We start from the raw sequence: 56,844 nt of genomic DNA, 5'->3' as shown, positions 1-56,844 counted from the left end.
ACGCCAACATCATCTTCGGCACGGTCATCGACGACGCGCTCGGCGACGAGGTGCGCGTGACCGTGATCGCGGCGGGCTTCGACGACGTGCCGCCGCCCGTGGAGAAGCCGCTGCCGCGCCCGGCCAGCCGTCCCGCCGCGGCCCCGCCGCCCGCGCCGCCCGTGTCCTCGCCTGTGCGGCCCAGCATCGCGTCGCCCAGTGTGAAGTCCGAGCCGCCCATGGTGCGCCCTGAGCCGCGAGCTGAGCTGCGTCCCGAGGCCAGGGGAGACTTCAGGTCCGAGCAGCGTGCCGACTTCCGGCCCGAGCCTCGCCCGGAGCCCAGGCCCGAGCCCCGCACGGAGTTCCGTCCTGAGCCCAGGCCCGAGCCTCGCGCGGAGTTCAGGCCCGAGCCCCGGCCCGAGCCGGTGCGTCCGGTGGAGCCGGTGCAGTCGGTCGAGCGCATCGACGACGCCGTCGCCGACGAGCCGTCCGGCCCCGTCTCGATCCCGCGGCCCACGCCCGAGCCCGCCAACCCGCCCACGCCCATCACCTCCCGCATGTCGGAGCCCGTCAAACGTCCTCGGGTGATCTTCGAGGAGCAGGAAGAGGAACTCGACGTTCCCGACTTCCTCAAGTAGCCGCCCGCCTGACGCCGCTCCCCGCAGGGATACGGGAGCGGCGCCGTCATGTGCGCGAGGCTGCCTGCCGTACCGGATCTTCCGCCGACAAGCCCGGTCCCACCGGACAGGAAAGGGTGGCCTGCTGTGCAGAGGACGTGCGCGAGCCGTACGGACGGGCGCGAGGATGCCGGTAGTGAGACGGCCGGCGGTGAGAGGGAGAGTGACGTGAGAAGTGACGAGATCGCGGCGGGGCTCGCCGAGGTCGACGCGCGCATCGCGGCGGCCTGCCGCGCCGTCGGGCGCGACCGTGGCGAGGTCACGCTGATCGCCGTCACCAAGACGCGGCCGGCGGAGGACGTGCGGATCCTGGCCGGGCTGGGCGTGCGCGACGTCGGCGAGAACCGCGACCAGGAGGCCGCGCCCAAGGCTCACGAGCTGGCGGCTCTCCCGCTGACCTGGCACTTCGTCGGGCAGCTCCAGACGAACAAGGTGCGTTCCGTCGTCGCCTACGCCGACGTGATCCACTCCATCGACCGCCTCAGGCTGGTGGAGGCCGTCAGCAAGGAGGCGGTGCGGCAGGGCCGCAGCGTCGGCTGCCTGCTGCAGGTGGCGCTCGACGACGACCCCGCCAGGGGCGGCGCGCGCCCCGGCGACCTGCTCGAACTGGCCGACGAGGTGGCGCTGGCCGACGGGCTGTGGCTGGGCGGCGTCATGGCGGTGGCGCCGCTGGGCGAGGAGCCGGCCAAGGCCTTCGCCCGGCTGCGCGATCTGGCGCTGCGCCTGCAGGAGCAGCATCCGCGCGCCACGATGATCTCGGCGGGCATGAGCGAGGACCTCGCGGAGGCCGTCGCGTACGGCGCGACACACGTGCGGATCGGTACGGCGTTGCTCGGTCGTCGCAAGCCCTTCGTCAGGTAATGTCCCGTCAAGTGGGTCTTCAGGCCCATGACCAAGTAGAGGTCGATCAGCGGTGAGCTCCAGGGGGGTACGCCTGCCGCCTCGGACCCGGCGACGGACTCGAGCGAGTGCGACCATGAGCAGGAGGACGACGTAGCGATGGCCGGCGCGATGCGCAAGATGGCGGTCTACCTCGGGCTCGTGGAGGACGACCGCTACGAGAGGTACGAGACCTACACCGACGAGTACGCCTACGACGACGAGGTGCAGCGGACCGGCGAGGAACGCGCTGTAGCGGTCCAGGAGCGCGACGACGAGGCTGACCCAGGAGTCCCCGCGCCCAGGCCCGCCACGACGATCCTGGAGCGCCGCACGACCGATCTGGCGCGCATCACCACCCTCCACCCCCGCACGTACAACGAGGCGCGTACCATCGGTGAGCACTTCCGCGACGGGACCCCGGTCATCATGAACCTGACCGAGATGGTTGACAGTGACGCGAAACGGCTGGTCGATTTCGCGGCAGGTCTGGTCTTTGGCCTACATGGCAGCATTGAACGTGTTACCAACAAGGTGTTCCTGTTGTCCCCTGCCAATGTCGAGGTGACCGCCGAGGACAAGGCCCGAATCGCGGAACGCGGGTTCTTCAACCAGAGTTAGAGTCTCTGTATGTCTATCGCACCCAACCAGGTCTCGCCGAGACCGGTAGGGCACATCGGAAGTGGAGGCGCGGCCGGGCCGTGGGGATCGTCAGTCAGATCTTGGTCGTTGTCCTGTCTCTCTATTTGGTGCTGCTCATCGGCAGGATGATCTTTGAGACGGTGCAGGCGTTCGCCCGCCAGTGGCGACCGTCCGGCGTCGTCCTGGTGCTGGCGGAAGCCACATACACCGCAACCGACCCACCACTCAAGTTCCTCCGCCGTTTCATTCCCCCGCTCCGGTTGGGTACGGTGGCCTTTGACCTAAGCTTCACTGTCCTGTTCATCGTGGTTCTGATCTTGATTCAGATCGCGGGATCGCTGCGATGAGCCGGGCCGGTGTCGCGCCGGTCGTGATCCAACTCGTGTCCGCGCTGAAGTGACTTCGGGTTACCGTCCCTCCGGACAGACTCCAAGCGCGCCAAGGAGACCAAAAAATGCCGCTGACGCCCGCCGATGTGCGGAACAAGCAATTCAGTACCACCCGGCTGCGACCGGGCTACGACGAGGAAGAGGTCGACGCCTTCCTTGACGAGGTGGAGGCTGAGCTTGACCGCCTGATCCAAGAGAACGAGGAGCTCCGCGCCAAGCTGGCCGAGTGCCTGCGCGGGAAGGTGCCGGGCGGCATGAGCATGCCCATGGCCTCCGCGCCGGTGCAGGAGCAGCCCAAGCCGGAGATGATGGGGCCGCCGCCCCAGCAGCAGCAGCCGGAGCCCATGCGGGCCCCCGAGCCGCCCCCCATGCAGCAGCAGCCGGTCCCCGTGGCCATGAGCATGCCGCCCGCCGAGGACAACATGGACACGGCGGCTCGCGTGCTCGCGCTTGCCCAGCAGACCGCCGACCAGGCGATCTCCGACGCCCGCCGTGAGGCGGACGAGACGGTCACCCGCGCCCGCCGCGAGGCCGACGAGATCCTCACCAAGGCCCGCCGCCAGGCCGAGCAGGTCATCGGCGACGCCCGTGCCCGCGCGGAGACGCTCGAGCGCGACGCGCAGGAGCGCCACCGTCAGGCGATGGGCTCGCTGGTGCAGACCCGCGACGAGCTCGAGCGCAAGGTCGAGGAGCTGCGCAGCTTCGAGCGCGAATACCGCAGCCGGCTCAAGCTCTACCTGGAGAACCAGCTCGCCGAGCTCAACGTCTCCGCCGAGGGCAGCGGTGGGTTCCCGGTCATGTCGGGTGGTGGCCAGCAGGGTCAGGCTCCCGCCATGTCGCACGCCATGCCTCAGGGTGGTCAGCCGCCTCTTCCGGGTGGTCCCAACCCGTTCGGTGGCGAGCCTCCGCAGGGTGTCTTCCCCGGCGGTGACGGTCCGCACAACGACCGCCGGTAAAGTAACGGGTCACTAGGACCTGTCACTCGAAAGAGCCCCCTGTGATCCTTATCAGTGCTGGTTTGGTGCTCGCGGCAGTGGTTCTGCTGATCGCGGGCTTCGTGCTGGCGAAGCCGTTCCTGATCATGTGGTCCATCGTGGTCAGCGTGCTGTCCGCGCTGTTCCTGGTGATCGGGGCGTTCCTGCGGCGCAACGAGTTGTTTCCAGGTGGTGGACAGGCCGCTGCGCCGGCCACCCCGCCGAAGGGGCTCATGCCGCCCGGGTTGCCGTACACCCAGACCGGTCCCCATGCCGGCCCCACGGGTCCGCAACCGCATCCCCAGCCCCCGACGCATCCGCAGACGCCTCAGCGGACGGCGACGGTTCCCGCCGCCGCCCAGCGCCGCCCCGCGGCGGGTGGCATCTCGCCGGATGCGATCGTGCTGGTGATCCCGGGACGCAAGCGTTATCACGTCCCCGGTTGCCGGCAGCTGAGTGGCCGGGATCATGAGGAGCTCACCTACGAGGAGGCACGCGAGGAGGGCTTCACGCCCTGCACGACGTGTCTGCCGGACGCAGCGCTCGGCGGACGGCAGTTGCCGCCTGCCGCCGGCCCCGAGCCCGTCGTCGCACCCGGCGCCGCCCTTGCGGCGCAGAGCCGGGAAAACTCCGCGGAGACCCGCGACCTACGGCCGCCGGTCGCCCCGCCGAAGCCCGATACCAAGGCTTCCACCCCCAGCCCGGAGTCCGCTGCCTCCCACGAGGAAGGCGCCACCGGGTGGTTCGGCCGCTCGCCCGGCACGTCCACGACTTCTTCTCCCTCCTCCGCCGCCGCTTCCGAGCCGGATGCCGACGAGCAGGGGGAGACACAGACTTCCATCTTCCGACCGGCCACACCCGGGTCCACCTCCGGATCCAGGTCCGAGCCTGCGGGCACACAGCCCTCTTCCGGGCCGTCGCCCGGCAAGCCGTCTGGCGCTCAGCCGGGCCGGCCTTCGGGCGCGCCCCCGTCTTCCGGTTCGTCCGCCCAGGCATCGCCGGGCAGGCCGACCGGTGGCCAGGCCTCGCCGGGCCAGGGCGCGGGACGTGGCGAAGGACCCAGCGAGAGACGCAACGCAGGGCCTGGCGACAGGCGCGGCGAAGGGTCCGGTGAGGGGCGTAGCGCAAGGCCTGGCGAAGGGTCCGGTGAGGGGCGCGGTCAGGGGACGGCGAGCAGGCCGGCGCCGTCGGCTGGGCGGCCTTCCGCCGCGGCCGGGACGTCCGCGCAGACCGCCGGGACGTCCGCGCGGGTCGCCGCTTCGGCCGAGCAGGCCGCCGCTTCTCCCGAGCAGGCCGGCGACAAGCCACCGCGGTCGCCGGGCAAGCCGGGTCAGTCCGTGGCCAAGCCTTCGTCGTCCGCCAGAGACTCCGGTGCGGACGAGTCCTCCGGGTCCGAAACGGCGCCGCAGCTGCGCGTGCCTCCGTCCGTCGCACAGGCCGCCACCCAGGCCCAGGCCCGGTCTGCGGCTTCCGGGCCGTCCGAGCGTCCTTCTGGGGCTCCTGGAGGGTCTTCCGGAGGCGCCGCCAAGGGCGCTGCCTCGGGAGAGAACACGGTGCTGCCGGAGCGGCCCGCGTCCTCGGCCGAGTCGGAGGCCAAGCCCAAGGGGCCGCTGCCCACAGGGGCCGGTTCCGCTACGCCCGCCAGGCCCTCCTCGGGGCCGGCGGCGAGGCCGGGCTCTGGTACGGGTGCCGGACCGGGGTCGAGGCCCGGTGCCGCCCCGAGTACGGGTTCGGGCTCGGGCTCTGGTTCAGGGGAACGGCCGATCGCCACGGGGTCCGGTGCGAAGCCGGGGGCCTCGGGGAAGACAGGGCCGGAGCGCCCTTCCGCGAGCGGGGATCCGGAGAAGACGAGAACACCGTCCAGCACGATGGGCGCTGCGGGCCAGGGCACCAAGCCCGGAGGCCCGGGCGCCGGGGCCAGGCCATCCGGCCCCACGCCGGATGCCCGGCCTGCCGGGCCGGGCACGGGCGCCAAGGGCGGGGCCTCCGCAGCGGACGCGGCACGGGCCGGTGCTCCCGCCGCGGGCTCCTCCCGGCCGGAAGGACCGAAGAACGGGCCGGTCGGATCATCGTCTGCGTCGGGTAAGTCCGGGCCCTCCCCGGCCGCGCCCAGACCGCAGGCTTCCGGTACGCCGGCGAAGCCGCAGGCCACAGGTGCCAAGGCTGAGTCGTCCGGCTCCAAGAGCGGTGCGGAGTCCACCGGCCCCCAGAGCGGTGGAGCGGGCGCCAAGGGTGAGCGTCCCGGCACCGTGAAGGTCATCGTCGGCACCCGTCGCTACCACAGCACGGCGTGCCCGTTGATCAGGGGCGCCGGCGAGACGGGCGTGGAGACGATGACGCTCGCGGCGGCGGAAGCGGCCGGGCTGACGAGCTGCTCGGTCTGCCAGCACGACCGCGAGACGGTCAGCTGAGACTTCGTCGTCTACGGTGGTTGCCCGGTCTGTCGGCGTGACCGGGCGACGGCCGGGAGAGCGCTGATCGTCTACGGTGGTTGCCGGGGTCTGTCGGCGTGACCGGGAGACGGCCGGAAGAGCGCTGATCGCCTACGGCGGTTGCCCGGTTTGCCGCCGCGACCGTGAGACGGGCGGCCTTGGGCGGGTCCCTCGGGCACCGCCCAAGGGACCGGGTCAGGTTGTTGGCGCAGGCGGCTCGTCGTAGGTGGTGACCCAGGCAGTACCGACCGGCCAGTCGCGTTCGGGGCGGTGGGGGTGGACACCGGCGACGGCCAGCGGCGGCAGGCCGCCGAGTTCCGACAGCTCCCGCCATTGGTCCTGGGTCACCTCCAGGTACCGCAATCCCTTCAGCTCGGTCACCGTGGCGAGGTCGGCGACGGGTGCCGCCGCGATGTCGAGGGCCCACAGGCTGGGCACCGTACGGAGCGGAGCCAGCTCGACGGGACGCGCGCAAGTGATCGACAGCGAGCGCAGCTCCCGGTTCCGGGCCAGCGGCGCCAGGTCGGCCGACTCCACATCGAGCGCCAGATACTCCAGCGGCCGGCCGCCGAGCGGGGTCAGGTCGGGCGAGCCCGTGCTCGACAGCGCCAGCGAGCGCACTTCGGGCACCGCGTCGAGGAACGTGCAATCCTCCACCTCGGTCACCCGGACGTCCTGCACGCCAGGACCGGCCTGTCCGGCCCGCTCGCGGGAGGGCGGGCCGTCGTAGTACGTGGTGCGCTCGGACAGCTCCGGCAGGTCCGCCTCGATCCACATGCTCTTGTCGTGCTGGACGTAGTCACCGCGTTCCAGCGCTTCCACCAGGCGGCGCAGGAATGTGGTCACCGAGTCGGCGATGTACGCCGGCCCCTGCGTGTAGTCGACCCCGACCTTGATGACCTGTCCGGGACGGCCGTCCGGCCCTGGATCCATGTCCACCGCGAGCCAGTTGCCGCCCGTGTCGAACGCGAACCGGATCCAGCCCGTACGCAGCGGCGACCTCCGGACGGTATTCGGGGGCTGGGCATCGAACACGGTCTGGCGCCAGGGTTCGTACTGCCATTCCTGCGCGATGCCGAGCCACTCATCATCCTGCTCGCCGATCTCGGAGAGAGGGAGCCACTCCTGCCGGTCGAACAGCGGGTTGACGAGGTCACCGTCACCGTCGGCGATGCCGTAGAGCGCGCGGAGATCTAAAGGCAGCGCGACGCCGAGCCGCTCCTCCACCGCGGCGAGGTCCTCCTCGCTCGCGGGCCCGGGGAGCTCCTCCTCGTAGCCGAGGATCCGCGCCATCAGCCGTCGGTAGTGGTGGAAGAGCCGCACCGCCTCGTCCGGATCACCGGCAGGAACCGCGGACTCCGGGCCTTCCTGCTCGTCGCCCCGATCCGGTGGTGCGAACTCCTCGTCGATCACGTGCAGGATCGGTGGTTTCTGCTGGGAGGACGTCGCCATGCCGCCGCAATCTAGCATCGGCCCCCGACGATACCGACCCCGTGCGCTGGAAACCGTACGGCGGCAGTGCGGGGTGACCGCCCAGGAGCTGTGGGACCTGGGCGGTCGTTCCGGTGTCAGGCGCGGCGGAGCTGGAAGGTCAGGGCGAGGTCCTCGTCCGTGTGGGACGGCAGGTCCGCCACCGTGCCCTCGGTGACCGTCGTCGCCAGGACCTCCTCCGCCACGACCCCGCCCTCGGACCGCAGCGCCTGCGCGAGGTCCGGGGACGTCGTGGCCCACCACAGGTCGATGCGGTCCGTGATCGACAGGCCGGTCGACTTGCGGGCCTCCTGGACCAGGCGGACGACCTCGCGCAGCAGGCCCGCGCGGCGCAGGGCGTCGGTGAGCTCCAGGTCCAGGGCCACCGTCTCGCCCGTGCCCGTGCCGATCGCGCCCGTCTCCACGGCCCAGCCCGCGCGGGGCTGCTCGTTGACGATCACATCGTCGGGGCCGAGCATGATCTCGCCCAGCTCGTCCGCCTCGACCATGACCGTCGCGCCCGAGCGGAGGGCGCGGGCGACGCGCGTGGGGTCGGCGGCGCTCACCGCGGCGGCCACGAGCTTGGTCTGGGAGCCGAAGCGCTTGCCCAGGGCCCGGAAGTTGGGCTTGACGGTGTAGGAGACGAGATCGGCGCTGAAGCCCGACATGTCCTCAAGGGCCTGGACGTTCAGCTCGTCCGCCACCAGGCCCCTGAGCTCCGCGGGGAGCGTCGGCCAGCCGTGGGCGCCCACCAGCGCGCGGCCCAGCGGCTGGCGGGTCTTGACGCCCGACGAGGCGCGCGCCGAGCGGCCCAGCTCCACCAGGCGGCGCACCAGCGCCATCTGGTCGGACAGCGCCGGGTCGAGCAGGTCTTCGCGCACCTCGGGCCAGGAGGCCAGGTGCACGGAGGAGGGCGCCTCGGGCGAGCGCAGGACGTCCCAGAGGTAGTCGGTGAGGAACGGCGTGATCGGCGACATCAGCCGCGTCACCGTCTCCAGGCACTCGTACAGGGTCGCGAACGCGTCCGCGGAGCCCTGCCAGAAGCGGCGGCGCGAGCGGCGGACGTACCAGTTGGACAGGTCGTCGAGGAAGTCGGCCAGGCGGCGTCCGGCGCGCTGCGTGTCGTAGACGTCGAGGGACGCCGTGACCTCAGCCACCGTCCTGTGCAGCTCGGCCAGCACCCAGCGGTCGAGCAGCGGGCGCTCGGCCGCCGGCGTGGCCTCGGCCAGCCTGGCCGGGGTCCAGGACTCGGCGTTGGCGTAGAGGGTGAAGAACGAGGAGGTGTTCCAGAGCGTCAGCAGGACCTTGCGGACGATCTCCTCCAGCGTGTTGTGCCCCACCCTGCGAGCCGACCAGGGCGAGCCCGCGCAGGCCATGAACCAGCGCAGCGCGTCGGCCCCGTGCTGGTCCATCAGCGGGATCGGCTCGAGGATGTTGCCCAGGTGCTTGCTCATCTTGCGGCCGTCCTCGGCCAGGATGAGGCCGAGGCAGAGCACGTTCTCGTAGGAGGACTGGCCGAAGACGAGGGTGCCGACCGCCATCAGCGAGTAGAACCAGCCGCGCGTCTGGTCGGTGGCCTCGCAGATGAACTGCGCCGGGTAGAGGCCGTCGGGCTTGCCGCGCTCACCCCACTGGGCGAAGGGCATGGAGCCGGAGTCGTACCAGGCGTCGATGACGTCGGGCACGCGGCGGGACTCCGCGCCGCAGGACCGGCAGCCGAAGGTCACGTCGTCGACGTAGGGGCGGTGCGGGTCGAGGGCGGAGACGTCCTGGCCCGCCAGCTCGCTCAGCTCCGCCATCGAGCCGACGCACGTGACGTGGGACTCGTCCTCGGAGCACACCCACAGCGGCAGCGGCGTGCCCCAGTAGCGCGAGCGCGACAGCGACCAGTCGACGTTGTTGCGCAGCCACTCGCCGAACCGGCCCCACTTGATCGTGTCGGGGAACCAGTTGGTCGTGGAGTTCTCCGCCAGCATCTGGTCCTTGACCGAGGTGGTGCGGATGTACCAGGACGGGAGCGCGTAGTAGAGCAGCGGGGTGTGGCAGCGCCAGCAGTGGGGGTAGCTGTGCTCGAAGTGGCCGCCGCGGAACAGCAGCCCGCGGGCGCGCAGGTCCTCGGTCAGCTCCTCGTCGGCGTCCTTGAAGAACCGCCCGCCGACCATGGGCACGTCGTCGAGGAAGCGGCCGTCGGGGCCGATCGGGTTGACGATCGGCATCTCGTACCGCTTGATCACGGCCAGATCTTCCGCGCCGAAGGCCGGGGCCTGGTGGACCAGGCCGGTGCCGTCCTCGATGGTGACGTAGTCGCCGAGCACGACGTAGTGGGCGCCGGGGATGTCGACCAGGTCGAACGGGCGGGAGTAGGTGGTGTGCTCCAGCTCGCGGCCGGTGTAGCGGGCGACCTCGGTCGCGCCCTCGCCGAGCACCGGGAGCAGGGGCTCGGCCACGACCAGGACCTCGCCGTCGGCGGTGCGGGCCGCGACGTAGGTCACGTCGGGGTGCACGGCCACCGCCGTGTTGGAGACGAGCGTCCACGGCGTCGTCGTCCAGATCAGCAGCGCCGCGCCCAGCTCGGCCAGCGGCCCCGACGTCACCGGCATGCGGACGTAGACCGTCGGGCTGGAGACGTTCTCGTAGCCGCCGGGCTGGCCCAGCTCGTGGTCGGACAGGCCGGTGCCGCAGCGCGGGCAGTAGGGGGTGATGCGGAAGTCGCGGAACAGCAGCCCCTTGTCGAACACGACCTTCAGCGACCACCACACCGACTCGATGTAGGACGGGTCCATGGTCCGGTAGGCCTGCGACAGGTCGATCCAGTAGCCCATGCGCTCGGTCATCTGCTCGAACGCGTCCACGTGCCGCAGCACCGACTCGCGGCACTTGGCGTTGAACTCGGCGATGCCGTACGTCTCGATGTCCTTCTTGCCGGACAGGCCCAGCTCTTTCTCGACCCCCACCTCGACCGGCAGGCCGTGGCAGTCCCAGCCGGCCTTACGCGGGACGCTGAATCCGCGCATGGACTTGTAGCGGGGGAAGAGGTCCTTGAACACCCGCGCCTCGACGTGGTGCACGCCGGGCAGGCCGTTGGCCGTGGGCGGGCCCTCGTAGAAGACCCAGGAGGGATTGCCGGCGTTCTGCTCGACGGAACGCTCGAAGATCTTCCCGTCCCGCCAGCGGTCGAGGACCTCACGCTCGAGCGCGGGCAGGTCGACCTGCGCGGGAAGAGAGCGGAAAGAAGACATTTCGGGCGGGACCTCCACGCTTGATACGGCCGGCAGGGCTAGCGTGAAGGGACGAAGCCTCGCGGCCCCGCGGTACCACCCTTCTTGACCTCGCGCTGGGCGAGACCCTCTTCATTCGATCCGCTGCCGGGTCTAGTGAGCTCGAAAGAGCCGTTCTTCCGGCGGCTCCGGGGTGATATCCCTCACAGTCGGGCCCCATCAACGCCTTGCAGTCTCAAACCATAACGCAGAGTGGAGGCGAAGGCTTCCGGGTTCGCCTGGAGACGCACACGCGTTCCACTTCTCCGGCCACGCCGGCGGTAGAGAAGACGTAAAGCCGACAAAGTTGTGGGAATGGACACGCCTGAGGAGGAGTTGAATGCGCGGGGCGGGATAGTACGGGAGAGGTAAACCGTCCGGCGGGTCGTTTGCCGTTCCGTTATGTGGATCCTAAGCTGCCCGCACCATTCACGGCCTTGATCAGCAATGGAGGCAGCCATGGCGGCAGTCACGCAGACCGCTACACCGGCCATGTGGTCGGAAGAGGAGCTGGCCGAGGTACGCGGCATGCTCCAGACCGAGATCGACGAGCTCAACGCGGACATCCGCCGCCACGAGTCGGAGATCGCCTCTGGAGACGTCACCCAGGGAGCCGGCGACGACCAGGCGGACGCCGGGGCCAAGACGTACGAGCGCGAACGCGAGATCGCCCTTACCCTGAATGCGCGCGATCTGGTCGCGCAGAACGAACGTGCGATCGCCAGGATCGACGCAGGGACCTATGGAGTGTGCGAATCGTGCCACAAGCCGATCGGCAAGGAGCGCCTTCAGGCGTTCCCGAGGGCGACGCTGTGCGTGGCCTGCAAGCAGAAGGAGGAGCGCCGGTAGGCAGATCCCGGGGCCGCCTCTTCGCCGTCCTCATCGTGCTGGCGGCCGTCATCTACACGGCCGACCTCATCACCAAGACGGTGGTGCTGCGCACGCTTGAGGGCGAGGCGCCGCTGGTCGTCATCCAGGATGTGCTGCAGTTCCGGGTGATCTTCAATTCCGGGGCCGCGTTCAGCATCGGCACCGGGATGACGTTCATCTTCACGCTCATCGCGGCGGGCGTCGTGGCGGCCATCGTGCGCACCGCGCGGAAGCTGGGCAGCAGGTCCTGGGCGATCACGCTCGGCCTGCTGCTCGGCGGGGCGCTCGGCAACCTCACCGACCGGCTGCTGCGCTACCCGTCGGGCATCGGCAGGCCGACGCAGTTCCAGGGGCACGTGGTCGACTTCATCGAGGTCCTTCCGGGACATTTCCCGATCATCGACTATTTCCCCGTGTTCAACATCGCCGACTCCGCGATCGTCTGCGGCGGCATCCTGGCGGTCATCCTGGCCTGGCGAAACGTCCAGATCGACGGCTCCAGCGAGAGTGCCAAGGAGGTCGGGAACGATGACTGAGCAGCGGAGCATGCCCGTGCCCGACGGGCTGGAGGGCGAGCGCCTCGACGCCGCCCTGTCGAGGCTGTTCGGCTTCTCCCGCACCCGCGCGGCTGAGCTGATCGGCTCTGGCGAGGTGCTGGTGGACGGCAAACAGCCGGCCAAGTCCGACCGGCTGCACGCGGGCGCGTGGCTCGACGTGACGCTGCCGCCCCCGATCACCACCCCGATGCCGGTCGCCGAGCCGGTGCCGGGAATGACGATCGTGTACGAGGACGACGACATCATCGTGGTCAACAAGCCGATCGGGGTGGCCGCCCACCCGACCGTCGGCTGGACGGGCCCGACCGTGATCGGCGGCCTGCTCGGGGCCGGGCACACGATCGCCACCAGCGGCGCGGCCGAGCGCCAGGGCATCGTGCACCGGCTCGACGCCAACACCACGGGCGCGATGGCCGTGGCCAAGAGCGAGCACGCCTACTCGTGGCTCAAGCGGGCCTTCAAAGAACGCACGGTCGACAAGCGCTACCACGCGCTCGTCCAGGGACATCCCGACCCGTTCAGGGGCACCGTGGACGCGCCCATCGACCGGCACCCGTCGGGCGACGGCAGGTTCGCGGTGGTCGCGGGCGGCAAGCCGTCCGTCACCCACTACGACACGATCGAGGCGTTCAGGGCGGCGTCGCTGCTGGACATCAAGCTGGAGACCGGCCGGACGCACCAGATCAGGGTGCACATGTCGGCCCTGCGCCACCCCTGCGTCGGAGACCTGTTCTACGGCGCCGACCCCACCCTCTCGGCCCGGCTCGGGCTCACGAGGCAGTGGCTGCACGCGGTCGCGCTCGGGTTCGAGCACCCTTCGACCGGAGAGTGGATGTCGTTCAGCACCGACTATCCGCAGGACCTGCAGAAGGCGCTGGACATCGTGGCCGCCGAGTCCTGAGCCGAGTCCGTCACTCCGGGGCCGTCACTCCGGCTCCTCGTCCTCCTGCTCGGCCCTGTCCGCCCCGTCGAGCGAGCCCGGGCTCTCCGACGGGGACTCCGGCTTCTTCTCCTTGGACTTCGTGGGCGTCGGGCTCTGCGTGGGACGCTTCCCCGTCGCCGGCGTCCTCGGCTGCTCCCGGGTCGGGGGCGGAGTGCTCTGCGAGGCCGGAGGGGCGGACGTCCCGGCCGTCACCGCCGGCGCGGACGTGGATTCCGACACGGACGGCGCGGGCGTTCCGGTGGTGCGGCCGAGCGTGGTCACGACGGACGGCGTGATCCTGGTCGTCTCGCCGCCGGTGCTCGGACGGCTGGACCACCAGGCCGCGCCGCCCGTGACGACGGCCACGACGAGCGCCCCCGCGGCGATCCCGGCCAGCGGCAGCCCGCGACGGCGCCGCCGCGCCGCCCGCGCTCCCAAGCCCGTCGCTCCCGCTCCCAGGACTCCCGCTCCCAGGCCCGCCGACGCGGTGACCGGCCCCGTCTGGTCGGGCGGGCCGCCCGTGATGATCACGGCCAGGCGCCGCTCGGCCTCCTCCAGCGTCATGCGCTCGGCCGGGTTCTTGCGCAGCAGCCCGAGCAGCACCGGGCCGAGCACGCCCGCGCGGGCCAGCGGCTCCGGCTCGGCGTGCATGACCGCGCCCAGCGTGGCCAGGGCGTGATCCCGGTGGAAGGGCGAGTGGCCCTCGACCGCCAGATAGAGGGTGACGCCCAGCGACCACAGGTCGGACGCGGGCCGCGCCTGGCCCCCGGCGGCCCGCTCGGGCGCCATGAACGCGGGGGTGCCGATCAGGATGCCGGTCCTGGTCAGGGGCGCCTCGTCCTCGGTGGTGGCGATGCCGAAGTCGGTGAGCACCGCCCTGCCGTCCTCGGTGAGCAGCACGTTGTCCGGTTTGACGTCTCTGTGCAGCACGCCGGCCGCGTGCGCCGCGCGCAGCGCCTCCAGGATCTGTAACCCGATGGCGGCGGCGTCGGCGGGCGGCATCGGGCCCTCGTCGCGGATGATCTCGCCCAAGGTCCTGGAGTGCACGAGCTGCATGACGATCCACGGGTGCCCGTGCTCCTCCAGCACGTCGTACACGGCCGCCACGCCGGGATGGGCCACCCGGCCGGCCGCTCTGGCCTCCCTGAACGTGCGGACGGCGAACTCCTCGCGCTCGGACCCCGTCAGATCGGGCGGCGGCAGTACCTCCTTGACAGCCACGTCCCTGCCGAGCACCTCGTCGTGCGCCTGCCACACTGTGCCCATACCGCCTTGGCCGATCGTCCGGAGCAGCCGATAGCGCCCGCCGACCATCTGTGCTGAATCGGACATGCCCGGCGACTACCCCATAAGCATCCGGACAGTCGCGGTGACGACGGCCGCCGTGGCCAGAACGACCAGAAAAGGGGCACGGAGCAGGAGTGCCACGATTGCGGATCCGAGGCCGGCCGTACGGGCGGGGTCGACGCTCAGCCCGCCCTCCTGCGTGAACATCTGCACCGCGATCAGCGCACCGAGCAGCGCCACCGGCACCAGCTCCGCGAACCTGCGCACCCCCGGATGGTCCAGCACCCGCTGCGGCGCGGCCAGGCCGGCCAGCTTGAGCGCGTAGCAGCCCGCGCAGACGGCGGCGATCGCCCACCACAGCGTCATCGCACCATCACCACCAGGACCGCGACGGCCGACAGCAGCACCGGCACACCGGGCGGGAAGAACGGGGTGGCGCACAGCGCGATCGCCGCCGCGCCCGCGGCCAGCCGGCGCAGCTCGCCGCTCGCGGTCAGCCGGGGCCACAGGATGGCCAGGAACGCGACCGGGCCCACCACGTCCAGTCCCAGGACGCCGGGGTCGCCCAGGAACGAGGTGCCGTACGCGCCTGCCAGGGTGGTGAGGTTCCAGGTGAGGTAGAGGCTGGCGAAGGTGGTCACGAACCCCGTACGCGCGGCCTCCGGGGTGGGCTGGGCGAGCGTGACGGCCGCGGTCTCGTCGATCACGCCGTGCGCGGCCAGCAGCCTGCGCGGCCCCCGCACGCGCAGCAGGTCGGCCAGCCGCAGGCCGTAGAGGGTGTTGCGGCCGCCGAGCAGCAGCGCGCCGAGGGTGGCGGCCACCAGGTCGCCGCCCGCGCCCACCGCTCCGGTCAGGGCGAACTGCGAGGCGCCGGTGAACGTCAGCAAGCTCAGCACGCACGCCTGTGGCACGCTGAGCCCCGCCGTGATCGCCGCGGCGCCGAAGGCGAGCCCGGACAGCCCCACGGCCAGGCCCACGCCGAGACCGTCCCGTATGGCGGCGGAACGGTGTGTTGTCGGTTCCATGGCACGTGAGGCTATGCGGTGGTGTTATCGCTGGTCTTGTACGTTCCTGCAGCGCGCTGGTACGCGGCGGGCGGCACGCCCACGATGCGCTTGAAATGCCGGTTGAGGTGGGCCTGGTCGGTGAAGCCCACCTCGGCGGCCACCTGGGCCGGGCGCACGCCGGTCTGCAGCAGGCGGCGCGCCTGGCGTACCCGGAGCGAGGTCAGGTAGGCGTGCGGCGGCAGGCCCGTCGCCGCCTTGAACGCCCGCAGCAGCGCGAACGGCCGCGCGCCCACCGCGCCCGCCAGGTCCTCCAGCGTGGGCGGGTCCACCAGGCTGTCGTGCAGCAGGTCGAGCGCCTCGCGCACGGCCCGCCGGCCCTCCGCGGGCAGCACCGCGACCGGCCTGGGCGCGGCGTGCCGGGTCAGCAGCCGCGCGAACAGCGTGCGGCTCAGCGTCGAGGCGGCCAGCGCGTCGCCGCGCTCGGCCGCCCGGTGCGTCCTGCCGAGCAGCGCCGCCACGGCGTCGTCGCGCACCACCTGCTCGGGGAAGTGCGGCGTCGCGCAGGGCGCGCCCAGCTCGGCGGCGATCCCGGCCAGCGCGTCGATCGACGGATAGAGCATGCGGTACGCCCACCCGCCCGGCGTGCCGGCCTGGCCGGTGTGCGAGGCGTCGGGGTTGACCAGCACCAGCTCGCCCGCGCCCGCGCGGTGCAGCGTGCCGCGGTAGTCGAACTCCTCCACGCCGTCGACGATCAGCCCGATGGCGTAGCCGTCGTGGATGTGCCGGGTGAAGCGGTGGGTGACGTAGCGGGCCCTGAGCAGGTCCGTCTCCGGCACCGCCGGGTGCCGCCAGAAGTGGGCCTGCTCCTTCACCCTCTTTTCACCCTGGTCTGAACGTCTTGGCGAACGTGTCGAAATAGTGCCTGTCCCTGTCCCAGAGGGCGTCGGGGGTCTCCCAGTAGAGGGCGTACGGGCGGCCGTCGGCGGTGTGGAAGCCGCGGTTGATCACGTGGATCAGCTCGCCGTCGCGCTCCCGGGTGAACTCCCAGTCGGCGGCCCTCCTGCCGAGGTAGGCGGTGGAGGTGATGCCGAGGCGGGTGTAGCGGCTGAACTCGCCCTTCGCCCGGATCTCCTTCTCCAGCCCGATCCAGTGCTTCACCGGGTCGTTCCACGGGAGGTCGGGGACGGTCCACTCGATGATCAGCTCTCCGGAGGTGCCGGGGCCGGACACGGAGATGCTGTCCCTCTGCGGGTTCTTCGCCGCCCGCCACCGCTTGGGGAGGGCGATCGAGAAGCGGCCGGCGGCGCTCGTGTAGGACCGCCAGCCGGCGGGCACCGGCCTGCTCGTGAGCGTGGGGGCCGGCTTTTTTGTGGGGGTGACGGTCGGCCCAGTGGTCGGCCCAGTAGTCGGCCCAGTAGTCGGCATGGCCGGTGGCGTCGTGGGGGCCGGGAAGGTCGGCGTGGGCGTCGGCGTCGTCCAGGGATTGGCGAGCAGTACGCCGGCCGTGCCGAGCGCCGCGACGGCGGTCACCGCGGCGGGCACGCCGATCCAGAGCGCCTTGCCGCGTTTGCGCGCGACCGGCAGCGTCCGGTCCGGCCGGTGCTGCCAGCTGGTGTCCTGCTGGGGGGCGGGAGGCCGCGGATGGCCGGACGGCGTGGGGTGGCGTGGGGTGGAGGCGGCTTCGTACAGGATCCTGACGGCCTGCTCCGCGGGCATCCTGGCGGCGGGGTCGCGCCGCAGCAGCCCCATGATGACCGGTTCGAGCGCACCTGCCCGCACCGGCGGCTTGGGCTCGTCGCGCAGCACCGCCGCGACCGTCGCCGCCCACGAGTCGCGCTTGAACGGCGGCTCGCCCTCGACGGCCGCGTACATCGTCGCGCCCAGCGACCACAGATCGGACTCGGGCCTGGCCGGCTCGCCGTTGAGACGCTCCGGCGGCATGTACGCGGGCGTGCCCACCAGCCCGCCGGTCGCGGTCAGCCCGGCCTCGGCCTCCAGCGAGGCGATGCCGAAGTCGGTGAGCACGACCCGGCCGTCGTCGGCCAGGAGCACGTTCTCGGGCTTGACGTCGCGGTGCAGCACCCCGGTGGCGTGCGCGGCCCGCAGGGCGTCCAGCACCCGGCCGCCGATCACCGCGGCCTGCCCCACCTGCAGCGGGCCCTGCTCGTGGATCACCTGGGCGAGCGAGCGGGACCGTACGAGCTGCATCACGATCCACGGGCGGCCGTCCTCCTCGACGACGTCGTGGATGACGATCACCGAGGGGTGGTCGAGGCGGCCCGCCGCCCTGGCCTCCCTGATGGTCCTGCGGTTGAGCTCGGCCCGCTTGGCCTCGCCGACGCCGGAGTAGCGGACCTCCTTGATCGCCACCGTACGGTCGAGCAGCTCGTCGTAGGCGCGCCAGACCACGCCCATGCCGCCCTCACCGAGGGGCTCGATGAGGCGATATCGGTTGCTGACCTGCCTTTCCACGCAGCGAAGCCTACTTCTTGGGCTTGAACGTCGCGCAGAACCCCTCGAAGAAGTGGTAGTCCGCCTTCCAGTGGCTTTTCAGGGTGTGCCAGTAGATGGCGTAGGCGCGCCCGTTGTCCGTCACGAAGCCCCGGTTGCGCACGCGGGTCTTACCGGTGTCGGTGTTCCAGGTGAAGTCCCAGTCGGCGGCGGCCTTCATGTAGTCGAACTTCTCGACATCGACCTTCTTGATGTCGAGCTTGTCGTAGCCGCCGAAGTTGTGCTTGAGCGACGGCTCCTGCTTCTTCCAGTCCTTGTACGGGTCCGTGCCCGGGTTCTCTGCCTCCTCGACCATGACGTACGCGTTGGACGCCCCGCCGGGACCCCTGAACTTGACCTGGCGGCCGCGGCGCTCCAAGACGTCCCAGCCCTTGGGCAGCCCGATCGTGAAGCCCAGCTTCTTGTCCTTGTACAGCTTCCAGCCGGCCGGCAGCGCGTCGGCCTTCTTCGTGGGGGCGGCCGTCGGCGTCGGGCTGGTGGACGTGGCCGGCTCGCTGGCCGAGGGCGACGGGCTCGCCGAGGCCTTCTCCGACGGCGTCGTGGGCACGACCGCGGCCTGTGTCGGGACCGGGTCGGGCGTCTCGGTGTCCGGCGCCGCGCGCAGGCCGAGATAGCCGCCCACACCGGCGACGAGCAGGACCGCGACGGCCACCCCGACGACCATTCCGGTACGCCGCTGAGAATCCGGCTTCGCCGCCTCCCTCGTGGACTCGCCGTGCAGGCCGGGCTCCCTGGCCGGCGCCGGGGTGATCCGCGCGCCGGTCTCGGGGAGCGCGACCGGGGGCGGCGGCGCGAGGTCCGGGTCGGTCGGGGTGTCGTCCTCCGCCGGCACCTGCGCGGGCACTGGCACGGGCGCCTGCACGGGCGGGTACGGGGGCGCCGCGGCCCTGCGCTTGGCCTTCGGCTTCGGCTTCGTGGGAGCGGTCTCGCGGAACTGCTGGGCGGCGGGGAACTGCGCGGTCGGCGGCGGGCTCGCCTGCGCGATGGTCGAGCGCAGCATCCGCGCCGTCTCCTCGTACGTCAGGCGCTGCACGGGCTCCTTGACCAGCAGCCCGTTGATCACCTCGGCCAGCGGGCCCGCGTGGGTGGCGGGATCCGGCTCGTCGGTCAGCACGGCGTGCATGGTCGCCAGGGCCATCCCGCGCTCGTGCGGTGAGCGGCCCTCCACGGCCGTGTACAGCGTGGCGCCCAGCGACCACAGGTCCGACTCGCGCCGCGCGGGCAGGCCCTTGAGCCGCTCGGGCGCGATGAACGCCGGCGTGCCCGCCAGCCCCGTCACCGTGAGCTGCGTCTCGGTCTCCAGCGTGGCGATGCCGAAGTCGGTGAGCACGACCCGGCCGTCGTCGGCCAGGAGCACGTTCTCGGGCTTGACGTCGCGGTGCAGCACGCCCGCGTCGTGCGCCCGGTGCAGGGCGTCCAGCATGGCCAGGCCGATCTCGGCCACCCGCTTGTGGGGCAGGGGCCCGTCCTGCTTGATCACGGTGCCCAGGGACCGCGACTGTACGAGCTGCATGACGATCCAGGGGCGGCCGTCCTCCTCGATCACGTCGTGAACGACGATCACGTTGGGATGCTCGAACCTGGCCGCCGCCCTCGCCTCGCGCATCGTGCGCCGGTTCAGCAGCTGCACTTCTTCGCCCAGGGCGGCCGCGTAACGGACCTCTTTGACCGCAACCGTGCGATCGAGAAGCTCGTCATGGGCTCGCCAGACGATGCCCATTCCGCCCCTGCCGATGGGTTCCTGCAGCTGATAGCGGCCGGCGATGCGGCGTCCGTCCTGCTTGCGATCCGACATCAACGGCCTCGTACCCTCCTCTAGGCCAGGAAATACTCCCATAGCGAGGGATCAACGGCGACTCGCCAGAAGGTCAGTCCGTCATATGAGAAGGCTCGTCCAGCAGGTGGAGGGCTGGGTGTAGGCTTCAGATATGACTTGTCGCCACGCATTTACCGAGCCGGCTCCGGGAGGGCCGGTCGGTAGCTAGCGACCACCTGGAGTCGGCACGAGGCAGAGACATCCCGTCTCTGCCTTTTTGGTTTTCTGCCGGCTTCCGCAAGGCCGGCCCGATTGAGGGAGTCGAGATGTCATCGACCTTGGAACGGCAGGCTGTGGCGGTGGGCGAGCTGCTCGTGGGTGAAGGGCCCGCCGTGGTGATCCGTGGGCGGGTGAGCCTGCGGGGGGATCACGGGCCGGGGGACGCGTACGCGGTGCTCCGGGACGCGGTGTCGGCGCGCGGGCGGCCGAGGGGGCGGGTCACGCTGGTCGAGCCGTCGTCGGCGGCCGATCTGCCGGCGATCGCCGAGCTGGCCGACGCCGTCGTGGTGGGGGCCTCCTGGACGCGGGACATCCCGCTGGTGCGGGCGGCGGCGGCGCTCGGGCTGCCGGTGGTGGTGGAGCGGCGGGCTTCCGCTTCGCTGGAGGAATGGCTGGAGCTGGCCGCGTACTGCGCCGCCGAGGGGGACGGGCAGGTGATCCTCTGTGAGGGGAGTCAGCTCGACCTCGGGCTGATGCGGGCGGCGCGGGCTGCGTCGGGGCGTCCGGTGCTTGCCGACGTTTCACGAGATGTCGGGCTCGCCGCCGCCGCGATCGCCGCCGGCGCCGACGGCCTGCTCGTCGACGACCCCATCCAGGGCCGTGGTGCGGCGGACGGTCAGGGGCATGGTGCGGCGGACGGCCAGGGCCGTGGCGGTGCGGACGCTCGGGGGCGTGGTGCCGCGGAGGGTCGGGCGCGTGATGGCGCCTCCGGTCAGGGGCGGGGCGCGGACGCTCGGGGACGTGATGGCGCGCCCGGCCAGGGGCAGCGGGCCGGGGAGAGCTCCAGGCGCGCCTCCCCGAAGACCGTGGATCTGGTCGGCGGCGGGGCGCGGGAGTTCGCGGGACCCAAGGACCTCGCGGGTGCGACGGGCGGTGAGCGCGGACCGGCGGAGCCTGCGGATGTCGCTGGTGGTGAGCGGGAGCCGACGGGGCTCAGGGACATCGCGGACGTCACGGACGCCGGGGGCGGGGAGTCGGCGGAGGGCCAAGCGGGCGGGCACGTGCGCAAGGACACGGGCAGGGACACGGCGGGCGGGGACGCAGGCACGACCACGGCCGAGGACACGGCGGGCAGGGACGCGGGCGTGACCACGGCCGGAGATGTGGCGGCCGGTGACGTGACGGGCCGAGATGCGGCGGGCAGGGCCACGGCCGGGGACGTGGAGGTCGAGGCGGCCGGGCATGCGGCGCTGCGCGAGGCCGAGGAGGCCGTGACGATCGTCGGTGCGCTGGTCCGGCACGAGTCGCCCGCCACGCTGCCGGAGTGCAGGGAGGCGATCGACCGGGTGGATGCCGCGCTGGCGACGTTGCTGGAGCGCCGGGCCGCGCTGGCGGGCATCGTGCAGCGGCTCAAGCCGGTCGGCGGTTTCGCCGGGCGCGATCTGGACCGGGAGCGCGCGCTCGTGGCGAAGATGGCGTCGCGGGCGCCCTCGCTCGGAGAGGCTCGGCTCGCGCCCATCATGAACGCCGTCATCGAGGCAGGCCTGCATTTGGCCGAGGAACGGGCGAAGGAGTAGAGGCCCGGGGGTGAAGAGTGCCCGCCGTCCGTTTGCCCGGGGGTGGGGAGTGCTCTCGGCTCGTTTGCACGGGGGGAGCGCCTCTCCGCCCGGGTCGCCCGGCGTCCGGTGTGGCTGCTCGGCCGGTCCGTCCGGCGTCCGGCGCGGTTCCTCAGCCCGGTCCGGGGAGTTCGGCTGGCGTCGGGTGCGACTCTTCGGCCGGTTCGCCCGATCCGCCCGGCGTCGGGGGCGGTTCCTCAGCCGGTCCGGGGTTCGGCTGGCGTCCGGTGCGCTCTTTGGCCGGTTCGCCCGATTCGCCTGGGGTGTCCTGCAGCTCCCCTGCCGATCCCGTACGAGGTGCCCGTGCGGGGGCGTGTGATCGGTGGACCGGGGCCGGTTATGGGGCGGCGAGGTGGAAGTTGTTCATGGGGCGGCCGGGGCCGGCGGCGATCTGCTTGGTGATGAGGTCGGCGAAGCGGCGGTAGCCCTCGCCCGTCGGGTGGTAGCTGCGCGCGTTCACCTTGAGCTCCTCCACGTCCACGTGCAACCCGTTCAGGTACGGCTGCTCCCGCCCCACCTCGTGCCCCGTGAAGGCCTCGTAGGCGTCCACGTACTCGACGCTCCCCGGCCCCCCGAACGCCGCGATCGCCCGGTCGAACTCCGCCGCCACCGCCCCCACCGCGTCGTTGAGCCGCCGCGTCATGCCGTTGATCCAGCGCTGGTCCGCCACGGTGAGGTTGTCGACGCTCGCCACGGGCTCCCCGGGGAACGGCCGGGGGTAGCCGAGGACGATGACGCGGGCGTTCGGCGCCCGGACGCGCAGTTCGCCGAGGACCTTGAGCATGCTGGGCCGAAGCTGCTCGATGCGGCGGGCGACCGCGGCGTCCTGGTCGACGCAGGCCGCCGACCACGGCAGCTTGACGATGCAGCCCGTGAGTACCTTGGTGAAGCCGGCGTCGTTGCCGCCGATGCTCAGCGTCACCAGGCTGGCCTCCGGGCCGACGCGGCTGATCTGGGGCCGCTGGCCGTACTGGCCGGAGAGAAGCTGGCGGGTGGTGGCGCCGCTGCAGGCGTAGAAGGCGGTGCCGCCGCCGAAGCGGTAGGCCTGGGCCACCAGCGGCACGTACGAGCCCGTCGCCCGGTGGCACCGGTCGGCCCCGTCGTTGACCGGCTGCTTGTCCAGGTCGTAGACGCCCTCGCCCGAGGAGTAGGAGTCGCCGAGCGCCACGTACGAGCCGCTCTGCGCGACCTGGACGGGCGTCAGGCGGGTCACCTGCGGGAGCCGGCCGCGCGGCTCGCCGGCCGGAGGGCAGCCCGCGTCCAGCACGGCGCAGGCCAGCCGGGGATAGACGCCCAAGGGCAGGCATGCCAGGGCGAGCGCGACGCCGATGGCGGCGGCGGCCGCGGTCTGGATGATCCTTCGTCTGGCCTCGTCCAGCGCGACCTCCCCCGAGCGGTGACTCCATGATGCGGCATCGAGCCTACCCAGCCGATGATCGATCTGGGCGCGGGTCCGCCCCCGGTTCTCACCCTGAGGAGGCCTCGATGCGGCATCCGGTGCTTACGACTCGGCCGGGGACGCGGCCGCCGACCCGGCCGGTGACGGCGCCCGACGGCGCTTGACGATCGTCCAGCCCAGGGCGATGGCCACGGCCAGGGCCGGGATGAGGAAGAAGGCGATGCGCTGATCGCGGTCGGCGAACGGCATCAGCAGCACCACGAGCAGCAGGAAGGCGAGCGTCAGCCAGTTCGTGTAGGGCGAGCCGGGCATGGGGAACGCCGAGCGGTGGCCCGACCTGCGCAGCCGCGTCTGGCAGTAGACGAGCACGCCCCACGTGGTGATCACACCGAGCGAGGCGACGGCGGTGGCGATGTTGAAGGCGCGCTCGGGCAGGAAGTAGAAGAGCGCCACCCCGGCCAGGAACATGATCGCGGTGAAGAGGATGCCGCCGATCGGGACGAAGCGGGAGCTCAGGCTGCCGGCGAAGCGCGGGGCCTCCTGCTTCTTGGCCATCGAACGCAGGATGCGGCCCGTGGCGTACAGGCCGGAGTTGCAGGAGGAGAGCGCGGCGGTGATCACCACGAGGTTCATGGCGTCGGCCGCCCACGGGATGCCCAGACCGGCGAAGACCGTCACGAACGGCGAGGTGCCCGCACGGTAGGCGGTCCACGGCAGGACCATGGCCAGCAGCGCCACCGAGCCCACGTAGAAGATCGCGATGCGCCACACCACGCCGTTGATGGCCTTCGGCATGACCTCGCGCGGCTTGGCCGTCTCGCCCGCCGTGATGCCGACCAGCTCGATCGACGCGTACGCGAAGACCACCGACTGCAGGCTCATCAGCACCAGCGGCGCCCCGGTCGGGAAGAAGCCGCCGTGCGAGGTGAGGTTCTGTGGCCCCGCCTGGCCCACCGTGAACACCACCAGCACCAGCCCCACGACCAGGAAGACCGTGATCGCCAGGACCTTGAGCATGGCGAACCAGAACTCCAGCTCCCCGAACAGCCGCACCGACAGCAGGTTGACCGCCAGCACGAACCCGAGGGCGATGAGCGCCGTCAGCCACTGGGGGAACGCGGGGGCCCAGTAATGGATGTAGAGGGCGATCGCGGTCAATTCGGCGATGCCGGTGAACGCCCAGTTGATCCAGTACATCCAGCCGCTGGCGAACGCCGCCCACGGGCCGATGAACTCCCCGGCGTACTCGACGAACGACCCCGAGGCCGGCCGGTAGAGCACGAGCTCGCCGAGCGCCCGCATGACGAAGAACGCGGCCAGCCCGGCGGCGGCGTAGGACAGCACGAGCGCGGGGCCCGCGGCGGCCAGCCGCCCGCCGGCTCCGAGGAACAGGCCGACGCCGATCGCTCCGCCGATGGCGATCATCTGCACCTGGCGGTTGCCGAGCGCGTGCGTGTATCCCTCGTCGGTCTGCGTGCGCACCGAGTGTCTCCTCAGCTACTGGCGGTGACGTTCACGATATCGGTGCTGGTGATGGCGGGGGTCCCGGCGCGCCGCTCCGCGCGGCGGCCGATCAGCGGCGTGGCGTACGGTTCGGAGGCGGCACAGGAGGCGGCACAGGAGGCGGCACAGGAGGCGGCACAGGAGACGGCCCAGGAAATGGTGCGGCTCCGGATTGTCGGTGGGGGCCACTAGAGTTGAACCGAACACCTTATCGAGAGCGAGAGGTGCCGCTCCATGTCGTCCCGCGACTCGTTCGTCCATCTGCACGTCCACACCGAATACTCGATGCTGGACGGGGCCGCGCGGCTCAAGCAGATGTTCAAGCAGGTCGGCGACCTGGGCATGCCCGCGATCGCGATCACCGACCACGGCAACATGCACGGCGCGCACGACTTCTACAAGCAGGCCACGGCCGCCGGCATCAAGCCGGTCATCGGCATCGAGGCCTACGTCGCGCCGGAGCTGCGCCACAACAAGAAGCCGGTGCTGTGGGGCGAGCCGCACCAGAAGCGGGACGACGTCTCCGCGGGCGGCTACTACACCCACATGACGATCTGGGCGCGCAACAAAGCGGGCCTGCACAACCTGATGCGGCTGTCCTCGCGCGCCTACACCGAGGGGTTCGTCCGTAAATGGGCGCGGATGGACGCCGAGATCCTCGCCGAGCACGCCGACGGCCTCATGGCCACCACCGGGTGCCCGTCGGGCGAGGTGCAGACGAGGCTGCGGCTCGGCCAGTACGACGAGGCGCTCCGGGCCGCCGCGAAATACCAGGAGATCTTCGGCAAGGACCATTTCTTCCTGGAGATCATGGACCACGGGCTCGACATCGAGCGCCGGGTTCGCGACGGGCTGAGCAGGATCAGCCGGGAGCTGAACATCCCGCCGCTGGTCACCAACGACTCGCACTACACCTACGAGTCCGACTCCGCCTCCCACGACGCCCTGCTGTGCATCCAGACGGGCAAGCAGCTCTCCGACCCCGACCGGTTCCGGTTCGACGGCAGCGGCTACTACATCAAGACCGCCGACGAGATGCGCGCGATCGACTCCTCGGACCTGTGGGCCGAGGGCTGCCGCAACACGCTGCTGGTGGCGGAGAAGGTCGATCCGGCCGGGTTCTTCGAGTTCAAGAACCTCATGCCGACCTATCCCATCCCCGACGGCATGACCGAGGAGCGGTTCTTCCGCCAGGAGACCTGGAAGGGCCTCGAACGGCGCTTCCCCGAGGGCGTGGACGAGGAGCACCGCGCCCGGGCGGAGAAGGAGCTCGGCGTCATCCTCCAGATGGGCTTCCCGAGCTACTTCCTCGTGGTCGCCGACTTCATCATGTGGGCGAAGAACAACGGCATCCGCGTCGGCCCCGGGCGTGGCTCGGCGGCCGGGTCGCTGGTGGCGTACGCGCTGGGCATCACCGACCTCGACCCGATCCCGCACGGCCTGATCTTCGAGCGCTTCCTCAACCCCGAGCGCGTCTCCATGCCCGACGTCGACATCGACTTCGACGAGCGCAGGCGCGGTGACGTGATCCGCTACGTGACCGAGAAGTGGGGCGCCGACAAGGTCGCCATGATCGCCACGTTCGGCACCATCAAGGCGAAGGCCGCCATCAAGGACGCCGGCCGCGTCCTCGGCTACCCGTACGCGCTCGGCGACAGGGTGTCCAAGGCGTTCCCGCCGGCCGTCATGGGCAAGGACATCCCGCTCGCGGGCATCTTCGACAAGGATCACCCGCGCTACGCCGAGGCGGGCGAGCTGCGCCGGCTCTACGAGGAAGACATCGACGTCAAGGCGACGATGGACCTCGGCAAGGGCCTGGAGGGCCTGATCAGGCAGACCGGCGTGCACGCCGCCGGCGTGATCATGTCGTCCGAGGTGCTCACCGACTACGTCCCGATCATGCGCCGCGACTCCGACGGCGTGATCATCACGCAGTTCGACTACCCGACCTGCGAGGCGCTCGGCCTGCTGAAGATGGACTTCCTGGGGCTGCGCAACCTCACGATCATCGACGACTGCCTGAAGATGATCGAGTCCACCGGCGGCGACTCGATCGACCTGCTGAAGCTGCCGCTGGACGATCCCAAGGCCTACGAGCTGCTGGCCCGCGGCGACACGCTGGGCATCTTCCAGCTCGACGGCGGCGGCACGCGCTCGCTCATGCGGCTCATGCGCCCCGACAGCTTCGAGGACATCTCCGCGGCCCTGGCCCTCTACCGGCCAGGCCCGATGGGCGCCAACTCGCACACGAACTACGCGCTGCGCAAGAACGGCCAGCAGGAGATCACCCCGATCCACCCCGAGCTGGAGGAGCCGCTGCAGGAGATCCTCTCCACGACCCACGGCCTGATCGTCTATCAGGAGCAGGTCATGGCCATCGCGCAGAAGGTCGCCGGCTACTCCCTGGGCGGCGCCGACCTGCTGCGGCGCGCGATGGGCAAGAAGAAGAAGTCCGAGCTGGACAAGCAGTTCGAGTTCTTCGAGAAGGGCATGCAGGACAACGGCTTCTCGGCCGCCGCGATCAAGGCCCTGTGGGACATCCTGCTGCCGTTCTCCGACTACGCCTTCAACAAGGCCCACACCGCCGGCTACGGCCTGGTCGCCTACTGGACCGCCTACCTCAAGGCCAACCACCCGGCCGCCTACATGGCCGCGCTACTGTCCTCGGTGAAGGACGACAAGGACAAGTCGGCCCTCTACCTCAACGAGTGCCGGCGCATGGGCATCAAGGTGTTCCCGCCGGACGTCAACGACTCCGACTTCGACTTCACCCCGCGCGGCACCGACATCCGCTTCGGCCTGTCGGCCGTCCGCAACGTGGGCGGCAACGTGGTCGACGGCATCATCTCCGCGCGCAGGGAGAAGGGCCGCTACGCCGACTTCAAGGACTTCCTGCGCAAGGTCCCGGCCCTGGTCTGCAACAAGCGCGTGATCGAGTCGCTGGTCAAGGCGGGGGCGTTCGACTCGCTGGGGCACGTGCGCAAGGGCCTGGTCATGGTGCACGAGCCGGCCATCGACGCGATCATCGACATCAAGCGCAACGAGGCCATCGGCCAGGACTCCCTCTTCGGCGGGATGGACGGCGGCGAGGACCAGACGTTCGACGTGCAGATCCCGGTGGGGGAGTGGGACAAGAGCACGCTCCTGCAGTTCGAGCGGGAGATGCTCGGCCTCTACGTGTCCGACCATCCGTTGTTCGGGGTGGAGCACATCCTGTCGGCGGCCGACTGCTCGATCGCGGCCGTGCAGGACGAGAGCCGGGCCGACGGGCACGTGGTGACCGTGGGCGGCATCCTGAGCGGGGTGCAGCGCAAGGTCACCAAGAAGGGCGACACCTGGGTGCTGACCCAGCTCGAGGACCTCGAAGGGGCGATCGAGGTGCTGATCTTCCCGTCGGCGTACCAGCTGTGCTCGACGATCCTGGCCGAGGACGCCATCGTGTTCGTCAAGGGGCGGATCGACAAGCGCGAGGACGTGGCGAAGATCATCGCCATGGAGGTGACGGCGCCCGACCTCTCGCCGGAGGCGGGCGGGCCGCTGCTGGTGAGCCTGCCGCTGACGCGCTGCACGCCGCCGGTGGTGGGGCGGCTGAAGCAGATCCTCACGGCGCACCCGGGCACGTCGGAGGTGCATCTGCAGGTGCACGACGGGGCCAGGACGACGGTGCTGCGGGTGGGCGACCGGCTGCGCGTGACGCCGTCGGCGGCGCTGATGGGCGACCTCAAACAACTCCTCGGCCCGGCCTGCCTGAGCGCATGACCGCCGCCCGCCCAGACCCGGGGCCGTGGCGACAGCCGGTGAGGACAGCCGGTGAGGACGGCCGGTGAGGACGGCCCGTGAGGACGGCCCGTGAGGACAGGCTGTGACGACGGGCGGTGACGAGCGCCGGCCGGGAAACTGGCGAACCTCGCCGTCGTACGCCGGCCGGGCGTGGGGGAGGATCGCCATGTGAGCGAACTGCACTACCTGACCGCGACCGAGCTGGCCCATCTGATCAGGACCAGGCAGGTGAGCGCCGTAGAGGTCCTCCAGGCCCACCTCGACCGCATCGAGCAGGTCAATCCGAAGGTCAACGCCATCGTCACCCTCGTCGCCGAGCAGGCACTCGACGCCGCGAAGGCGGCCGACGCGGCAGGGGCGTCCAGCGGGGCCGGGACGTCCGGCGCGGCCGGGGCGTCCGGCGGGCCGGGGCCGCTGCACGGCGTGCCGGTCGCGCACAAGGATCTCGTCGACACCGCGAACATCCGCACGACCTACGGATCCCCCCTCTTCGCCGACCACGTCCCCACCGCGGACGACCTGATAGTGGAGCGGCTCAGAGCCGCCGGATCGATCACCCTGGGCAAGACGAACACCCCCGAGTTCGGCACCGGCTCGCACACCGTCAACGAGGTGTTCGGCGCCACCAGGAACCCCTACGACCTGTCCAAGTCCGCCGGGGGCAGCAGCGGAGGCGCCGCCGCCGCGCTGGCCACCGGCATGGTCCCGCTGGCCGGCGGCTCCGACATGGGCGGTTCGCTGCGCAACCCCGCCTCCTTCTGCAACGTCGTCGGCCTGCGCCCCACCCCCGGCCGGGTGCCCTCCCTGTCCGACACCAACGCCTGGTACACCCTGGGCGTGGAGGGCCCGATGGCCAGGACGGTTGAGGACGTGGCGCTGATGTTCGGGGTCATCGCCGGGTTCGACCGCCGGTCCCCGTACTCGATCAAAGAGGTTTTCGCGCCCGAGCCCGAGGAGGGCGTGGCGGGGATGCGGGTGGCGTGGAGCCCGGACCTGGGCGGGCTGCCGGTGGACCCGAGGACGGCGGCGGTGACCGCGACGGCGCCGGCGGTGTTCGAGCGGCTGGGCGCGCACGTCGAGCAGGTCGAGCTGGACCTGTCCGGGGCCGAGGAGGCGTTCAGGACCTATCGGGCGTGGAACTACGCGCTGTCCTTCGGCGATCTGACCGGGCTCGGCCCCAACACCGCCTGGAACGTCGAGCAGGGCCGCAAGGTCACCGGCGCCGACCTGGCCAGGGCCGAGCGCGCGCGCAGCCGCCTCTACCAGCGGATGGCCGTCTTCTTCGACACCTACGACGTGCTGATCGCGCCGGTCAGCCAGGTGCCGCCGTTCCCGGTCGAGCATCCGCACGTGCGCGAGGTCGACGGGGAGCCGATGCCCGACTACCTCGCGTGGATGCGCTCGGCGTACTGGATCAGCGTCCTGCACGCGCCCGCCGCCTCCGTCCCGGCGGGATTCACCGAGGACGGGCTGCCGGTGGGGGTGCAGATCGTCGGGAGGCCGTTCGAGGACGCCAGGGTCCTGCGCGTGGCCCGCGCGTTCGAGCAGGCTACCGAGTACGGCCTGCGCCGCCCGCCGCTCTAGCCGGTCAGAGCAGACAGGTCAGAGCAGACAGGTCAGAGCGGATGGTCCAGCGGGCCGGCCGGCTCGCCGTACGGATGCCGCAACGGCGAGTCGCGGTAGCCGTGCATGCCCTCCAGCAGCCCGAACAACCCCACCCCGAGCAGCGGCCAGGACACCAGCACGCCGGACGCGGTCAGCTTCAGCGCCCCGGGGACGACCTTGACCCCGGGCGCCGCGGCGGCCGAGACCGTGACCGCGCCGATCGTGAACGTGGACCCCGTCCACAGCGTCAGCATCGCCGCCAGCACCCCGCCCGCGCACAGCCCGAGCAGCACCGGCAGCATCCACCGCCGTCCGGTGAACCAGGCGACCCCGCCGCACAGCAGCCCCAGCCCGCCGGTGATCACCGCGAACCAGCCGTCGGCCGCGATCAGCGCCTGCGTGGTCGGGTCGGCCAGGACCGTTCCCTGTTCGGTGAGCACGTAGGGCGTCCGGGGCGTGATGCCGGACCAGAGCAGCCCGGCGGCGACACCGAGAGCGGCGAGTGTGAGGACAGTTACCGCAAAAGCGCGTACTTCCCTCGTCACGCCACTCCCCCTCATATGTACGTCTGAATCACTCGATGGTATCTCCCGGCTAGGCTCGCTTCGTGATTGCAGAAGAGTCCTGGTTGATAGAGCCCTCCGGCCCGCTCCGCGGGGACGTCGAGGTGCGCGGCTCCAAGAACGGGGTGTCCAAGCACATGGTCGCCGCCATGCTCGGCAGCGGCGAGAGCAGCATCCACAACGCCCCGGAGGTGGGCGAGGTCGGCATCACGGCGGCCATGCTGGAAGCGCTCGGCATCAACGTCGAGATCTCCCGTACGGAGATCAGGATCTCGCAGGGCCCGGAGATCAAACCACGGGTGCCCGACGCGTTCACCGGGCTCAACCGCATCCCCATCCTCATGCTCGGCCCGTTGCTGCACCTGGCGGGGGAGGCGTTCGTCCCGCTGGTCGGCGGCGACCCGATCGGGCGCCGGCCGGTCAACTTCCACGTGGAGGCCCTGCGCTCGATGGGCGCCGAGGTGGAGGTGGGTGACACCGGTATCTACGCCAAGGCCAAGCGGCTCAACGGCACCAGGATCGAGCTGCCGTACCCGAGCGTGGGCGCCACGGAGACGATCCTCATGTCGGCGGTGCTGGCCGAGGGCAAGACCGTGCTGAAGAACGCCGCGATGGAGCCCGAGGTGGTGGAGCTGGCGCTGTTCCTGCAGCGGATGGGGGCCAGGATCGAGCTCTCGCCGGACCGCAGGATCGTCATCGAGGGCGTCGAGCGGTTGCGCGGGGCCTCCACGTGGCTGACCGGCGACCGGATCGAGGCGTTCTCGTACCTGGCGGCGGGGCTGATCACCGGGGGAGAGGTGCGCGTGCACGGCTGCCCGCAGGACCGCCTGGTGACCGCGATCACCACGCTGGCCAGGATGGGCGCCCAGTTCGACATCAACGACGAGTACGTGTGCGCCACCGCGCCGCCCGAGGGGCTGCGCGCGGCGGCCGTGCAGACCGACACCCACCCCGGGTTCATGACGGACTGGCAGACGCCGCTCATGGTGCTGTTCACCCAGAGCCAGGGCATGTCGGTGCTGCACGAGACGGTCTTCGAGAACCGTCTGGTGTACGTGCCCGCGCTGCAGAAGATGGGCTGCGAGATCGAGGTGTTCGACCAGTGCCTCGGCGGGCCCGCCTGCCGCTACCACGACACGAACGCCAGGCACTCGGCCGTGGTGCGCGGCGTCTCCCAGCTCAGGGGCGCCGACGTGACGCTGCCCGACATACGGGCCGGGTTCTCGGCCGTGCTCGCGGCGGCGGTGGCCGACGGGAGCTCCACGCTGCGCGGCGTGCACCACATCGAACGCGGTTACCATCGGCCGTACGAGCAGTTCGCCTCACTTGGTCTGCACATCACACGGCAACGGTAAACCTCGGTAAAGAGGCAGGAAGCGGGCGTTTGCCGACGATCGGGACGTCGCAGATCATCTGACGTGACCGTACTCAGATCTGTCTGCGGGCTCGGAGTCGCAGGGGCGCTCGGCGGGGTGCTGACGGCGGCACTGGTCGCGCCCGTGGTCAGCGGGGGCGGCATGGCCGCGATGAACGTCGCGAACACCTTCGTCGACCTGCCGCCCGCCCCGCGTGAAGAGCCGCTCGCCCAGGTGACCAGGCTGCTGGACAAGGACGGCAGGCAGTTCGCCCAGTTCTACGAGGCCAACAGGACGGCCGTGCAACTTGGCGCGGTCGCGCCGATCATGCGCAAGGCCATCGTGGCCATCGAGGACGCCCGCTTCTACGAGCACGGCGGCCTCGACGTGCGCGGCACGGTCAGGGCGCTGCTGACCAACACCCAGGCGGGTGGCATCAGGCAGGGCGGCTCCTCGCTGACGCAGCAGCTCGTCAAGAACATCCTCGTGGAGAGCGCCCGCAGCGACGCGGAACGCGACAAGGCCCGCGCCCCGAACCTGGCTCGCAAGATCACCGAGCTCCGGTACGCGCTGGCGCTGGAGAAGAAGTACCGCAAGGACCAGATCCTGGAGCGCTACCTCAACATCGCCTACTTCGGCGCGGGGGCGCACGGCGTGGAGGCGGCGGCCCGGCGCTTCTTCTCGACCTCGGCCTCCCGGCTGACCTTGGCCCAGGCGGCCACGCTGGCGGGGGCGGTGCGGATGCCGTACTCGACGGACCCCTCGCTCGGGCGGGCGCAGCAGGCGCGGCTCAAACTGCGGCGCGACCTGGTGCTCGACCGCCTGGCGGGGCTCAAGCAGATCACCCCGCAGGAGGCGGCCGCCGCCAAGAGCGCGCCGCTCGCCCTCAGGCTCAGGCCCGAGCCGGGCGGGTGCGAGCAGAGCGCGTACCCGTTCTACTGCCTGTACGTGCAGCGCGAGCTGCTGTCGAACGAGGTGTTCGGCAACACCGCGGCCGAGCGGCGGGCCAGGATGACGCGGGGCGGCCTGACGATCAGGACCAGCCTCGACCCGATCGCGCAGCGCGCCGCCGAGCGCGCCATCCACAAGAACGTGGACCCGGCGGACACCGAGGTCGCCGCGGAGGCCATGGTCGAGCCGCTGACCGGGCGGATCAGGGCGATGGCGGCCAGCAAGCGGTTCGGCCGCAACCCGGGCAACAACAAGAACGGCCCCAAGACCACCTTCAACCTGCCCGCCGACGTGGCGCACGGCGGCGGGCAGGGGTTCCAGGCCGGATCGACGTTCAAGGTGTTCACCCTGGCGACCGCGTTGCAGCAGGGGTGGAGGTTCGGCGACGGGTTCCAGACGCCGGGGGAGCTGGTGCCGGGTCAGGGCTACCGCAACTGCGCCGGCCGCGCGGTGAACGACCCGGACAGCCGCGTGCTCAACGCCGGCGGCGAGGGCTCGGGCGGGCCGCACAGCATCGAGACCGGCACCTGGAAGTCGGTGAACATCTTCTACATGATGCTGGAGCGCAAGGTCGGCCTCTGCAACGTCGTGCGGACGGCCAAGTCGCTCGGCGCCGTCCGGGCGGACGGGAGGGCGCTGAAGGAGGTGCCGACGTTCACGCTGGGCGTCAACGAGATGGACCCGGTGACGGTGGCGGCGTCGTTCGCGGCGTTCGCGGCCAGGGGGGTCTACTGCCGGCCGCTGGCCATCGTGGAGATCATCGGCAGGGACGGGCGTCGTACGCACGTGCCGCCCGCGTGCGAGCAGGCCATCGAGCGGCCGATCGCGGACGCGGTCAACCACGTGCTCAAGGGCGTCTTCGACAAGGGCACCATGCACGGGCAGAGCATCGGCAGGCCGGCCGCCGGCAAGACGGGCACGAACAACGGCTACACCTCGGCCTGGTTCGCCGGCTACACGCCCGCTCTCGCGGCGGCCGTCAGCGTCGGCGACATCCGGGGCTCCTACCGCTTCCCGCTGCAGGACGTGAAGATCGGCGATCAGTACTTCGGGTCGGTGCAGGGGGCGTCGCTGCCGGGGCCGATCTGGGTGGAGTCGATGGGGCCGGCGCTGCGGCGGGTCGAGCCCAAGGGGTTCCCCGGTCCGAACATGGCGCGCTTCGGCGGCGGGCACACGCCGGGGCTGGAGAAGGCCCTCGCGGAGGAGGAGCGCAAGAAGCGGCAGGGCGGCCATCCCATGGGGCCGCGGCACCGCAGGCTCTTCGAGTGGCTGCTCGGTGAGAGGTCGCTGGACCACCTGCTCGGCTCGCCCCGCCGGCACGGGCACCACCGGGCCGTGCCGCGCGAGCGGATCCGGCGGGCGGCACGCGGTTAACCGCCGCCGGCCGCCCGGCACGGCTGTCGCGGGCCCGCCTCTGCCGGCGCGTCTTAGGCCTGTTTGCCGATGGGTGCGGTGACGGCTCTGGTGAGGGTGATGAGGTTGTCGGGCGCGGTCTCGATCTGCAGGCCGCGCTTGCCGGCCGAGAAGTAGATCGTCTCGAAGTCGAGCGCCGAGGAGTCGACCACCGTCGGGAGCTGCTTGCGCTGGCCGAGCGGGCTGATGCCGCCCACGACGTAGCCGGTCACCTTCTCCACCCTGGCGGCGTCGGCCATCGCGGCCCGCTTGCTGGACAGCGCGCTCGCCAATGCCTTGAGGTCGAGCTTGCCCGCCACCGGCACGACCGCCACCGCGAGACCGCTCTCGACCTCGGCCACCAGCGTCTTGAAGATGCGCTCGTAGGGGACGCCGAGCGCGTCCGCGGCCTCCTCGCCGTAGGCCTGGGCGGAGGCGTCGTGGTCGTAGGGATGGAGCGTGAAGTCGGCCTTGGCCTTGGTCAGGGCCATGGTGGCCGGCGTGCCGCCCTTGCCTTTCGATGTGCTCACGGCATCCGATTGTAGCGAATCTACATTGTAAAGGCGCGGCCGGGGGTGTACCCGAACGCCCTCCTGAACACGTCGATGAACGCGCTCGCCGAGGCCCAGCCGCACCGATGGGCGACCGCGGTCACGGCCGTGCCGTCGGCGAGCAGGAGCAGCGCGCGGTGCAGGCGGAGCTGGGTGCGCCACTGCGGGAAGCTCATGCCGAACTCGCCGCGGCACAGCCGGGCCAGGGTGCGGTCGCTGGTGCCCGCCTGCCCGGCGAGCTGGGCCAGGGTCCTGGGGTCGGCGGGGTCGTGGAGCAGGATCGCGCAGACGGCGGCCAGCCTGGGGTCCGCGGCGGTGGGCAGGTGGAGCGGCTGCTCGGGGGCGTGCTGGAGCTGGTCGAGCAGCACCGCCCGCAGCCGTGCCCGCTCCCCGTCGCCTGATCGATCGCCGGAGTCCCCGGCAGTGTGACCGTCGCCCGGGGTGGCGCGGGGCCGGTCTGGCTGGTCGTCCGTGTAGGCGATGATCAGTTCGCGCAGCAGCGGGCCGACGGCGAGCACGGCGGGGCGGTCGAGGCCCAGCGGGTTGCCGGTGAGGCCGACCAGGCGCAGGTCGGTGTCGCCGTGCGCGCGATGCTCGTGAACGGTGCCCGCCGGCACCCAGATCGCCCGGTTGGCCGGCGCCACCCACGTGCCCGAGCCGGTCGTGACCGACAGGACGCCGCGGCAGGCGTACACGATCTGGTGGGTGTCGTGGCGGTGCGCGTCGATGCCGGCGCCCGGCGCGAGGGGCCGGCGCCCGGTGGGCGCCTCGGGCAGATGGCGGATTCCCGTCATAAGTTGGCATTTTATCGGAAGCGGGCCAGTGCCCGCTGGGCGATGATCGAGGCGTGAACAGGATCCCCATGCTCGCCGCCGGCCACGCCACCGTGGACTTCTACCAGGGCGCGGTTCCGGCGCTGGTGCCGTTCCTGGTGGTGGGGCGGGGCTACGGGTACGTCGCCGTCTCGGGCATCGTGCTGGCCGCGACGCTGCTGTCGTCGGTCGTGCAGCCGCTCTTCGGCGTGCTGACCGACCGGTGGCGGATGCCGTGGCTGATCCCGGTGAGCATGGTCGTCGCCGGGGCGGGGGTGGCGTTCGGCGGCGTGACGGACTCGTACGTGCTGACCTGTCTGGCCGTGGCGCTCTCCGGGCTGGGTGTGGCGGCCTATCACCCGGAGTCGGCGCGGCTGGCCAGGATCGCCAGTGAGGGCAGTCACGTGCGGATGAGCTGGTTCTCGCTGGGCGGGACGCTCGGGTTCGCCTCGGCGCCCGTGCTCGTGACGCCGCTGCTGGCGGGGTGGGGGCTGGGCGCCTCGCCGTTCCTGGCGGTGCCGGCGGTCCTGGGGGCGGTGGTGACGCTCCCGGCGATCCGCGCGCTCGCGGGCAGGGAGACGGTGGCCAAGACCGCCGAGGCGGGGGCGGGGCGCGACGACTGGCCGTCGTTCGCCAGGCTGACGGCGGTGATCGTGTTCCGCTCGGTGGTGTACGTGGGGCTGAGCGCGTTCGTGGCCCTCTACATGGGGGGCGGGGCGGCGGGCGCGGTGGCGTTGTTCGTGCTGTTCGCGGGCGGGGCGGTGGGGACCGTGCTGGGCGGGCGGCTGGCGGCGCGCTGGGGGCGGGTGCGCGCGATGCGCCTGGCCTACGCGGTGGCGGTCCCGGCGGTCGCGGGTGTGGTGCTCGCGCCGGGCCCGATCGCGTACGTCTTCATCGCCGCCTCGTCGATCGCCCTGTACGCGCCGTTCTCCCTGCACGTCACGCTGGGCCAGGATTTCCTGCCGACCCGGGTGGGCACCGCCAGCGGGGTGACGCTGGGGCTGGCGGTGAGCGTCGGCGGGCTGACCAGCCCCCTGGTCGGCGCGGTCGCGGAGGCGGCTTCGCTCAGGGTGGCGCTGGCCTGCCTGATCGTGTTCCCGGTGCTGGCCTGGCTGCTGGCCCGCACCCTGAAGGAGCCCGCCGCCCTGGAACCGGCCTGATGCTTCAGCGGGCCGTCTTGATGCGGGCGACGCTGGTGTTGTCGCGCTGAGCCGGGTCAAGACGGCTGGAGGTGACGTGCGCGGTGACCGGCAGCGACGGGCCGGCGTCGCGGGCGACGTTGATCCGGGCCGAGATCCGTACCGGCCTGCCGGGGTGGACGGCGCCGACCGTACAGGTGGCCTGCCTGCCCGTCCGCGTGCACGCGGCGCCGCTGACGGAGGCGAAGCTGCCGCCGGCCGGCACCGTGAGCGTGACCGGCACCTGGGCGGCGGCCATCAGGCCCCGCATGGTGACGGTGGCCGTGACGGAGGCGGCGGCGCCGCGCCTGACCGGCTGCGCGGGGCCGGCGAGGCGGACGGACAGGGCGTCGTAGACCCCTCGCGGGTCGGCCCGTTTCACGATCGCGCCGTAGCTTTCCGGGCTGAGGGCGTTGGCGACGGAGTTGCCGTCGGCCTCGCCGTCCTCCTTGCCCGCCGACAGCACGCCGACCAGGTCGCCGGTGCCCTTGGCGATCCACGGCCCGCCGCTGTGGCCCTGGAACAGGTGGCAGTTGCGGGTCTCCATCCGGCCTGTCGCGGCTGCGGCGGCGCGGGCGTTGACCAGGCTGCCGGTCTCGATGCCGCTGGCGCCGCCCGTCTCGAAGCTGTCGATCAGCTGGGTCTTGCCCAGGCACCAGAGCTGGTCCCGGCCGTCGTACGGCTTCCTGCCGAGGACGCCGGGGTAGCCCGTGGTGGCGATGGCGTACTTGCCGCCCTGGTTGCGCATCGGGGTGAAGGCGCCGACGGCTCCCTGGAGGGTGCCGTCGCGGTGCTTGCCCACCTCGATGAGGGCGATGTCGTAGATGGAGTTCCAGTCGCCGCCGCTCAGGCCGGTGTAGCCGTCGGGCTTCCACGCCCGCCGCCCGCCCCATCGGCCGTACGGCTCGCGCTGCCGCACGTTGGTCGCCCGGCCGTCGTAGGCGGGCACGAACGCGAAGCTGCTGTGCCACCGGCCGGTCGTGGCGCCTTCCGGCACGCTGTAGACGCAGTGGGCGGCGGTGACGATGAGCAGCCTGGCCTCGGAGCGTACGACGGAGGCGCTGCAGGAGTCGCCGCTCCCGCTGGCGTTGACGAAGAACAGCCGCCCGCTGATCCGGCTGAGCGCCGCACCCGTGTACGGCCTGCGCACGCGGGCGTAGCCGTTGGTGTCCCCGCTCGGTGTGAGCCGCTTGGCGCCGGGAACGCTGTGCCGCACCTGGGCCGCCTTCGGCCCCGGCAGCCGGGGCGGTGCGCTCGCGGGCCGGCCGCCCGGCACGCTCTGGGGCAGGTTCGCGGCCTTGGCCTTCGCCTGCTTCCCGGTGGTCCAGTAGCGCACCGCTGATCCGGGGCGCATCAGGGGCGACGACTCGGCGCCCCAGGAGGGGTGCTTCACCGGAGTCGCGGACGGCTGGTCGGCGGCGGCCGCGGGCACCGCGAGCGCGACCCCGGCCAGCGTGGCGAGGGTGGTGACCAGGGTCTTCTGCACAGTTGTCCCCCCGAGCGGATCGATGACTTTCGCTCACTGTAAGTCACCAAATGGAGACGAAGTGTAGTTTGGGATTGCGTGTCGTGATCGGCGACGTCCCGCCCGGGATGACGCCGAAGGTACGGCGGTCAGCCGGCCGCCGCGTCCCCGGTTTCGCCCGTGGGGAGGATCTCCGCCGTGCTCGCCTCTGCGGGGTCGCGGTCGAGGCGCAGCCCGCGCCAGGACGGGTGGCGCAGCCGGTGGTCGCCGGTGACCTCGGCGTACTGCACCTCCCCGACCACCCGCGGCTCGACCCAGCGCGCGTCGCGGGCGTGCTCGCGCGGCACCACGTCGTCGAACGGCGGGTCGGGACGTTCCAGCGGCGTCAGGCGTTCCAGCAGGTCGCGGAGCATGGCCTGGGTGAACCCGGTGCCGACGTGCCCCACGTACAGCAGGCGCCCGCGCCGGTCGTGGGCGCCCAGCAGGAGCGACCCGATCATCCCGGAGCGCCGCCCGCCTCCCGGCCGCCATCCGCCTATCACGACCTCGACGGTGCTGACGTTCTTGACCTTGGTCCATTCGCCGCTGCGCCGGCCGGGCCGGTAGGGCGAGCTCATCCGCTTGCACACGACCCCTTCGAGCCCGAGCTGCCTGGAGGAGTCGAACGCCCGCGCCGCGTGGTCGGCGAACCAGACGGGCACCTCCCACCGGTAGCCGGGCCTGAGCGTGCTCTCCAGCAGCTCCCTGCGCTCGGTGTAGGGGCGGGAGACCGCGCTGGCGTCATCGAGGTGCAGGACGTCGAACGCCATGAACGTCACCGGCACCGACCTGACCAGCTCCGCCACCGCAGTCGGGTTGCGCTGGTGCATGCGCGGCTGCAGCGCCTCGAAGCTGGGGCGCCCGGCCTCGTCGAACGCCACGACCTCCCCGTCGATCACCGCCGCCCGGCGGCCGGTGCTGCCGGCCATGAGCTGCAGCTCGGGGTAGGCGGGGGTGATGTCCTTGCCGTTGCGCGACATCAGGCGGACGGCGCCGTTCTCGATGTACGCGAGGGCGCGCACGCCGTCCCACTTCATCTCCACGGCCCAGTCGGGGTCCTGGACGGAGGCCAGGGTGCCGAGCTGGGCCAGCATCGGCGCGTAGGCGGGCAGCCGGACCATGGTGCATGCCGTACCCCGTCCGCTTGATCGACAGTGGTGGTACGGGGTCTACAGATGGTCAAGAGGCGAGTCTTCTACCAGCTCGGCCAGATCTACACCGTGTTGCCCCAGTTCGGAGACGGTGGCGCAGTAGCCGCGCAGGTAGGTCCTGCCGTTGACCCGATGGGAGACACGCAGCAGCGGGCGATCGTCCAAGATGATCGCCTCCACCAGGATGCCGTCAGGGCCCCGCCACTGTCCCATGACGCAAGAGTAAAGGACCGGACATAATGGACATGTAACGTGAAAGCGCTCTCGTGACCTTGAGCAGGGGGAATCCGGGGCCTGATGCCGTCCGCATGCCCGGCCCGCGACACGCGAACCCGGCCGGAGTCGCTTAACGTTAGTTTTACATTACTCAAAGTTTTTCGTGGCGTGCCGCGTTATGGGGTGCTCGCCGGGGGCAGAGGTAACGACTTCAGCTTTCCCCGGCCGTGGCCATACCCCCGTGATGGCCACGGCACCGCCCCGGCAGGCCCGGTCCGGGGTGACGATGGCCGTGGAGGCGGCGTCGGCGATCTGCCGCCCCACGGCCGTCGCATGCTGGTGTCCCGGATGTTGGACAAAGTGAGACCTCAGGGCCGGACTCCGTAGACTGTCAGGGTGATTTCCCGTATCGACATGCGCGGTTCTCTGCCCGAGGACCTGCGCGACGTGCTGCCCCGCGCCGAGCTCGACGTAGAGGCCGCCCTGGAGAAGGTGCGGCCCATCTGCGACGACGTGCGCCATCGCGGGGCGGCAGCCGTACGGGAGCTGACCGCCAAGTTCGACGGCGTCGAGATCGCCACCACCCGCGTCCCCGCCGAGGTCCTCGAGCAGGCGCTCGCCGAGCTCGACCCCAAGATCAGGGCGGCGCTCGAAGAGTCGATCAGGCGGGCCAGGCTGGTCCACCGCGACCAGCGGCGCACCGACGCCACCACCCAGGTCGTGCCGGGCGGCACCGTGACCGAGCGGTGGGTGCCCGTCGATCGCGTGGGGCTCTACGTCCCCGGCGGCCGGGCGGTCTATCCGTCCAGCGTGGTGATGAACGTCGTCCCGGCCCAGGAGGCCGGCGTCGGCTCGCTCGCGGTGTCCAGCCCGGCGCAGAAGGCGTTCGGCGGGCTGCCGCACCCGACGATCATGGCCGCGTGCGCGCTGCTCGGCGTGGACGAGGTCTATTCGGTGGGCGGGGCGCAGGCGGTGGCCATGTTCGCCTACGGCACGGAGGAGTGCGCGCCGGCGACCATGGTGACCGGCCCGGGCAACATCTGGGTGGCGGCGGCCAAGCGGCTGCTCAAGGGCCGCATCGGCATCGACTCCGAGGCCGGCCCGACGGAGATCGCGATCCTGGCCGACGAGACGGCCGACCCGGTCCACGTCGCCGCCGACCTGATCAGTCAGGCCGAGCACGACACGATCGCCGCCGCCGTCCTGGTCACCACCAGCCCCGAGCTGGCCGACGCGGTCGAGAAGGAGCTGCCGGGGCAGGTCTCGGCGACCAAGCACTCCGAGCGCATCGCCGAGGCGCTGGGCGGCAGGCAGTCGGGCATCGTGCTGGTGAGCTCGATCGACGACGGTCTCAAGGTCGTGGACGCCTACGCGGCCGAGCACCTGGAGATCCACACCGCCGACGCGGCGGCCGTCGCCGCGCGGGTCCGCAACGCCGGGGCCGTCTTCGTCGGCCCGTACGCGCCGGTCTCGCTCGGCGACTATCTCGCGGGCTCCAACCACGTGCTGCCCACGGGCGGCTGCGCCTGCCACTCCAGCGGCCTGTCGGTGCAGTCGTTCCTGCGCGGCATCCACGTCGTCGACTACACCCGCGACGCGCTCGCGGGCGCGGCGGCCCACGTGTCGGTCCTGGCCGACGCCGAAGACCTTCCTGCCCACGGTGCCGCCATCCGCGCCCGCTTCGACTGGCAGGTTCCAGCGACCACGGAGACCTCGGACTAGTGAACCTGGACGACCTTCCCATCAGGAACGATCTCCGGGGCAAGTCGCCCTACGGCGCGCCCCAGATCGACGTTCCCGTCAGGCTCAACACCAACGAAAATCCCTACCCGCCCTCGCCCGGCCTGGTCGCCGACCTGGCCGAGGCGGTCAGGGCCACCGCCGGGGAGCTCAACCGCTACCCCGACAGGGACGCGGTGGAGCTGCGCGCCGGGCTGGCCGACTATCTCGGCCACGGCCTGACCACCGAGCAGGTGTGGGCCGCCAACGGCTCCAACGAGGTGCTCCAGCAGATCCTGCAGGCGTTCGGCGGCCACGGGCGCACCGCCATCGGGTTCGAGCCGTCCTACTCGATGCACCCGATCATCACCAGCGGCACCAGCACCGAGTGGATCAAGGCCAGCCGCGAGGCGGACTTCTCGCTCGACCCCGGCAAGGCCACGGCGGCCGTCGAGGAGCACCGGCCCGACATCGTGTTCCTGGCCTCGCCGAACAACCCGACGGGCACCGCCCAGCCGCTGGAGACGATCGAGGCCATCCTGTCGGTCGCCCCGGGGATGGTCGTGGTGGACGAGGCGTACGCGGAGTTCGCCCGTACGGGCACGCCGTCGGCGCTCACGCTGCTGCCCGCGCACCCGAGGCTGATCGTCACCAGGACGATGTCCAAGGCGTTCGCCATGGCGGGCACCCGGCTGGGCTATCTGGCCGCGCACCCCGCCGTGGTGGAGGCCCTGCTGCTCGTACGCCTGCCGTACCACCTGTCGACGCTCACCCAGACGGCGGCGCGCGTGGCGCTGCGGCATCGCGCCGAGCTGCTCGGCACCGTGGACGCGCTGCGGCGCGAGCGTGACGACACCGTCGCGTGGCTGCGGTCCAAGGGCCTGTCCGTGGCCGACTCCGACGCCAACTTCGTGCTGTTCGGGCGTTTTCCCGACCGCCACCAGGTGTGGGAGGGGCTGCTGGCGGCCGGAGTGCTCATCCGCGAGGTGGGCCCGCCAGAATGGCTGCGTGTGTCGATCGGCACCGGCGAGGAGATGGCGGCCTTCCGCGCCGCCCTGGAAGGAGTGCTGCTGTGAGCCGTGTAGGCCGCGTCGAGCGCGTGACGAAGGAGACCTCGGTCCTGGTGGAGGTCGGCCTCGACGGCACCGGCCGGGTCGAGGTGGCGACCGGGGTCGGCTTCTTCGACCACATGCTGGCCCAGCTCGGCAAGCACGGGCTGTTCGACCTGACGGTCAAGACCGAGGGCGACCTGCACATCGACGCGCACCACACGATCGAGGACACCGCGCTCGCGCTGGGCGCGGCGTTCCGCGAAGCGTTGGGCGACAAGTCGGGCATCCGGCGGTTCGGTAGTGCGTCGTGCCCGCTGGACGAGTCGCTCGCCCAGGTCACCGTGGACCTGTCGGGCCGCCCCTACCTCGTGCACTCCGAGCCCGAGACCATGGCGCCGATGATCGGCCCCGACTACGACACGACGATGACCCGCCACATCCTGGAGTCGCTCGTCGCCCAGGCCGCGATCTGCCTGCACGTGCACGTCCCCTACGGGCGCAACGCGCACCACATCGTGGAGGCCCAGTTCAAGGCGCTGGCCAGGGCGCTGCGCGAGGCGTCGGAGCTCGACCCGCGCGCCACGGGCGTGCCCAGCACCAAGGGAGTCCTATGACGGACAACCTCATGGCCGGGGTGATGGTGTTCATCGGGCTGTTCCTCGGCGGCGGCGTGTTCTCCCTGCTCAAGCAGGGGCTCAAGATCGGTGCGGCGGTCTGCGCGGTCGGCGCCGCGATGGCGATCACGGCGGGGGTGCTGTGGTGGTAGCGAAAAACGTCGTCGTGCTCGACTACGGCTCGGGCAACCTGCGCTCCGCCGAGCGGGCGCTGACCAGGGCCGGCGCCGACGTGACCGTGACGTCCGACTTCGAGGCCGCGCTCGAATGCGACGGGCTCGTCGTGCCGGGCGTCGGCGCGTTCGAGGCGTGCATCAAGGGGCTCAGGGCCGTCCGCGGCGACCAGATCATCGGCCGCCGGCTGTCCGGCGGCCGGCCGGTGCTGGGCATCTGCGTCGGCATGCAGATCCTGTTCGCCAAGGGCGTCGAGCACGGCGTGGAGAGCGAGGGCTGCGGCGAGTGGCCGGGCACGGTCGAGCGGCTCGACGCGCCGGTGCTGCCCCACATGGGCTGGAACACGGTCAAGGCGCCCCTCGACAGCGTCCTGTTCGCCGGGCTCGACTCGGCCACCCGCTTCTACTTCGTCCACTCCTACGGCGTGCGCGACTGGGAGCTGCAGCCTGGTGACGGGTTCGCCGAGCCGGTCGTGACCTGGGCCGAGCACGGCGTGCCGTTCGTGGCCGCCGCCGAGAACGGGCCGCTCATGGCCACCCAGTTCCATCCGGAGAAGTCCGGCGACGCCGGTGCCGCGCTGCTCGGAAACTGGCTCGGCACCCTGTGAGCGCCGGGCGTACCGAGGAGGCTCTGTGAGCGTCGGGCGTATCGGGGAGGCTCTGTGAGCGTCGGGCGTACGGGGGAGGCCCCATGAGCTTCGGGCGTACCGAGGAGGCCTTATGAGCAAGGAGCGGGCGCGCAGGCGGGCCGAGCGCGAGGCCGAGCGGGCGCGCGCGATGCGGGCCAACGAGGCGCGGCAGGCGCGCAAGGCGCGCCGCCGCGCCCTGGTCGCCCGGCTGGTCCCGCGTCCCGTGCGCTTCTACCGGCAGGGCGGCCTGATCGCCCGCCGGCACCGCACCCAGAACGGCCTGGTGGCGCTCGGCTTCCTGCTCGTCCAGGTGCTCGTCTGGCTGATCTGGGGAACGTTCTTCCTCAGCTTCGCCGTCTTCGTCTTCTCACTGCTGCTCGCACCCGTTGTCGTGACCCTCGCTTTCGACCGGAGGATCTGAATGTCGCTCGTATTGCTGCCCGCCGTGGATGTGGCCGACGGCCAGGCCGTACGCCTGGTCCAGGGCGAGGCCGGGACCGAGACCGGCTACGGAGAGCCGCTCGCCGCCGCGATGGCCTGGCAGGAGGCGGGCGCCGAGTGGATCCATCTCGTCGACCTCGACGCCGCCTTCGGCCGCGGCACCAACCGGGAGCTGATCGCGGAGGTCGTCGGCAAGGTCGACGTCAACGTGGAGCTGTCCGGCGGCATCCGCGACGACGACTCCCTGGCCGCCGCGCTGGCCACCGGCTGCCGCCGGGTCAACATCGGCACCTCCGCGCTGGAGAGGCCCGACTGGTGCCGGAAGGTCATCGCCGAGTACGGCGACAGGATCGCGGTCGGCCTCGACGTACGCGGCACCACGCTGGCCGCCCGCGGCTGGACCGAGGACGGGGGAGACCTGTGGGAGGTGCTCGACCGGCTGGAGTCCGACGGCTGCCCCCGCTACGTGATCACCGACGTGACCAAGGACGGCATGCTCCAGGGCCCGAACCTGGACCTCTACCGCCAGGTCTGCGCCCGTACCGACAAGCCTGTCGTGGCCAGCGGAGGCGTTTCCTCCATCGATGACCTGGTCTCACTCGCTTCTCTCGTCCCGGACGGAGTGGAGGGCGCGATCGTGGGCAGGGCCCTGTACGCTCACGCGTTCACTCTGGAAGACGCGCTGGCCGCGGTACGCGTGTAGCTTCGCCGGGAGGGGGCGAGATGAGCGTCAGCAACATCGGCATGGAAAGCACCGGTTTCCGGGTGTTTTCGGGCGGCATCTGGGAGGAGAAGTACGGCTACGCTCGCGCTGTCGTGGCGGGCGAGCGGGTGATCGTGTCCGGTTGCACGGCCACGGTCGACGGTGAGGTCCGTCACGTGGGCGACGCCTACAAGCAGAGCCTGACCGCGATCGACATCGCGCTGGAGGCCGTCCTGATGGGCGGCCTGACCCGCGAGGACGTCGTCATGGTGCGCTACTACGTGGTGGAGCAGCGCCACTTCGACCTCGCCGGCCGGGCCATCGGCGAGGTCTTCGGCAAGGTCCGCCCCGCCTGCACCGGAGTGCGGGTGGCCGGCCTGGTCGATCCCAGGATGCTGGTCGAGATCGAGATCGAGGCACTTCGAACATGACCGTGGCGGTAAGAGTCATCCCCTGTCTCGACGTGGACGCCGGCCGGGTGGTCAAGGGCGTCAACTTCGAGAACCTGCGCGACGCGGGCGATCCCGTCGAGCTGGCCAGGCGCTATGACGAGGAGGGGGCCGACGAGCTCACCTTCCTCGACATCACGGCGTCCTCCGGCGAGCGGGAGACCATGCTGGACGTGGTGCGCAGGACCGCCGAGCAGGTGTTCATCCCGCTCACGGTCGGCGGTGGCGTGCGTTCGAACGAGGACATCAACCAGCTGCTGCGGGCCGGAGCGGACAAGGTGTCGCTCAATACGGCCGCCATCGCCAGGCCCGAGCTGCTCACCGAGGCCTCGCGGCGGTTCGGCGCCCAGTGCGTCGTGCTGTCGGTGGACGCGCGGCGGGCGCCGGGCACGGCGAGCGGCTTCGAGGTGACCACGCACGGCGGGCGGCGCGGCACGGGGATCGACGCCGTGGAGTGGGCGGCGCGCGGCGAGGAGCTGGGCGTGGGCGAGATCCTGCTCAACTCCATGGACGGTGACGGGACGCTCGACGGCTACGACCTGGAGATGCTGCGGGCGGTCAGGGCGGCCGTGCGGGTGCCGGTGATCGCCAGCGGCGGCGCGGGCCGGCTGGAGGACTTCCCGCCCGCCGTGGCGGCCGGGGCCGACGCGGTGCTCGCGGCCAGCGTGTTCCACTTCGGCACGCTGAAGATCTCCGAGGTCAAGGACACGCTCCGGATGGCCGGCCACCCGGTCCGCTAGCCCGCCCGCAGGGGCAGGACGCTCCGGCGCTTCCGCCATGCGCCCCCGGCGAGGCCCGGCACGCCGGGTGCACAACCCCAGCCGGAACGGCGCGGACCCCGGGCCGGGACGGTGTGGTGCCGGCCGGAACGGTGCGGATTCCGGTCCGGGACGGGTGTGGTGCTGGCCGGAACGGTGCGGATTCCGGTCCGGAAGGGCGCGGTGTAGCCGGAACGGTGTGGCCCTTCGGCCGGGACGGTGCGGTGCCGGGCGGAACGGCGCGGGTCCGGTCCGGGGACGGTGCTGGCGGGACGGTCGTGGTCAGAAGACCCGCAGGTGGTGGAAGAGCTCGTAGGAGACGTTCTTGGCACCGAACGCCGCCGCCTCCGACCGCTTGACCGCCAGGTACGCGCTGCGCCGCAGCGGCCCGAGCGCCTCCATGAGCACCTCGTCGGCCTCCAGCGCGTCCAGCGCCTCATCCAGCGAGGCCGGCAGGCGCGGGTAGTGGCCGGGCCGGGTGTCCGGGTCCACGTCCACCGCGGCCCCGGGGTCGAGCTTGCGCCGGATCCCGTCGAGGCCCGCGTGGATGACGGCCCCCAGCGACAGGTACGGGTTGGCGGAGGAGTCCGACGGCTTCAGCTCCAGGTTCGGCTCGCCGCTCTCGCCCAGCGGGGAGCACACGCGTACCGCGGCCTCCCGGTTGTCGGGGCCGTAGACGGCGTACGCGCTGGCCCACGTACGGGGAGTCAGGCGGCGGAAGCTGTTGACGCTGCCGCAGGTCAGCGCGGTCAGGGCGGGCAGGTGGGCGATCAGGCCGCCGATGAAGCCGTCGCGCACCTCGCTCTCGTCGGCGAAGACGTTCTGGCCCTCGCGCCACAGCGACAGATGCAGGTGCGCGCCGTTGCCCGCCTGGTCGGCCAGCGGCTTGGGCGCCAGCGTGGCCCACATCTGCATGCGCATGGCCACACCGCGCACGGTCTCCCGGTAGAGGACGTGGTTGTCGGCGGCGCGCAGCGCGGGCGCGTGGCGTACCGACAGCTCCTGCTGACCGGGCCCCAGCTCGGGGTGGTAGTGCTCGACCCGCAGGCCCTGGGTCTCCAGGGCGCGGATGAGCTTGACGGTGTAGTCGTGCGCGGTGTCGAACCCCGCGTTGGCATAGCAGAGCGAGTCGTCGAGCGGCACCAGCCGGTCGGGGCCGCCCGCCGGGTCGGGCAGACGGCGGCCGAGAGTGAACTCCGGCTCGAACGCGGCGACCATCGAGTATCCCTCGGTCGCGAGCTCGGCGATCGCGTCCTTGAGAAACGTCCTGGCACACGCTCCCCACGGCGAACCGTCCGGCTGGCGGAGGTCCGACAGCATCGCGGCCGCGCCCGGGGCGTGCGGCAACGGGACGTACGTGGCGGGGTCGGGGACGATGCGTACTTCGCCCACCGGACCCATGTGCTCGACGTCCTGGAGCTGGTCGAGCATGTTCATCGCCATCATGGCCACCGTGTGCCCGATGCCCGTGTCGAGCCGTTCGGCCAGCCGGGACCGGGATGCCGCCTTGCCACGAATCACGCCACCGTGGTCGGCGTACAGGAAACGGATCAGCTCGATGCCCTCGAGCTCGGTTCGCTCGAGGATGCGCCGCGCGTTGGGATCGAGCTGATTGATCTTGGTGCCGCTAGGGCGATCTCTCATCCTGCCTGCGTAACACGATCTGGCAGCGCGGGGAAGCACCTGACGCAGACAGAACCACCCGTCAGGTCAGAACACTCGAGAAGAATACGGCCAACTGATTGGCTCCCTGAAGAATTCCGTCGAACACACCGTTGACCGCGGCGGCGGCTTGGGCCGGCCGGGTGAACAGGTAGAAGACCACGAACGCGACAGCCACGTAGGTGATCACCTTCTTGACCTGCATGGGGGGCCTCCTGCAGTCCATTCCCAGCCGTATATACCCGGATCTGGGCGATCACTGGCATCTTCTGTGAAGATGTTCATGATCCTAACCGGGGGGCTTCTTTCCTATGCCATGGTAAGGGCTAGAGCTCTGGCGTGAGCGCCTGTCGCGCCGGGATTTGCGCGATGATGACGCGCAGGAGGAGATAGGCCGGCAGGGCGATCGGCGACAGCAGGATCGTGGCGAGCAGCATAGGTGCCATGACCAGGGGATGGACGTTCTTTTCCCGGCTGTCGAGATACATCCACCGGCCCACGAACAGGTCCCAGGCGATGATCTGCGCCCACAATGCGGCGAGTGCTTCCGGGCGAGTCGCCAGGCTGACCAGACCTTCTAGTGACGGCTGTGTCACCACCGGCCAGAATTCCGCGAACAGCGGCACCATCAAGATCAGGTTGACCGCCACGGCGGGCAGCACGATCAGCGGCGAGCCGGCGATCGCCCGGGTGACCCGCCAGCCGGGCGCCAGGATCATCAGCGCCCAGAACGGCGCGGCCACGTAGAAGCTGAGATCGAACAGGAACGCGGTCATGGGGTGAGCTGCCTCCTCGGGCGGCATGCGGTCCTAAGGCCGGTAGGGCTGGAGCGGGGCGCGGTCATGCGACGAGAGCCTTTCCGCGGCGGAGTGCGACGAGCGCGCCGGTGAGTGCGGCGGCGGCCAGGGCGGCCAGTGCGGCCAGGGTCACGGCGTCCGGGTGGATCAGCGGCTGCCCGCGCAGCGCCTGCCACAGGATGAGCAGGAACAGGCCACCGTACGTGCCGCCCGCGACGAGCACCAGCCGGAGCCTGACCTGCTCCTGGCGCAGCACCGCGTAGCGCGCGGACAGGGCGGTGAGCAGCAGCGCGAACAGGGGGAGCAGTTGCAGCGCGTGCATGCCCACGAAGTGCGGCGCGCGCAGGTCGCCGCCGATCGTGCTCCAGCCCACCAGCGGCAGCCCGGTCCCGCCGTCGGCCACGCCTACGCTGTGGGCCCCGGCGAAGTCCTCCGCCCACGTCTGCCCGGGCACTCCGGTCACCATCAGGCCGCCGGAGGCGATGCCGATCGTGGAGACGATCAGGCCGAGCCGGACCGTCCAGGTGCTCACCCGGTCCGCCTGGCGATCGATGATCACGAAGAGCGCGGCGATGAGGTTGGCGAGCATGAGGACGCCGATCGTGGCCCCCATGGCGATCCAGATCCACCCGTCGAGCGCGGTGGCCTCGTTGAAGTGGCTGTGCCGGCCGCGCGCCGCCTGGAAGGCGATGAGGGCCACCTCGCCCAGGCCGGCGACGACCAGCGCCGTGCCCATCCACCAGCTCGTCCGCCCCGCCCGGTGCCGCTGTGAGAGTAACCAGGCCCAGGTGAAGGAGTAGAGGGCGAAGGAGATCGTGAACTTCATCGGCTTGATCCAGATCGGGATGCCGTCGAGCGTGCGCGGGTCGGCGACCACCAGGACCAGGAGGACGAGGCTCAGCCCGGCCATGGTGGCGGCGAAGAGCATCAGGGGACGGTGCCAGGCGATCATGGGAAGCCTCCGTTTTGGATAGTGGATAGTGCTACTTATCACTATCTATAGCTAAGCTATCCGTGTACGACAAGAGGGAGCGTGAAATACGTGCGGATGGCGGAGCTCAGTGAAACGACGGGCATCCCGGTGCCGACGATCAAGTACTACATGCGGGAGGGCCTCGTCGCTCCTGGCCGGCCCACGGGCCGCAACCAGGCTGACTACAGCGACGAGCACGTACGGAGGCTCAAGCTCGTACGGGCGCTGGTGGAGTACGGCGATCTGTCCATCGCGGTCATCCGCGACCTGATGGCCAGGATCGACAATCCGGAGCTGGAGGCGTTCGACCTGCTCGGCGCGGCGCAGAAGACCGTGACGCCGCGCAGGGAGCCGCGCTCGGGGCCGTACAAGGACCGGGCCGAGGACCGCCTGCACGAGCTGCTGGCCAGGCGCGGCTGGCGGATCAGGACCGGCGACCCCGCCTACCGCACGGCCGTCGGCGTGCTGGCCACCCTGGAGGAGGTCGGGCGCGAGGACATGCTCGACGCCCTGGACGCCTACGCCGACGCCGCGGAGCAGATCGCCGAGGCGGACCTGCGCCTGCTCGGCGGCGACGTGAGCGATCGCGAGCGCGCGGTCGAGATCGTGGTCATCGGCACCTCGGTGGGCGACACGCTGATCGCCTCGCTGCGCAGGCTGGCCCAGGCCACCGTCGGCGAGCGGCTGTACACCTAGAAAGGCTGTACACCCCCGGAAGGCGGTACGCCCAGCGACGCCGGACGCCCAGCGACGCCGGACGCTCAGCGACGCCGCGCGGCTGTGCGCCTCAGAAGGCCGCGCGGCTATACGCCGAGGGAGGCGCTGCGCAGCAGCTCGATGGACTCGGGCTCGCCGGTGAGCTCCACGCGGGCGTGCGTCTGCCGCCCGAAGCTGAACATCAGCAGCTCCGACGCCGCGCCCGTCACCTCCACCTTGGGCCCCTGGCGCCGGCCGCCGAGTGCCACGCCCCCGCCGAGCCGGTGCAGCACCACGCCCACCGGTGACTTGCGCAGCATGAGCCGGGCGCCGGCCGAGACCCGCTTCCAGACGAGCTCGTCGAGGTCGGCGGGCAGCTCGCGGGGCTCCCACGACGGCTGGGCCCGGCGCACGTCCTCGTGGTGGACGAAGTATTCGAGCGTGTTGACGGCGTCGTCGAGGAAGGGCAGCAGGCCGTAGACGCCGCCCGGCTTGCGTACGAGGCCGACCAGCTCGGGATAGGGGTGGCGGGCCTTGAGCCCGTTCTGGACCGAGGCGGTGTAGCCGGCCAGGGGCTTGAGCGCGATGCCGCCCATCGCGTCGGGCCTGCGCTCGCGCAGCACGAGGTGCGCGGCCAGGTCGTACGTGGTCCAGCCCGCGCACAGAGTCGGCGCGTCCGGGCCGAGGCGCTCGAACAGATCGCAGATCGAGGAGCGTTCGCCACGAGCATGAGTCACGCGGCCAAGCGTACCTGTGGGAATAACCCGTTGATCAGACGTGATAGGGACATAGGTAGAAATGTCAGATTTGAAAGGAACCCAACCGAGTGGCGAGCAAGGTCACCTCGGCCGTCATGCGTCAAGGGCTGCGGGTCCTTGGGGTGGCCATTCGTACCGAGAGGGCGGTGTTCGCGCTGGCAGTGCTGGCCAGCGCGATTTACGGCGGCATGACCGTCGCCTCCGCCTGGGCACTCGGCTGGGCGACGCAGAACGTGGTCCTGCCGGCCTTCAGAGATGGGCGCGTCGCCTCGGGCGCGCTGTGGACCGCGGCATTCCTCATCTTCGGCGCGGCCCTGCTGAAGGCGTTCGGCGTCGCCGGGCGGCGCATCCTGGCCGGCGTCCTGCAGTACCGCATGCAGGCCAGGTCACGCAGGGACGTGACCAAGCAGTACCTGCGGCTGCCGCTGTCCTGGCACCACCGCCACCCGACCGGGCAGCTGCTGTCGAACGCCAGCGCCGACGCCGAGGCCGCCTGGGCGCCGCTGGCGCCGCTGCCGATGGCCGTGGGCGTGATCGTCATGCTGTTCACGGCGGCGATCGCGATGGTGTTCACCGACATCGTGCTCGCGCTGGTCGGTTTCCTGATTTTTCCGGCCATCGCCGTACTTAACCTGGTCTATCAGCGCAAGCTCAGCCCGCTGGCCACCCGCGCGCAGCAACTGCGCGCGGAGGTCAGCGAGATCGCGCACGAGAGCTTCGACGGCGCGCTCGTCGTCAAGACGCTCGGCAGGGAGGACCTGGAGACCGACCGGTTCCGGCGGCGCGCCCACGAGCTGCGTGACGCCAACATCGCGGTCGGCCGCGTGCGCGGCCTCTTCGACCCGATGCTGGAGGCGCTGCCCACGCTCGGCGTGCTCGCGGTGCTCGCCGTCGGCGCGACGCGCCTGTCCGGCGGCGCGATCGACTCCGGCGCGCTGGTGCAGGTGGCCTACCTGTTCACGCTGCTGGCCTTCCCGATCAGGGCGCTCGGCTGGGTGCTGGCCGAGCTGCCGCGCAGCGTCGTCGGCTGGCAGCGGGTGCAGGCCGTGCTGGAGGCGACCGGCTCCATGGAGTACGGCGGCCAGAGCGCCCCGGCCTCCCCGTCGCCCGCCGCGCTGGAGATCTCCGGCGTCTCCTACGCCTACGGCGAAGCCGAGGTGCTGCACGGCGTCACCTTCGACGTGCCCGCCGGCCGTACCGTCGCCCTGGTCGGGCCCACCGGGTCGGGCAAGTCCACGCTCGTGCAACTGCTCGTCCGGCTGGTGGACCCCGACTCGGGAAAGGTGCTGCTCGACGGCGTGGACGTGCGCGAGCTGCCCTACGGCGGCCTGGCCGATTCGGTGGCGCTGGTGCCGCAGCAGACGTTCCTGTTCGACGACACCGTGCGCGGCAACGTCGCGCTCGGAGCGGACGCCGGCGACGAGGACGTGTGGGACGCCCTGCGGCTCGCGCAGGCCGACGGGTTCGTCGGCCGGCTGGCCGGCGGGCTCGACACGCGGGTCGGCGAGCGCGGCACGTCGCTGTCCGGCGGCCAGCGCCAGCGCCTGGCCCTGGCCCGCGCGGTGGTGCGCCGCCCGCGCCTGCTCATCCTCGACGACGCCACCTCCAGCGTGGACCCGCAGGTCGAAGCCAAGATCCTGTACGGCCTGCGCGACGCGGCCGAGGCGTCGACCGTCGTGGTCGTCGCCTACCGCATGGCCACGATCGCCCTCGCCGACGAGGTCGTCTACCTGGACAAGGGCCGGGTCCTGGACCGCGGGCCGCACGACGAGCTGATCGCGCGCTGCGCCGGCTACCGGAACCTGGTCACCGCCTACGAGCGCGAGGAGGCCGAGCGGGCCGCCATCGACGTCCCCGCCGACGAAGGAGCCCGTGCGAGCCTCCATGAGGTGCCGGGTGAGAGAGACGTGCGCACAGGTGACGAAGACCTGACCGCCGGGGACGAAGAGGAAGAGGTCAGCGCATGACGGCGCAGGGCATCCAGGCGCATTCGGAACGTTCCGCGCTGGCCACGATCCGGCAGGGGCTCACGCTCACGCCGGAGTTCCGCAAGGGCCTGGGGGTCACGCTCCTCCTGGCCGTCGCCGCCACCGCCGGCAAGATCATCGTGCCGATCGCGGTCCAGCAGACGATCGACACCGGGCTCAAGGGCGGCACGCCGGACCTTCCGTACATCACCCGGGCCGTCCTGATCTGCGCGGCGGCCGTGGTGCTCACGGCCCTGGCCGCCTACGTCATGAACGTCCGCCTCTACAAGGCGACGGAGTCCTCGCTGGCGACGCTGCGCGTACGCGGATTCCGCCACGTCCACGACCTGTCCGTGCTCACCCAGAACACCGAGCGCCGCGGCGCCCTGGTCTCGCGTGTCACCAACGACATCGACCAGATCAGCACGTTCATGCAGTGGGGCGGGCTGATGATCATCGTGGCGTTCGGCCAGCTCTTCGTGGCCACGGTGCTCATGTTCGTCTACTCCTGGCAGCTCACGCTGCTGGTGTGGGCCTGCTTCGTGCCGCTGATGATCGCGCTGCCGCGCTTCCAGAAGCTGCTGTCGCAGGCCTACACGATCGTGCGCGAACGCACCGGCGACATGCTGGCCGCGGTCAGCGAGTCCGTCGTCGGGGCGGCCGTCATCAGGGCGTACGCCTCCGAGCGCCGTACCGCCGAACGCATCGACAAGGCCGTGGACTCCACCAGGAGCGCCCAGATCAGGGCGCAGACCATCGTCGGCTTCGTCTTCCCGCTGACCGAGATCGTGGCCGCCACGGCCATCGCCGGGATCGTGCTGCTCGGCGTGCGGCTCGGCCTGTCGGGCGACATCACGCAGGGGGAGCTGATCGCGTTCCTGTTCCTGGTCACCCTGTTCGTCTCACCGCTGCAGACCGCCACCGAGGTGCTGAACGAGGCCCAGAACGCCGTCGCGGGCTGGCGCCGCATCCTCGGCGTGATCGACACTCCGCCGGACGTGGCCGACCCCGGCGACAAGGGGGTCAGCCTGCCGCGCGGCCCCATCTCCGTCGCCTTCCACGACGTTCACTTCTCCTATCCGGGCGGCGTGCCGGTGCTGCGCGAGGTCGCGCTGACGATCCCGCCGCGCTCCCGCATCGCGGTGGTGGGGGAGACGGGGTCGGGCAAGACCACGTTCGCCAAGCTCCTGACCCGCCTCATGGACCCCGTCTCGGGAAGCGTCACCGTCGACGGCCACGACCTGCGCGACATCCGCTTCTCCTCGCTGCGTGAGCGGATCGTCATGGTGCCGCAGGACGGCTTCCTGTTCGACGGGACGCTGGAGGAGAACATCCGCTACGGCAAGCCGTCGGCGACCGGCGAGGAGATCCGGCTGGCGATGACCGAGCTGGGCCTGACCGACTGGCTGGAGGGCCTGCCCGCCGGCCTGGACACGGCCGTGGGGCAGCGCGGCGAGTCGCTGTCGGCGGGCGAGCGGCAGCTCGTCGCGCTGGCGCGCGCCTACCTCGCCGACCCCGACCTGCTCCTGCTGGACGAGGCCACCTCGGCGGTGGACCCGGCCACGGAGGTGCGCCTGGCCAGGGCGCTGGAAGGCGTCACGCGCGGCCGTACGGCGATCTCGATCGCGCACCGGCTGTCCACGGCGGAGAACGCCGACGAGGTGCTGGTGTTCGACGCCGGCCGGCTCGTGCAGCGCGGGTCGCACGCCGAGCTGGTCCAGGAGCCGGGCGTGTACGCCGACCTGCACGCCTCCTGGATCTCGGCCGCGCACTCCTGACCCACCCGCGGACGGCGGTTCAGCCGGGCGCGGGGTTCAGTCGGACACGGCGGTTCAGTCGGACACGGCGGTTCAGTCGGACACGGCGGCGAACGTGACGGTCGTGCCCCTGGGCCCGGACACGATCGTGATGTGCTCGCAGAGCATCCGCGTCAGCCACAGCCCCCGCCCGCGGAACTCGAACCCCGCGGGCGGCTGGGCGTCGCTCATCCACCCCGCGGGCAGCCCCGGCCCCTCGTCGGTGACCTCGCACCACAACCGCCCGTCGTGCGACCACAGCCGCAGCCTCCCGTGCCCGCCCCCGTGCACGACCGCGTTCGTAGTGATCTCGTTGACCGCCAGCACGAAGTCCTCCAGCTGCCGGCCGGTCAGCCCCTCGTACGCGGCGTGCTCGGCGACAGCCCTGCGCAGGAAGGTGATGCGCCCGCGCGCGAAGCCCGCGCAGAGCACCTGCCTACACATCGCCCACGCGGCGGACGACGATGAACTCATCCGCCCTGATCAGCCGGAGCACCCGGGCGATGGACTCGCGGCAGACGACCACGGTGGAGCCGGGCGCCCTGGCCAGGGCCGTGAGCGTGAGCAGCTGGGCCGAGCCCGCGTCGATGAAGTCGAGCTGGGAGGCGTCGATCACGACCTCCGCCGGCTCCTTCTCCAGCCGCGCCAGCACCGACGCGAACGCCTGCCGGTTGGTGAGGTCGACGTCGCCCCAGATCCGCAGCCCTCTGGGCGACCAGGTGCTGGCGAAGCGCAACAACGCCTGGTCGGGCGCGATCGGGTGCACGGAGGTGGCCAGGTCGATGGCGTCACGGGGGAAGAGGCCGCGGTCGTACTGGCACACGGCCGCCAGCCGGCGCTCGGCGAACAGGTCGTTGGCCGCCGCCTCCAGCGCCGCCTGCCCCGATGCGTCCTGTACGCCCCAGGACGCGTCGATCAGGGCGTACACGCCGTGCTGGCCGTGCCTGCGGGCCCGGTCGCTGGCCTCGGCCAGCTCGCCGAACACCCGGTCCGGGCCGAGGCAGCCGTCCGTGGCGTGGCCGTGGGAACAGGCCAGGATCTCGATCTGCCCGGCCGACTCCGCGTCGGCGAACCCCGGGATCAGCGGCGCCAGCCAGGCGCGCGTCCGCTCGGGGCTGTCCGTGTGCGTGACGAGCACCACCCTGGTACGGCGGCGCAGCCCGTTCAGGGTGAAATCTCTGGTCGCCGTCATTCGCTCCCGCTCGCCCTCGAACGGCAGGCAGACGTGATCCCCCAGGTCGGGATCCAGAACGGAGCCATCGACGTGCACCACGATCGTGTCCTCCCCCTAGCACGCGTCGCCCCAGAAAATACTCTCCTGAGAGTCATCACGTAGCGCATTCTCTGCAAAACCCACCGTGACCGACGGCGGACAGGTGTAGCTTTTCCGCGGAGCCGCCGTAGCGGGACGCTTGCTCTCCGTGACGGACAAGTCGGCTCTTCCGCGCTTTGGGGGAAGCGCGGAGATCTGGGGCGGCGGGGAGTGCCCCCGCGGGGAGGGGTTGTGAGGAGCATGGGCGTGGATGTGCTGGAAATGACGCGACGTCAACACGGCGAGCTCGTGGTGGTCAGCCTCGCGGGCGAGGTGGACGTGGACAATGTCTCGAAGGTACGAAGATGCCTCGACGAAGCGGTGCAGACGCACGGCCCCCGGCTGGTGGTCGACCTGACCGCGCTGACCTTCATCGACACGACGGGCCTGGGCGTCCTGGTCCGTCAGCTGGCCGCCTTGCGGGACAGGGACGGGACGATGGCCCTGGTGGCGCCGGACGGGCAGGTGCTGCGCCGGCTGCGCAGGACGAACCTCGCGCCGCTGTTCCCCATCTACGACACGCTCTCCCAGGCGCTGGCTTGACCTCCTCCATCGGAGGCGACCACGGTGGTCGCGGCGGTGACGAAGGCGCGGAGGCGGGCTGGTTGAATGGCAGCATGTCCCTCGACCCCAAGATAGCCGCCAGGTTGAAGCGCAACCCCGACGGTCTCGTCCCCGCGATCGCCCAGCAGTACGACACCGGCGAGGTGCTCATGCTGGCCTGGATGAACGACGAGGCGCTGCACCGGACGCTGACCACCGGCAAGGCTACCTACTGGTCCAGGAGCCGGGCGGAGTTCTGGGTGAAGGGCGGCACCTCCGGCCACGTCCAGCACGTCAAGGGCGTGGCGCTCGACTGCGACGGCGACACCATCCTCCTCAAGGTCGACCAGACCGGCGCGGCCTGCCACACCGGCGACCGCACCTGCTTCGACGCCGGC

Annotated in this window: 53 protein-coding genes (2 of these 53 running past the window's edge); 30 read left to right on the top strand and 23 right to left on the bottom strand. The window is 71.3% G+C overall.

Annotation, left to right across the window (positions count from 1 at the left end; genetic code table 11):
- The 6 genes from ftsZ to ABEA43_RS54400 form a co-directional block, all read left to right on the top strand.
- On the top strand, nt 1-617 hold the end of the coding sequence (gene ftsZ, locus ABEA43_RS54425) for a cell division protein FtsZ (RefSeq protein ID WP_345574854.1). Its footprint begins 856 nt before the window's first position; 617 of the gene's 1,473 nt are visible here — the last part of the coding sequence; its start codon lies beyond the left edge, outside the window; the stop codon is at nt 615-617.
- A gap of 207 nt (nt 618-824) precedes the next feature.
- The gene (locus ABEA43_RS54420; protein WP_345574852.1) at nt 825-1,517 is read left to right on the top strand and encodes a YggS family pyridoxal phosphate-dependent enzyme; all 693 of its coding nucleotides are present in this window, start codon (nt 825-827) and stop codon (nt 1,515-1,517) included.
- A 138-nt stretch (nt 1,518-1,655) separates the two neighbouring features.
- Nucleotides 1,656-2,156, top strand: a complete 501-nt coding sequence (locus ABEA43_RS54415; RefSeq protein WP_345574850.1) for a cell division protein SepF — start codon at nt 1,656-1,658, stop codon at nt 2,154-2,156.
- Nucleotides 2,157-2,236: 80 nt separating this feature from the next.
- Complete coding sequence (locus ABEA43_RS54410) at nt 2,237-2,524, top strand: YggT family protein (protein ID WP_138667303.1); 288 nt, start codon at nt 2,237-2,239, stop codon at nt 2,522-2,524.
- Between the two features lie 107 nt (nt 2,525-2,631).
- A complete protein-coding gene (locus ABEA43_RS54405; RefSeq protein WP_345574843.1) occupies nt 2,632-3,522 on the top strand; it encodes a DivIVA domain-containing protein in 891 nt (296 codons plus the stop codon).
- Nucleotides 3,523-5,408: 1,886 nt separating this feature from the next.
- Nucleotides 5,409-5,951, top strand: a complete 543-nt coding sequence (locus ABEA43_RS54400) for a hypothetical protein (RefSeq protein WP_345574841.1) — start codon at nt 5,409-5,411, stop codon at nt 5,949-5,951.
- Between the two features lie 216 nt (nt 5,952-6,167).
- Here ABEA43_RS54400 and ABEA43_RS54395 read toward each other — a convergent pair whose 3' ends face one another.
- Together ABEA43_RS54395 and ileS are read right to left on the bottom strand one after the other, a co-directional pair.
- Nucleotides 6,168-7,424, bottom strand: coding sequence for an SMI1/KNR4 family protein (locus ABEA43_RS54395; protein ID WP_345574839.1), 1,257 nt, complete (start codon nt 7,422-7,424; stop codon nt 6,168-6,170).
- 116 nt (nt 7,425-7,540) lie between these two features.
- Nucleotides 7,541-10,681 (bottom strand): isoleucine--tRNA ligase, encoded by a 3,141-nt coding sequence (gene ileS, locus ABEA43_RS54390; protein ID WP_345574837.1) that lies wholly within the window; start codon nt 10,679-10,681, stop codon nt 7,541-7,543.
- Nucleotides 10,682-11,158: 477 nt separating this feature from the next.
- Between ileS and ABEA43_RS54385 the strand changes: the two genes are divergently transcribed.
- The 3 genes from ABEA43_RS54385 to ABEA43_RS54375 are packed head-to-tail and all read left to right on the top strand — an operon-like array spanning nt 11,159 to nt 13,027.
- Nucleotides 11,159-11,548, top strand: coding sequence for a TraR/DksA family transcriptional regulator (locus tag ABEA43_RS54385; RefSeq protein WP_345574835.1), 390 nt, complete (start codon nt 11,159-11,161; stop codon nt 11,546-11,548).
- A gap of 35 nt (nt 11,549-11,583) precedes the next feature.
- Complete coding sequence (gene lspA, locus ABEA43_RS54380) at nt 11,584-12,105, top strand: signal peptidase II (protein ID WP_345574833.1); 522 nt, start codon at nt 11,584-11,586, stop codon at nt 12,103-12,105.
- Nucleotides 12,098-13,027 (top strand): RluA family pseudouridine synthase, encoded by a 930-nt coding sequence (locus ABEA43_RS54375; RefSeq protein ID WP_345574831.1) that lies wholly within the window; start codon nt 12,098-12,100, stop codon nt 13,025-13,027. The genes lspA and ABEA43_RS54375 overlap by 8 nt, the downstream gene beginning before the upstream one ends.
- Nucleotides 13,028-13,051: 24 nt before the next feature.
- Here ABEA43_RS54375 and ABEA43_RS54370 read toward each other — a convergent pair whose 3' ends face one another.
- Genes ABEA43_RS54370 through ABEA43_RS54345 form a run of 6 tightly spaced genes read right to left on the bottom strand, consistent with a single transcriptional unit; the run spans nt 13,052 to nt 19,648 of the window.
- Complete coding sequence (locus ABEA43_RS54370) at nt 13,052-14,380, bottom strand: serine/threonine-protein kinase (protein ID WP_345574829.1); 1,329 nt, start codon at nt 14,378-14,380, stop codon at nt 13,052-13,054.
- Nucleotides 14,381-14,389: 9 nt separating this feature from the next.
- Nucleotides 14,390-14,701 (bottom strand): AzlD domain-containing protein, encoded by a 312-nt coding sequence (locus tag ABEA43_RS54365; RefSeq protein ID WP_345574827.1) that lies wholly within the window; start codon nt 14,699-14,701, stop codon nt 14,390-14,392.
- Nucleotides 14,698-15,360 (bottom strand): AzlC family ABC transporter permease, encoded by a 663-nt coding sequence (locus ABEA43_RS54360; RefSeq protein ID WP_345574825.1) that lies wholly within the window; start codon nt 15,358-15,360, stop codon nt 14,698-14,700. The genes ABEA43_RS54365 and ABEA43_RS54360 overlap by 4 nt, the downstream gene beginning before the upstream one ends.
- A gap of 11 nt (nt 15,361-15,371) precedes the next feature.
- Nucleotides 15,372-16,214: an AraC family transcriptional regulator gene (locus ABEA43_RS54355; protein ID WP_345574823.1), complete on the bottom strand. Its 843-nt coding sequence runs from the start codon at nt 16,212-16,214 to the stop codon at nt 15,372-15,374.
- Nucleotides 16,215-16,221: 7 nt separating this feature from the next.
- Entirely contained in the window at nt 16,222-17,814 is a 1,593-nt protein-coding gene (locus tag ABEA43_RS54350; RefSeq protein ID WP_345574821.1) for a serine/threonine-protein kinase, read from the bottom strand.
- 10 nt (nt 17,815-17,824) lie between these two features.
- Complete coding sequence (locus tag ABEA43_RS54345) at nt 17,825-19,648, bottom strand: serine/threonine-protein kinase (protein WP_345574819.1); 1,824 nt, start codon at nt 19,646-19,648, stop codon at nt 17,825-17,827.
- Nucleotides 19,649-19,935: 287 nt separating this feature from the next.
- Between ABEA43_RS54345 and ABEA43_RS54340 the strand changes: the two genes are divergently transcribed.
- Nucleotides 19,936-21,405 (top strand): chorismate mutase, encoded by a 1,470-nt coding sequence (locus ABEA43_RS54340; RefSeq protein WP_345574817.1) that lies wholly within the window; start codon nt 19,936-19,938, stop codon nt 21,403-21,405.
- A 376-nt stretch (nt 21,406-21,781) separates the two neighbouring features.
- Here the strand turns inward: ABEA43_RS54340 and ABEA43_RS54335 are convergent, their stop codons facing one another.
- Together ABEA43_RS54335 and ABEA43_RS54330 are read right to left on the bottom strand one after the other, a co-directional pair.
- Entirely contained in the window at nt 21,782-22,741 is a 960-nt protein-coding gene (locus ABEA43_RS54335) for an SGNH/GDSL hydrolase family protein (RefSeq protein ID WP_345574815.1), read from the bottom strand.
- Nucleotides 22,742-22,945: 204 nt separating this feature from the next.
- On the bottom strand, nt 22,946-24,325 hold the full coding sequence (locus ABEA43_RS54330) for an amino acid permease (protein WP_345574813.1): 1,380 nt from the start codon (nt 24,323-24,325) through the stop codon (nt 22,946-22,948).
- A 24-nt stretch (nt 24,326-24,349) separates the two neighbouring features.
- On the opposite strand from ABEA43_RS54330, the gene ABEA43_RS54325 reads away from it, so the two are divergent.
- The 3 genes from ABEA43_RS54325 (at nt 24,350) to ABEA43_RS54315 (ending at nt 29,710) form a co-directional block, all read left to right on the top strand.
- Nucleotides 24,350-24,538 (top strand): hypothetical protein, encoded by a 189-nt coding sequence (locus tag ABEA43_RS54325; protein ID WP_345574811.1) that lies wholly within the window; start codon nt 24,350-24,352, stop codon nt 24,536-24,538.
- A 42-nt stretch (nt 24,539-24,580) separates the two neighbouring features.
- Nucleotides 24,581-28,105 (top strand): DNA polymerase III subunit alpha, encoded by a 3,525-nt coding sequence (gene dnaE / locus ABEA43_RS54320; RefSeq protein ID WP_345574810.1) that lies wholly within the window; start codon nt 24,581-24,583, stop codon nt 28,103-28,105.
- Between the two features lie 189 nt (nt 28,106-28,294).
- Nucleotides 28,295-29,710, top strand: coding sequence for an amidase (locus ABEA43_RS54315; RefSeq protein ID WP_345574808.1), 1,416 nt, complete (start codon nt 28,295-28,297; stop codon nt 29,708-29,710).
- 32 nt (nt 29,711-29,742) lie between these two features.
- On the opposite strand, the gene ABEA43_RS54310 is transcribed toward ABEA43_RS54315, so the two are convergent.
- Nucleotides 29,743-30,276 (bottom strand): hypothetical protein, encoded by a 534-nt coding sequence (locus ABEA43_RS54310; protein WP_345574806.1) that lies wholly within the window; start codon nt 30,274-30,276, stop codon nt 29,743-29,745.
- A 62-nt stretch (nt 30,277-30,338) separates the two neighbouring features.
- Between ABEA43_RS54310 and murA the strand changes: the two genes are divergently transcribed.
- Together murA and ABEA43_RS54300 are read left to right on the top strand one after the other, a co-directional pair.
- The gene (murA, locus tag ABEA43_RS54305; protein WP_345574804.1) at nt 30,339-31,649 is read left to right on the top strand and encodes a UDP-N-acetylglucosamine 1-carboxyvinyltransferase; all 1,311 of its coding nucleotides are present in this window, start codon (nt 30,339-30,341) and stop codon (nt 31,647-31,649) included.
- 63 nt (nt 31,650-31,712) lie between these two features.
- Nucleotides 31,713-33,974: a transglycosylase domain-containing protein gene (locus tag ABEA43_RS54300; protein ID WP_345574802.1), complete on the top strand. Its 2,262-nt coding sequence runs from the start codon at nt 31,713-31,715 to the stop codon at nt 33,972-33,974.
- A 53-nt stretch (nt 33,975-34,027) separates the two neighbouring features.
- Here the strand turns inward: ABEA43_RS54300 and ybaK are convergent, their stop codons facing one another.
- Nucleotides 34,028-34,483, bottom strand: coding sequence for a Cys-tRNA(Pro) deacylase (gene ybaK / locus ABEA43_RS54295; RefSeq protein WP_345574882.1), 456 nt, complete (start codon nt 34,481-34,483; stop codon nt 34,028-34,030).
- A gap of 59 nt (nt 34,484-34,542) precedes the next feature.
- The gene (locus ABEA43_RS54290; RefSeq protein ID WP_345574800.1) at nt 34,543-35,337 is read right to left on the bottom strand and encodes an AraC family transcriptional regulator; all 795 of its coding nucleotides are present in this window, start codon (nt 35,335-35,337) and stop codon (nt 34,543-34,545) included.
- Between the two features lie 53 nt (nt 35,338-35,390).
- Here ABEA43_RS54290 and ABEA43_RS54285 point away from each other — a divergent pair, with 53 nt between their 5' ends.
- Entirely contained in the window at nt 35,391-36,515 is a 1,125-nt protein-coding gene (locus ABEA43_RS54285; RefSeq protein WP_345574796.1) for an MFS transporter, read from the top strand.
- Between the two features lie 4 nt (nt 36,516-36,519).
- Here ABEA43_RS54285 and ABEA43_RS54280 read toward each other — a convergent pair whose 3' ends face one another.
- The 3 genes from ABEA43_RS54280 to ABEA43_RS54270 form a co-directional block, all read right to left on the bottom strand.
- Entirely contained in the window at nt 36,520-38,019 is a 1,500-nt protein-coding gene (locus ABEA43_RS54280) for a trypsin-like peptidase domain-containing protein (protein WP_345574794.1), read from the bottom strand.
- 128 nt (nt 38,020-38,147) lie between these two features.
- Nucleotides 38,148-39,158, bottom strand: coding sequence for a non-homologous end-joining DNA ligase (gene ligD / locus ABEA43_RS54275; RefSeq protein WP_345574792.1), 1,011 nt, complete (start codon nt 39,156-39,158; stop codon nt 38,148-38,150).
- A 48-nt stretch (nt 39,159-39,206) separates the two neighbouring features.
- The gene (locus tag ABEA43_RS54270) at nt 39,207-39,401 is read right to left on the bottom strand and encodes a hypothetical protein (protein WP_345574790.1); all 195 of its coding nucleotides are present in this window, start codon (nt 39,399-39,401) and stop codon (nt 39,207-39,209) included.
- A gap of 399 nt (nt 39,402-39,800) precedes the next feature.
- On the opposite strand from ABEA43_RS54270, the gene hisD reads away from it, so the two are divergent.
- From hisD to hisF, 9 genes are all read left to right on the top strand, one after another.
- Nucleotides 39,801-41,126 carry a histidinol dehydrogenase gene (gene hisD / locus ABEA43_RS54265; protein WP_345574788.1) on the top strand — a complete coding sequence of 442 codons (1,326 nt, stop codon included), beginning with the start codon at nt 39,801-39,803 and terminating at the stop codon, nt 41,124-41,126.
- Nucleotides 41,126-42,199 (top strand): histidinol-phosphate transaminase, encoded by a 1,074-nt coding sequence (locus ABEA43_RS54260; protein ID WP_345574786.1) that lies wholly within the window; start codon nt 41,126-41,128, stop codon nt 42,197-42,199. The genes hisD and ABEA43_RS54260 overlap by 1 nt, the downstream gene beginning before the upstream one ends.
- Complete coding sequence (gene hisB, locus ABEA43_RS54255; RefSeq protein ID WP_345574784.1) at nt 42,196-42,789, top strand: imidazoleglycerol-phosphate dehydratase HisB; 594 nt, start codon at nt 42,196-42,198, stop codon at nt 42,787-42,789. The genes ABEA43_RS54260 and hisB overlap by 4 nt, the downstream gene beginning before the upstream one ends.
- A complete protein-coding gene (locus ABEA43_RS54250) occupies nt 42,786-42,941 on the top strand; it encodes a hypothetical protein (protein WP_345574782.1) in 156 nt (51 codons plus the stop codon). The genes hisB and ABEA43_RS54250 overlap by 4 nt, the downstream gene beginning before the upstream one ends.
- Nucleotides 42,932-43,570 carry an imidazole glycerol phosphate synthase subunit HisH gene (gene hisH, locus ABEA43_RS54245; protein ID WP_345574780.1) on the top strand — a complete coding sequence of 213 codons (639 nt, stop codon included), beginning with the start codon at nt 42,932-42,934 and terminating at the stop codon, nt 43,568-43,570. Before ABEA43_RS54250 ends, hisH begins: the two co-directional genes overlap by 10 nt.
- Before the next feature lie 112 nt (nt 43,571-43,682).
- Nucleotides 43,683-44,012, top strand: a complete 330-nt coding sequence (locus ABEA43_RS54240) for a hypothetical protein (RefSeq protein ID WP_345574777.1) — start codon at nt 43,683-43,685, stop codon at nt 44,010-44,012.
- Nucleotides 44,013-44,735, top strand: a complete 723-nt coding sequence (gene priA / locus ABEA43_RS54235) for a bifunctional 1-(5-phosphoribosyl)-5-((5-phosphoribosylamino)methylideneamino)imidazole-4-carboxamide isomerase/phosphoribosylanthranilate isomerase PriA (protein ID WP_345574775.1) — start codon at nt 44,013-44,015, stop codon at nt 44,733-44,735.
- Between the two features lie 20 nt (nt 44,736-44,755).
- Nucleotides 44,756-45,166 (top strand): Rid family hydrolase, encoded by a 411-nt coding sequence (locus tag ABEA43_RS54230; protein ID WP_345574773.1) that lies wholly within the window; start codon nt 44,756-44,758, stop codon nt 45,164-45,166.
- Nucleotides 45,163-45,924, top strand: coding sequence for an imidazole glycerol phosphate synthase subunit HisF (hisF, locus tag ABEA43_RS54225; RefSeq protein WP_345574771.1), 762 nt, complete (start codon nt 45,163-45,165; stop codon nt 45,922-45,924). Before ABEA43_RS54230 ends, hisF begins: the two co-directional genes overlap by 4 nt.
- Before the next feature lie 300 nt (nt 45,925-46,224).
- On the opposite strand, the gene ABEA43_RS54220 is transcribed toward hisF, so the two are convergent.
- The 4 genes from ABEA43_RS54220 to ABEA43_RS54205 all read right to left on the bottom strand — a co-directional run bounded on the left by ABEA43_RS54220 (nt 46,225) and on the right by ABEA43_RS54205 (nt 49,353).
- A complete protein-coding gene (locus tag ABEA43_RS54220) occupies nt 46,225-47,586 on the bottom strand; it encodes a glutamine synthetase family protein (protein WP_345574769.1) in 1,362 nt (453 codons plus the stop codon).
- Nucleotides 47,587-47,647: 61 nt separating this feature from the next.
- Nucleotides 47,648-47,809 carry a hypothetical protein gene (locus tag ABEA43_RS54215; protein WP_168019289.1) on the bottom strand — a complete coding sequence of 54 codons (162 nt, stop codon included), beginning with the start codon at nt 47,807-47,809 and terminating at the stop codon, nt 47,648-47,650.
- Nucleotides 47,810-47,930: 121 nt separating this feature from the next.
- Nucleotides 47,931-48,380 (bottom strand): ABA4-like family protein, encoded by a 450-nt coding sequence (locus ABEA43_RS54210; protein WP_345574764.1) that lies wholly within the window; start codon nt 48,378-48,380, stop codon nt 47,931-47,933.
- Between the two features lie 64 nt (nt 48,381-48,444).
- A complete protein-coding gene (locus tag ABEA43_RS54205; RefSeq protein ID WP_345574762.1) occupies nt 48,445-49,353 on the bottom strand; it encodes a hypothetical protein in 909 nt (302 codons plus the stop codon).
- An 81-nt stretch (nt 49,354-49,434) separates the two neighbouring features.
- Between ABEA43_RS54205 and ABEA43_RS54200 the strand changes: the two genes are divergently transcribed.
- A complete protein-coding gene (locus ABEA43_RS54200) occupies nt 49,435-50,070 on the top strand; it encodes a MerR family transcriptional regulator (protein ID WP_345574760.1) in 636 nt (211 codons plus the stop codon).
- A 107-nt stretch (nt 50,071-50,177) separates the two neighbouring features.
- Here the strand turns inward: ABEA43_RS54200 and ABEA43_RS54195 are convergent, their stop codons facing one another.
- Nucleotides 50,178-50,807, bottom strand: coding sequence for a TIGR03085 family metal-binding protein (locus tag ABEA43_RS54195; protein ID WP_345574758.1), 630 nt, complete (start codon nt 50,805-50,807; stop codon nt 50,178-50,180).
- A 116-nt stretch (nt 50,808-50,923) separates the two neighbouring features.
- On the opposite strand from ABEA43_RS54195, the gene ABEA43_RS54190 reads away from it, so the two are divergent.
- Together ABEA43_RS54190 and ABEA43_RS54185 are read left to right on the top strand one after the other, a co-directional pair.
- Entirely contained in the window at nt 50,924-52,795 is a 1,872-nt protein-coding gene (locus ABEA43_RS54190; protein ID WP_345574880.1) for an ABC transporter ATP-binding protein, read from the top strand.
- Nucleotides 52,792-54,573, top strand: a complete 1,782-nt coding sequence (locus ABEA43_RS54185; RefSeq protein ID WP_345574756.1) for an ABC transporter ATP-binding protein — start codon at nt 52,792-52,794, stop codon at nt 54,571-54,573. Before ABEA43_RS54190 ends, ABEA43_RS54185 begins: the two co-directional genes overlap by 4 nt.
- Nucleotides 54,574-54,645: 72 nt before the next feature.
- On the opposite strand, the gene ABEA43_RS54180 is transcribed toward ABEA43_RS54185, so the two are convergent.
- Both ABEA43_RS54180 and ABEA43_RS54175 read right to left on the bottom strand, forming a co-directional pair.
- Nucleotides 54,646-55,035: an ATP-binding protein gene (locus ABEA43_RS54180; RefSeq protein WP_345574754.1), complete on the bottom strand. Its 390-nt coding sequence runs from the start codon at nt 55,033-55,035 to the stop codon at nt 54,646-54,648.
- The gene (locus ABEA43_RS54175; RefSeq protein ID WP_345574752.1) at nt 55,028-55,864 is read right to left on the bottom strand and encodes an MEDS domain-containing protein; all 837 of its coding nucleotides are present in this window, start codon (nt 55,862-55,864) and stop codon (nt 55,028-55,030) included. The genes ABEA43_RS54180 and ABEA43_RS54175 overlap by 8 nt, the downstream gene beginning before the upstream one ends.
- A 246-nt stretch (nt 55,865-56,110) precedes the next feature.
- On the opposite strand from ABEA43_RS54175, the gene ABEA43_RS54170 reads away from it, so the two are divergent.
- Nucleotides 56,111-56,446: an STAS domain-containing protein gene (locus ABEA43_RS54170; RefSeq protein WP_345574750.1), complete on the top strand. Its 336-nt coding sequence runs from the start codon at nt 56,111-56,113 to the stop codon at nt 56,444-56,446.
- Nucleotides 56,447-56,520: 74 nt separating this feature from the next.
- A protein-coding gene (hisI, locus tag ABEA43_RS54165; RefSeq protein WP_425570605.1) for a phosphoribosyl-AMP cyclohydrolase crosses the window boundary here: on the top strand, nt 56,521-56,844 show its 5' portion. It continues 24 nt past the right edge of the window; the window shows 324 of its 348 coding nt (coding positions 1-324); the start codon lies at nt 56,521-56,523; its stop codon lies beyond the right edge, outside the window.

Source organism: Nonomuraea rosea, assembly GCF_039539705.1.
In the GTDB taxonomy this organism is placed as follows: domain Bacteria; phylum Actinomycetota; class Actinomycetes; order Streptosporangiales; family Streptosporangiaceae; genus Nonomuraea; species Nonomuraea rosea.
The sequence above is the reverse complement of the archived record's forward strand: the minus strand, read 5'-3'. Positions and strand labels throughout refer to the sequence as shown.

Bases quoted from the DNA above. Each gene is read 5' to 3' on its own strand.
- ABEA43_RS54340 (WP_345574817.1), top strand. From the start codon at position 19,936: ATGTCATCGACCTTGGAACGGCAGGCTGTGGCGGTGGGCGAGCTGCTC.
- ABEA43_RS54345 (WP_345574819.1), bottom strand. From the start codon at position 19,648: ATGTCGGATCGCAAGCAGGACGGACGCCGCATCGCCGGCCGCTATCAG.
- ABEA43_RS54400 (WP_345574841.1), top strand. From the start codon at position 5,409: ATGGGCGCTGCGGGCCAGGGCACCAAGCCCGGAGGCCCGGGCGCCGGG.
- ABEA43_RS54220 (WP_345574769.1), bottom strand. From the start codon at position 47,586: ATGAGAGATCGCCCTAGCGGCACCAAGATCAATCAGCTCGATCCCAAC.
- ABEA43_RS54240 (WP_345574777.1), top strand. From the start codon at position 43,683: ATGAGCAAGGAGCGGGCGCGCAGGCGGGCCGAGCGCGAGGCCGAGCGG.
- hisF (WP_345574771.1), top strand. From the start codon at position 45,163: ATGACCGTGGCGGTAAGAGTCATCCCCTGTCTCGACGTGGACGCCGGC.
- ABEA43_RS54395 (WP_345574839.1), bottom strand. From the start codon at position 7,424: ATGGCGACGTCCTCCCAGCAGAAACCACCGATCCTGCACGTGATCGAC.
- ABEA43_RS54270 (WP_345574790.1), bottom strand. From the start codon at position 39,401: ATGGGACAGTGGCGGGGCCCTGACGGCATCCTGGTGGAGGCGATCATC.
- priA (WP_345574775.1), top strand. From the start codon at position 44,013: ATGTCGCTCGTATTGCTGCCCGCCGTGGATGTGGCCGACGGCCAGGCC.
- ABEA43_RS54370 (WP_345574829.1), bottom strand. From the start codon at position 14,380: ATGTCCGATTCAGCACAGATGGTCGGCGGGCGCTATCGGCTGCTCCGG.
- ABEA43_RS54405 (WP_345574843.1), top strand. From the start codon at position 2,632: ATGCCGCTGACGCCCGCCGATGTGCGGAACAAGCAATTCAGTACCACC.
- ABEA43_RS54375 (WP_345574831.1), top strand. From the start codon at position 12,098: ATGACTGAGCAGCGGAGCATGCCCGTGCCCGACGGGCTGGAGGGCGAG.
- ABEA43_RS54250 (WP_345574782.1), top strand. From the start codon at position 42,786: ATGACGGACAACCTCATGGCCGGGGTGATGGTGTTCATCGGGCTGTTC.
- ABEA43_RS54185 (WP_345574756.1), top strand. From the start codon at position 52,792: ATGACGGCGCAGGGCATCCAGGCGCATTCGGAACGTTCCGCGCTGGCC.
- ABEA43_RS54190 (WP_345574880.1), top strand. From the start codon at position 50,924: ATGCGTCAAGGGCTGCGGGTCCTTGGGGTGGCCATTCGTACCGAGAGG.
- dnaE (WP_345574810.1), top strand. From the start codon at position 24,581: ATGTCGTCCCGCGACTCGTTCGTCCATCTGCACGTCCACACCGAATAC.
- ligD (WP_345574792.1), bottom strand. From the start codon at position 39,158: ATGGTCCGGCTGCCCGCCTACGCGCCGATGCTGGCCCAGCTCGGCACC.
- ABEA43_RS54215 (WP_168019289.1), bottom strand. From the start codon at position 47,809: ATGCAGGTCAAGAAGGTGATCACCTACGTGGCTGTCGCGTTCGTGGTC.
- ABEA43_RS54415 (WP_345574850.1), top strand. From the start codon at position 1,656: ATGGCCGGCGCGATGCGCAAGATGGCGGTCTACCTCGGGCTCGTGGAG.
- ABEA43_RS54360 (WP_345574825.1), bottom strand. From the start codon at position 15,360: ATGGAACCGACAACACACCGTTCCGCCGCCATACGGGACGGTCTCGGC.
- ABEA43_RS54385 (WP_345574835.1), top strand. From the start codon at position 11,159: ATGGCGGCAGTCACGCAGACCGCTACACCGGCCATGTGGTCGGAAGAG.
- ileS (WP_345574837.1), bottom strand. From the start codon at position 10,681: ATGTCTTCTTTCCGCTCTCTTCCCGCGCAGGTCGACCTGCCCGCGCTC.
- ABEA43_RS54180 (WP_345574754.1), bottom strand. From the start codon at position 55,035: ATGTGTAGGCAGGTGCTCTGCGCGGGCTTCGCGCGCGGGCGCATCACC.
- ABEA43_RS54210 (WP_345574764.1), bottom strand. From the start codon at position 48,380: ATGACCGCGTTCCTGTTCGATCTCAGCTTCTACGTGGCCGCGCCGTTC.
- ABEA43_RS54230 (WP_345574773.1), top strand. From the start codon at position 44,756: ATGAGCGTCAGCAACATCGGCATGGAAAGCACCGGTTTCCGGGTGTTT.
- ybaK (WP_345574882.1), bottom strand. From the start codon at position 34,483: ATGGCCCTGACCAAGGCCAAGGCCGACTTCACGCTCCATCCCTACGAC.
- ABEA43_RS54365 (WP_345574827.1), bottom strand. From the start codon at position 14,701: ATGACGCTGTGGTGGGCGATCGCCGCCGTCTGCGCGGGCTGCTACGCG.
- ABEA43_RS54290 (WP_345574800.1), bottom strand. From the start codon at position 35,337: ATGACGGGAATCCGCCATCTGCCCGAGGCGCCCACCGGGCGCCGGCCC.
- ABEA43_RS54205 (WP_345574762.1), bottom strand. From the start codon at position 49,353: ATGATCGCCTGGCACCGTCCCCTGATGCTCTTCGCCGCCACCATGGCC.